This is a genomic window from Paraburkholderia sp. J41 (assembly GCF_905220235.1).
Taxonomy (GTDB): Bacteria; Pseudomonadota; Gammaproteobacteria; order Burkholderiales; family Burkholderiaceae; genus Paraburkholderia.
This window is the reverse complement of record NZ_CAJMZE010000015.1, coordinates 111,676-159,722: the sequence shown is the minus strand read 5'-3', so window position 1 is coordinate 159,722 and position 48,047 is coordinate 111,676. Positions and strand designations below refer to the sequence as shown.

Sequence of the window (48,047 nt, the reverse complement as noted above, 5' to 3'; positions counted from 1 at the left end):
AGCGCGGCAATGAGCCGCGCTTTTTGCTTTTAAGCGGGTGTGAGCGTGGTGACGCTCACCAGCCCCAACCCCAGCCGGGATAGCCGTAGCTCACGCCCGTGCCCCAGCCGTTTCCCCAGCCGCCGCTGGAATAACCGCCGAACACGGTGACGGGCGGCGCATAGGCGCGCGCCCATGCCTGCGCGGCTTCTTCGGAGGCTATGGCCTGATTCTGGTCGGCGAGAACCTGGCGGTCGATCGCGTCGTAGCGCGCGCGTTCCGCGGGCGTGAGCGACGGCGGGGCGGCCGGCGCCGCGCCCGGTTGACCGGCGGGCAGGCGGCTGTAGATCGGCGAAGGTCCGGGCGGGTCCATCACGCAGCCGCTCATGACGAGCACGCCCGCGCCCAGCGCGGCCGCCACGAGCCACGCCGGTGCGCGCGCCGCGTTGGCGAAGCGTTGATCGGTATTCATCTTGTGTTCCCTCGATACGCAGTGGATGCGCCCGCGCCGGCCGTGTTTTAGTGACGTCCCTCGGGCGCTGGGCTGACACCTTCTGAGAGCGCGTTCGCCGCGAAAAGTTGCGCCACATCCACCGGGTCGAACTCATAGCGCTGATTGCAATAGTCGCAGTGAATCTCGACATGCCCGCGTTCTTCTATCACGCCGTCCACTTCCTCGCGGCCCAGCATCTTGAGCATCGCCCCGACCTTCTCGCGCGAGCAGGTACATTGGAAGCGCGGCGTGGCGGGTTCGAAGTGGCGCACGTTTTCTTGCCAGAAGAGGCGGCGGAAAAGCGTAGCCGAATCCTGCTCGAGCATTTCGTCGGACGTGAGCGTGCCGCCGAGCGTGCAGACGCGCTCCCACGTATCGGTGTCGTGTTCGCCCTGGTGCGGCACGATGCCGCCGTCGCCGGGCAGCTTCTGCAACAGCATGCCCACGGCGCGCTGGTCGTTCGCGGCGAGCCACATGCGCGTGTCGAGCTGCTCCGAGTGATGCATGTAATGCTCGAGCACCGAAGCGATCGACTTGAGCGGGCCGTCTTCGCCGTTGAGCGGCACGATGCCCTGGTAAGGCTGCTGGCCCGGCTGCTTGCTCGCGGGATCGAGCGTGATGACGCAGCGGCCGTCGCCGTTCGGGTTCACGAGATCGGCGAAATCGAGATCGTCGGCGAGCGCGAGCGCGGTCTCGCCCGTGTATTCCTCGGCGAGGCGGGCGGTGGCGCGCATCGACAGATCCGAGCCGCACTGCACGACCAGCATCCTGACCGGGCCGTTGCCGAAGATTTGCATGATCAGCGTGCCGTCGAACTTGAGATTCGCCGACAGCAGCGAGCACGCCGCCATCATTTCGCCGAGCACGTTGCGCACCGGCAGCGGGTAGGGGCGGCGCGTGAGCACTTCCTGCCAGGTGTCCGTGAGCGAGACGATCTCGCCGCGCACCGGCGCGGCGCTGAACATGAATTTTTGCAACTGGTCGTTCACAATCTTTTCCTTCATTTCGATCCGGGCGGCGCGGCCCGCGCGGCGCTGGCGTTCGGTGAGGGCGCGAAGCCCCGCCGATCAACCGATGCGCACGAGCTGCGCCTTGAAATATTCGCGACGGTTCGCATAACCGTCGGCAGTACGCTTGAGGCCGGCGATATCGGCCTCGGTGAGTTCGCGCACGACCTTGGCCGGCGCGCCGAGAATCAGCGAGTTGTCGGGGAACACCTTGCCTTCGGTGACCACGGCACCCGCGCCAACCAAGCAGTTGCGGCCGATTACCGCGCCATTCAAGACCACGGCCTGAATGCCGATCAGCGCGCCTTCCTTGACGGTGCAGCCGTGCAACATCGCCTGATGGCCGATCGTGACGTTTTGCTCGACCGTGAGCGGGAAGCCGGGGTCCGCATGCAGCACCGCGCCTTCCTGGACGTTGCTGCGCGCGCCGATGCGGATCGGCTCGTTGTCGCCGCGCAGCGTCGCGCCGAACCACACGCTCGACGCTTCGGCGAGTTCGACGTTGCCGACGATGGTTGCGGTGTCCGCGACGAACACGCTTTCGTGAATGGTCGGTGCGGCTTCGCCAAGCTTGTAGATGGCCACGGTATTGCGTCTCCTGGGTTGTCCCGGCGGGTTGTCCGATGCCGCGCTGCGGCCGGCGCGCCCGCTCGTGCTCGTTCGCGGGCGCGCCGATCGACCGGCAGCAGGTGAATCGCGTATTGTAAACGGTCGCCTGCATAGTCCGCCGGGTGCCGCCGCACGTTCCGGTTTTGCTTTTTGACGTTTTTCCGATGACTTTCGTTTCCCACGCCGCCGGCTGGCGCGCCGCCGCCCTCGACGCCTTGCGCGAACCCGATCCGCTTGCCAAGAGCGAGGCCGTGCGCGCGCTTTACGCGCTCGCGCAAAATACGCCGCCTGAAGCGCCGGGCGCTTTGCAATCCGCTTCAAAACCGGCTTCAAAGCCTGCTTCCCTGCAAGACTGGCAGCCGCAGCGCACGTTCGCGACGCCGGAAGGCTTGCCGGGCCGTCCGGCGCGGCCGCCGCTGGTCGAGCCGCGCGAACTGAAGCGCCGCGCGATGAGCACGTCGCAAGGCCGCGTCGTGCTGCTGCATGCGCTCGCGCACATCGAATTCAACGCGATCAATCTCGCGCTCGACGCGGTTTGGCGCTTTCCCGGCATGCCCGACGCCTTCTACGCCGACTGGCTCAAGGTCGCCGCCGAGGAGGCGTATCACTTTTCGCTGCTATGCGCGCGCCTTGCCGACTACGGCCACGCGTACGGCGACTTCCCGGCTCACAACGGCCTTTGGGAGATGTGCGAGCGCACCGCTGACGACGTGCTTGCGCGCATGGCGCTCGTGCCGCGCGTGCTGGAGGCGCGCGGGCTCGACGCCTCGCCGCCGATCCGCGCGCGCCTGAAACAGGCCGGTGACGACGAATCGGCGGCCATCCTCGACATCATCCTGCGCGACGAAGTGGGGCACGTCCGCATCGGCAATCACTGGTTCCGACATTTGTGCGATGAACGCGGACTCGACCCGCACGCGACCTGGCTTGCGCTCGCCGAGCGTTATCACGCACCGCGCCTGCGCGGGCCGTTCAACTTCGAGGCGCGCCGCTCAGCCGGGTTCGACGAAGCCGAACTGGACGCGCTCGCGGCGCAAGACGCGGCGGAGCAAAAAGCGCCGGATGCTTCGCCGCTCGCTTTGCCAAACCGTTCGCCAAACCACGCGTCCAACCGTTCTTACAACCCTTAGCCGCCGGCGAAAACCCACATTCACGCCGCATCGTTCGCGGCTTATCCCTATAATCGAACGACCATTCTTTTTCGCGGCGGCGCAATGAACCTTTCCCGATCCGAACTCGTCGACGTCAACGGCATTCGCCTGCACGTGCGCCGCTGGGGCGCCGCGGACGCGCCCGCGCTTTTCATGCTGCACGGCTGGATGGACGTGGCGGCGTCGTTTCAGTTCGTCGTCGACGCGCTCGTGGCCTCGGGCGCGGACTGGCAAGTGATCGCGCCCGATCTGCGCGGCTTCGGCCTTTCCGACTGGCCGGTCGCGCAGGGGCGCGGGAGCCACTACTGGTTCCACGAGTACCTCGCCGATCTCGACGCACTGCTTGCGCACTATGCGCCCGACGGTCAGGTCGATCTGGTGGGGCACAGCCTGGGCGCGAACATCGTGTGCCTGTACGCGGGCGTGCGGCCCGGGCGCGTGCGGCGCGTCGTCGACCTGGAGGGCTTCGGCCTGCCCGCGACCACGGCCGCGCAGGCGCCGCGCCGTGTCGCCGATTGGCTCGACGAAATGCGCTCGCCGCCGCAATTGCGCCGCTATGCGTCCCTCGACGCGGTGGCGGCGCGCCTCGTCAAGACGAATCCGCGCCTCATCGCGTCGCGCGCGCGCTTTCTCGCCGAGCATTGGTCGAAGCCGGACGGCGAGGGCGGCTACGTGTTGCTAGCCGATCCCGCGCACAAGATGCGCGGCCCGCTGCTTTATCAGGCCGACGAAGTCATGGCGATCTGGTCGCAGGTGCGCGCGAAGGTGCTGCACGTGGAGGCGGCCGGCTCCGAAACGCTCGCGCGGTTCGCGGGTGCCGCGCCCGTCGACGTGTTCAAGAAACGCTTCGAGGCGTTTCCCGACTGGCGCGAGCGCATCGTCGAAGGCGCGGGGCATATGGTGCATCACGATCAGCCGGAGGAAGTCGCGCGGCTGATCGAGGCGTTTTGCGCGTGAGAGCGGGCGTGGCGCGGGGCGTTGCAGGCGGGCGCAAACGGGCACTGACGGGCGCTAGCGGGCGCTGGGCGGAGCGCGGGCCGGCACGGATGGCACGGAACGGGCGCCAGGCTGACTCCAAACCGGTCCCTAACCAGCTTCAAACCAGCTTCAAACCAGCTTCAAACGGCCGCGCCGCGTTGCAGTAAAATGGACGCTTACTTTCCTCACGCCCGCAATGAACGCCGATCTCCACTGTCATTCCACCGTATCCGACGGACAACTGGCCCCGGCGGACGTCGCGCGGCTGGCGAAAGCGGGCGGCGTGGGGCTGTGGGCGCTCACCGATCACGACGAACTCGGCGGCCAGCGCGAGGCGCGCGAAACGGCCGAGGCGCTCGGTTTGCGCTATGTGAGCGGCGTCGAGATTTCGGTGACGTGGGCGTCGCGCACGGTACACATCGTCGGCCTCAATGTCGATCCGTCGTGCGCGGCGCTCGCCGAAGGTCTCGCGCGCACGCGCAACGGCCGCGCCGCGCGCGCGGAAGCGATCGGCGAGCGTCTCGACGAACTCGGCATTCCCGACGCCTACGCGGGCGCGCTTCAATACGTATCGAATCCCGATCTGATCTCGCGCACGCACTTCGCGCGCTTTCTGGTCGAATCGGGGCGCGCGCAGAACACGCAGGACGCCTTCTCGCGCTGGCTCGGCGATGGCAAGCCGGGCTACATTTCGCACCGCTGGGCCAAGCTCGCCGACGCGGTGTCGTGGATCAAGACGGCGGGCGGCGAGGCCGTCGTTGCGCATCCGGGCCGCTACGCCTACACGCAGCTCGAATTCGACACGCTGTTCGGCGAATTCATCGACATGGGCGGCAAGGCGATCGAAGTCGTCACGGGCAGTCACACGCCCGACCAGTACGGCGAGTACGCTGCGGTCGCACGGCGCTTCGGCTTCGAGGCGTCGCGCGGTTCCGATTTCCACGCGCCCGGGCCGGACAGCATCGCGCCCGGCACGCTGCCCTCGCTGCCTTCCGATCTCAAGCCCGTTTGGGAGCGATGGCTGTAGGCCGCGCGCATCGCGTGGCCCGCAAGCTCCGTCTTTTTGCCGCATCATTTCTCGTGCGCGCGGCGCATGCCGCTTGCGGCGCGCTCGCGTAGCAGCCGGCCTCGCGCCGGTGCGGCCTCGCGCCGTTTCTACGTCGACATTCATCAGTTGATTACTGCCATGTCCCAGTTCTTTCGGCTTCACCCCGAGAATCCGCAGCCGCGCCTCGTCAAGCAGGCCGTCGAGATCATCCGCGACGGCGGCGTGATCGCGCTGCCGACCGATTCGAGCTACGCGCTGGCCGCGCGCATCGACGACAAGGCGGCCGCCGAACGCCTGCGCCGCATTCGCGGGCTCGACGAAAAAGCGCTGCTTTCGCTGATGGTGCGCGACCTTTCCGAGCTGGCGAATTTCGCGATGGTCGACAACCGCCAGTACCGGCTCATCAAGTCGGTGACGCCGGGGCCGTATGTGTTCGTGCTGGTGGCGACGAAGGAAGTGCCGCGCCGGCTGTCGCATCCCTCGCGCAAGACGATCGGGCTGCGCGTGCCGGGGCATCCGATTCCGCTTGCGATCCTGGCGGAGCTGGGCGAGCCGCTGCTCGCCTCCACGCTGATCCTGCCGCCCGACGCCGAGCCGCTCAACGATCCGGAAGAGATTCGCGAGCGCCTCGAAAAGCAGGTCGATCTCGTGATCGACGGCGGCGCGTGTCCGTGCGAACCGTCGACGGTCATCGACCTCACGGGCGAGGAGCCGGTGCTCGTGCGCGCGGGGCGGGGCGCGCTGGCGCCGTTCGGGCTCGAAGAGGAAGAGGCATGACGCGGGAGCCGCGGTGCATGGCGGAGCACGTGGATGGCGCGGCGCTGCGAAACGCCGCGAAGCGCGACGCAGGCGGCGCGGCAGGGGATCGAAAAGGGCGCCGAAGCGGCATTGAAGCGGCACCGAAGCCGCACCGAAGCCGCATCGAAGCGGCGCGCGGCCGAAATACCGGTAGCGCATTGATACAATAGCCCCGCCATGGAAGCCAATCTCATTCAGACGATCGTCGTCTACGCGTTGCCCGTGATCTTCGCGATCACGCTGCACGAAGCCGCGCACGGGTACGTTGCGCGCATGCTCGGTGACAACACGGCCTACGTGCTCGGCCGCGTGTCCTTCAATCCGATGCGCCATATCGACCCGATCGGCACGATCGCGATGCCGCTCGTCCTCTATTTCCTGACGAGCGGCGCGTTCGTGTTCGGTTACGCGAAACCGGTGCCGATCGCCTTCGGCAACTTGCGCAATCCGCGCTGGGGCACGCTTTGGGTCGCGGCGGCGGGGCCGCTTTGCAATTTCGTGCAGGCGCTCGTGTGGGGCGTGTTCGGCGTAGCGCTCGCTGTGCTCGGCGTCGACGAGCCGTTCTTCACGCGCATGGCCGCAGCCGGCGTGGGCGTGAATCTCGTGCTGGGCGTGCTGAACCTCTTTCCGCTGCCGCCGCTCGACGGCGGACGCGTGCTCGCCGCGCTGCTGCCCACGCGCGCGAGCATCGCGCTCTCGCGTCTCGAACCCTACGGTTTCATCATCGTGATGGGGCTGCTCGTGAGCGGCATCTTCACGCGATTCTGGCTGCGCCCGCTCGTCAGTCTCGGTTACGACGCGGTGACGGCCGTCCTCACCCCCCTTATGTCGCTCTTTTCATAACATCATGTTCCCAGACCGTATTTTCTCCGGCATGCGCCCCACCGGGTCGCTGCATCTCGGCCACTATCACGGCGTGCTGAAAAACTGGGTGCGCCTGCAATCCGAGTATCCGTGCTTCTTCTGCGTGGTCGACTGGCACGCGCTCACCACGCACTACGAAACGCCGGATGTCATCGAGAAAAACGTCTGGGACGTGCTGATCGACTGGCTCGCGTCGGGCATCGACCCGAACCAGGCCACGCTGTTCATCCAGAGCCGCGTGCCCGAGCACGCCGAACTCGCGCTGCTGCTCGGCATGAGCACGCCGCTTAGTTGGCTCGAACGCGTGCCGACCTACAAGGAGCAGATCGAGAAGCTGCGCGACAAGGATCTCGGCACTTACGGCTTTCTCGGCTACCCCGTGCTGATGGCCGCCGACATCCTGCTGTATCGCGCCTCGCTCGTGCCGGTGGGCGAGGACCAGGTGCCGCACGTGGAAATGGCGCGCGAAATGGCGCGCCGCTTCAACTACATGTATGGCCGCGAGCCCGGTTTCGAAGAGAAGGCCAACGAAGCGGCGAAGAAGCTCGGCGGCAAGCGCTCGAAGCTCTATCACGAACTGCGCAGCGCGTATCAGCAGGAAGGCAACGAAGAGGCGCTCGAGCAGGCGCGCGCGATGTTGTCCGAGTCGCAAAGCCTTTCGATGAACGATCGCGAGCGGCTGTTCGGCTACCTCGAAGGCTCGCGCAAGATCATCCTTCCGGAGCCGCAGGTGCTGCTGACGGAGGCGTCGCGCATGCCGGGCCTCGACGGACAGAAGATGTCGAAGTCGTACGGCAACACGATCGGCCTGCGCGAGGACGCGCAATCCATCGAGAAAAAGGTCCGCACGATGCCGACCGATCCGGCGCGCGTGCGCCGCACCGATCCGGGCGACCCCGACAAGTGCCCGGTGTGGCAGCTTCATCAGGTCTACACCGACGAGCAGACGCACGAATGGGTGCAGAAGGGCTGCCGATCGGCGGGCATCGGCTGTCTCGAATGCAAGCAGCCGGTGATCGAAGGCATCCTGCGCGAGCAGCAGCCCATGCTCGAACGCGCGCAGAAGTACATGGACGATCCGTCGCTCTTGCGCGCCATCGTCGCGGACGGCTGCGACCGCGCGCGCAAATACGCCACCGAAACCATGCGCGACGTGCGCGAGGCAATGGGCCTCTCGTACAACTGATCGCCGATGCTCGAGCGCACGATGACGTCCGCACACGGCGGGATCGCCGAACCGTCGAAATGGGTGCGTCGCTGGGCGCACCTGATCGCGCCCGGCGGCGCGGTGCTCGACGTCGCGTGCGGCTCGGGGCGGCACGCGCGCTGGCTGGCGAAGCGCGGTCATCCCGTGGCGGGGCTCGATCGCGACGCGGCCGCGCTCGCCGGTTTGCGCGGCACGCCGAATATCGGCACCGTCGAGTGCGACCTCGAAGGGGCGCCCTGGCCGCTGGCCGCCGACGCGCGTTTTGCTGCGGTCGTCGTCACGAATTATCTGCATCGCCCGCTCATGCCGCGTCTCATCGAAGCGCTGGCGCCGGGCGGCGTGCTGATCTACGAGACCTTCGCGCAAGGCAACGAAACCGTCGGCAAGCCGTCGAATCCCGCGTTTTTGCTGGCGCCCGGCGAATTGCTGGCGGTTTGCACGCCGGCCTTGCGCGTGATCGCCTATCAAGACGGATTTCTCCCGCAACCGCGTGAGGCGTACGTTCAGCGCATCTGCGCGGTGCGGGAAAGAACGGCCGGCGCGCGCGCCGAAAAAGCCGGTAACGTAACGGGTAATCAGGTACTACCCTTGCCGCGTTACGATCTGACCGGCTAATCCGCTACAATCGCGGTTTAACCGACTCATTTCTGGCGTTTCATGGCTAACGGCATTCAGGACGGCATCACGCTGCGCGGCAGCATTCCCGCGATCGTCACTCCCATGCACGAAGACGGCAGTCTCGATCTGCCGGCGTTCCGCAAACTGGTCGACTGGCACGTCGAAGAAGGGACGGATGCGATCGTCGTGGTCGGCACGAGCGGCGAGTCCGCCACGCTCGACGTCGAAGAGCACGTTTTGATGGTCAAGACCGCGGTGGAGCAGGCCGCGGGGCGTCTGCCCATCATCGCCGGCGCCGGCGGCAACTCCACGGCCGAAGCCATCGAACTGACGAAGCACGCGAAAAGCGTGGGCGCGCAGGCGTCGCTCCAGGTCGTGCCCTATTACAACAAGCCGACCCAGGAAGGCATGTACCGCCATTTCGCGAAAATCGCGGAATCGGTCGATCTGCCGGTGATCCTGTACAACGTGCCGGGCCGCACCGTGGCCGATATGTCGAACGAGACGATCCTGCGTCTCGCGGGCGTGCCGGGCATCGTGGGCGTGAAGGAAGCGACGGGCAACATCGACCGGGCCGCTCACCTCATCAAGCATGCGCCCGAAGGCTTCAGGATTTTCAGCGGCGACGATCCCACGGCGATCGCGCTCATGCTGCTGGGCGGCCACGGCAATATCTCGGTGACCGCGAACGTCGCACCGCGCCAGATGAGCGATCTGTGCAAGGCCGCGCTCGAAGGCGACGCGAGGACCGCGCGCGCGATCCACCTGAAACTGCTCGCGCTCCACAAGAACCTGTTCGCCGAGTCGAATCCGATTCCGGTGAAGTGGGCGTTGCAGGAAATGGGCCGCATCGAAGGCGGTATCCGCCTGCCGCTGACGCCGCTCGACGCGCGTTACCACGACGTTGTGCGCGCTGCGCTGCGCGAAGCCGGTCTGGTCGGCTGATAGTCGTCGACCATCCGATTTTTTAACCGCTGCCGCCATCGCCCAACCGCTGACAGACCACCGACAGACTTCTGGCAGATCAAGGCTTAGCGTTCCCGTATCACGAAGGTCCACATGAAACGTTCTGCTCTTTCCCTCCACGCAACCCGCATGGCGGTGCTGGCGCTCGCACTGGGCTCGCTCGCAGGCTGCGAGTCGCTGAACGACATGTTCGCGACGGATCGCGTCAACTACAAGGACACGCCGAGCGCGCCGCCGCTGGCGGTGCCGCAGGATCTTTCGTCGGCACCCAACGACCAGAAGTATGTCGCGCCGCCGCCCACCGCCACGCTGGGCGGCGCCACGCAGCGCACCGTCACCACCGCGGGCAACGCCACGCTGGGTGTGCCGAGCGCGCAAGACCCGCTCGGCATGCACGTGGAGCGCGACGGCGACCGCCGCTGGCTCGTGATCGACGGCCGCACGCCGGGCGACGTCTGGCCGCAGCTCCAGGAATTCTGGACGACCAACGGCTTCACGCTGGCCACCGACTCGCCGGAAACCGGCATCATGACCACGAACTGGGCCGAGAACCGCGCCAACATTCCGGACGACTGGTTCCGCCGCACCATCGGCCGCGTGATCGACTTCGCGTACTCGTCGGGCACGCGCGACCGCTTCCGCACGCTCGTGTCGCGCGGGCCGGACGGCCAGACCGACATCTCCGTCACGCATAGCGCGATGGAAGAAGTGCTCACGGGTCAGGACAAAACCGGTTCGAAGTGGGTCGAGCGCCCGCGCGATCCGGCGCTCGAAGCGGCGTTCCTTTCGCGGATCATGCAGAAGTTCGGCCTGACCGACGCGCAGTCGAAGCAGTTGCTCACCGACGCGCGTCCGTCGTCGTCGGCGGCCAAGGTGGCATCGGGTTCCGACGGCACCACGCTCGATCTGCCCGAAGCGTTCGACACCGCGTGGCTGCGCGTCGGCCTCGCGCTCGACCGCACGAACTTCACGGTCGACAACCGCGACCGCCAGAAGGGCATCTACTACGTGCGTTACGCCGATTCGATGAAGGAATTGAAGGGCGACGGCCTGTTCGGCAAGCTTTTCTACAGCTCGAAGAAAACCGCGAACGATCAGGGCCCGGAATTCCTCATCGCGGTGCGCGCGACGAGCAACGCGCAAACGCAGGTGGCCGTGGTCGATCAGAACGGTCGGATCGATACGTCGTCGGACGCGCAGCGCATCGTTTCGGCGCTGCATGCGCAACTGAACTGACGCCGTGCGGTTCGCGAGCCTCGGCAGCGGCAGCGAAGGCAACGCACTGGTCGTAGAAGCAGGCGGCAGCGCGGCGCCCACGCGCGTGTTGCTCGACTGCGGTTTCTCGGCGAAGGAAGTCGAGCGGCGCCTGCTGCGCGCGGGTCTCGCCGCCGACTCGCTCAGCGCCATCCTCATCACCCACGAACACAGCGACCACATCGGCAGCGCGCTCACGCTCGCGCGCCGCTGGTCGATCCCGCTTTACATGAGCTGGGGCACGGCGCAGGCCGTGGGCGCCGACGACGCCGGCGTGGATCTTCATGTGCTGTGGGGCGACGAAACGGTCGAAATCGGTGCGTTGGGCGTGCTGCCGTATACGGTGCCGCACGATGCGCGCGAGCCGTTGCAGTACGTGTTCAGCGACGGCGCGAGCCGGCTGGGCGTGCTTACCGATGTCGGCGAATCCACGCCGCACATCGGCAATGTGCTGGGCGGCTGCGACGCGCTCGTGCTCGAATGCAATCACGATCTCGCGATGCTGTCGGCGAGCCGTTATCCGCCTTCGCTCAAGGCGCGCATCGGCGGCTCGCACGGCCACCTCAACAACGAAGCCGCGGCCGGTATTCTTGCCGCGCTCGATCGCGCGAAGCTCCGGCATCTGGTCGCCGCGCACCTGAGCCAGCAGAACAACACGCCGGAACTGGCGCATGCCGCGATGGCGGCAGTGCTCGGCAACGCCCTCACCGAGATCGCCGTGGCGTCGCAGGACGAGGGTTGCGACTGGATTGCGCTTTAGGCGCGGCCACGCTGCGTGCGAGGTTCGCGGACGAAAAAAAGCCCATGGCGACTGTCATGGGCTTTTTGCTTTGCGGGGCGGGGCCGGAACTGTACCGGAACCGGCGCCGCCACAGTGCTTAGTTCCGGTTGCCGCCGAAGATGCCGAGAATCGCCAGCAGATTCGTGAACACGTTGTAGAGGTCCAGATAGATCGCGAGCGTGGCCGAAATGTAGTTGGTTTCGCCGCCGTTCACGACGCGCTGAACGTCGAACAGCATGTACGCCGAGAAGATGGCGATGGCCAGCACGGAAACCGTGAGCATCAGCGCGGGCAGTTGCAGGAAGACGTTCGCGACGCCGGCCAGCAGGATCACGATCACGCCCATGAACAGCCACTTGCCGAGGCCCGAGAAGTCGCGCTTGCTGACCGTGGCGATGGTGGCCATGGCGGCGAAAATGATGCCGGTGCCGCCGAAGGCGAGCATGATGAGCGACGGGCCGTTCGAGAAGCCGAGGATGAACGACAGCAGGCGCGAAAGCATCAGGCCCATGAAGAACGTGAAGCCGAGCAGCACGAACACGCCGGCGGAGCTGTTCTTGGTGCGCTCGATCGCGAACATGAAGCCGAACGCGATGGCGAAGAACGCGAGCAGGCTCATGGCCGGGCTGGTGGCCGCGAAAAGCGAGAAGCCGGTGGCAACGCCCACCCACGCGCCGAGCACTGTCGGCACCATCGAAAGCGCGAGCAGCCAATAGGTGTTGCGCAATACGCGGTTGCGGGTTTCGACCGAAGTAACGGTGCCGCCGCGGCCGAAGTTGTAGGGATACTCGTTCATGCTTTCTCCTTGCGTGAGACGCGTGGTTGGCGGCTCGCGCCGATGCGCGCACCGCTTGTTCGTAAGATACGTGCGACGATCCAGAGTTTCAACGGGATGCCACACGATTTAAGTTATGTTTGCACAGCGTAGGCGACCTTTCTTAAATCTTCCTGAAAGGTCGGGCCGGCGAGCCTCCACGCCTTCCGGCTGGCTGCGCAGCCGTGGCGCTGCGTGTTGCGCGGCCGAATCCGCGAAGCCCAGGCGGAATCAAGCGGAATCGAAGCGGGCCAAAGAGGGATCAATCGCAATCATACATTGGAACATGCTACAATAGCGGATTCATTAGAATTTGTAACCTCTTAATTTTTTGGAGTTTTTATGGCGATCGAACGCACTCTGTCGATTATCAAGCCGGACGCAGTGGCCAAGAACGTGATCGGCCAGATCTACAGCCGCTTCGAAAACGCTGGCCTGAAGATCGTTGCTTCGCGCATGGTTCACCTCTCGCGCGCCGACGCAGAGAAGTTCTACGCCGTGCACGCTGCGCGCCCGTTCTTCAAGGACCTCGTCGAGTTCATGATCTCGGGTCCGGTCGTCGTTCAGGCGCTGGAAGGCGAAAACGCCATCCTCAAGCATCGTGACCTGATGGGCGCGACGGACCCGAAGAAGGCGGAAAAGGGCACGATCCGCGCCGACTTCGCAGACAGCATCGACGCGAACGCCGTGCACGGTTCGGACGCAGCGGAAACGGCTGCCGTCGAAATCGCGTTCTTCTTTCCGGAAATCAACGTTTACTCGCGCTAAGCAGTAAGCCGCAGTTCAAGTAGCATGGGTCGCGAACGGCGATGACGTCCACCGTCCGGCAGGGTTTTTTGCAAGCCGGGCGGCGGACGCGCTCTCGCACTGAAATGGCAGGATTCGACATGACGAGCAGTTCCACCGTCAACCTTCTCGATCTCGACGCCCAAGGGCTCGTCGCTTATTGCGAAAGCCTGGGCGAGAAGCCGTTTCGCGCCAAACAGCTTCAGCGCTGGATCCATCAATACAACGCCGCCGACTTCGACGGCATGACGGATCTGGCCAAGTCGTTGCGTGAAAAGCTCAAGGGGCGCGCCGTCATCGGCATGCCGGGCATCATCAGCGACAACGTTTCCTCCGACGGCACGCGCAAGTGGCTCGTCGACATGGGCAACGGCAATGCCGTCGAAACCGTGTTCATCCCCGAAGAAACGCGCGGCACGCTGTGCGTGTCCTCGCAGGCCGGGTGCGCGGTCAATTGCCGGTTCTGCTCCACCGGCAAGCAAGGTTTCTCACGCAATCTCACCACCGCCGAAATTATCGGTCAGTTGCGCATGGCGGAATTCGCCTTGCGCGCCTCGCTGCACGGGGATGCAGGCAAGAACCGGGGCGGTCGCGCCACCGGCGGGGAAGGCAAGGGCGAGCGCGTCATCACGAACGTCGTGATGATGGGCATGGGCGAGCCGCTGCTCAATTACGACGCGGTCGTGCCGGCCATGCGCCTGATGCTCGACGACAACGCCTATGGCCTGTCGCGCCGCCGCGTGACGCTTTCGACCTCGGGCGTGGTGCCGATGATGGACCGGCTCGGCGCGGAATTGCCCGTGGCGCTCGCGGTCTCGCTGCACGCGCCGAACGACGCGCTGCGCGACGAACTCGTGCCGCTCAACCGCAAGTATCCGCTGCGCGAACTGATGGCGGCTTGCCAGCGCTATCTGGAAGTCGCGCCGCGAGATTTCATCACATTCGAATATTGCATGCTCGACGGCGTCAACGACACGGAAAAGCATGCGCGCGAGTTGCTCGCGCTCACGCGCGACGTGCCGTGCAAGTTCAATCTGATTCCGTTCAATCCCTTTCCCGAGTCGGGCCTGTTGCGTTCGAAATCGGACCAGATCAAGCGCTTCGCGCAGATTCTGATGGATGCGGGCGTGGTCACGACGGTGCGCAAGACGCGCGGCGACGACATCGACGCTGCCTGCGGCCAGCTTGCGGGGGAAGTGAAGGACCGCACGCGGCTCGCCGAGCGCACGGGCCGCGCAACGGGCAAGGTCATCGAAGTGAGGCCGGTGCAGCACTGAGCCGGTTTGGTCCGGCGCGCATCGGGTAAGCGTGCCGCTGAGGGCGGAGCCGGGCAGGATGGAGCAGGTTCGGGCGGTATTGATCAGTGTCAAAACGCCGTATTGAAGCGTAACGTTGCAGAAGCGATCGGAAGCGGCACACAGGCCGCGCATTTTGTTATAAACGGTCTGCGAACCGGGGCAAACGGGCACAGCGCGCACGAGGCGCCGCGGCCAACCGGTTCCAGGTGAAAAAAGAATCGACGCAAGGACTTTGGGATGAGCGAGCCGCAGCACCCTTTCGGGACGGACGGAACTGACAGCAACGCAGGACGTGCGGCGCAGGGCGCGACGCCGTCGCCGGTGCAGGCTGTGCCCGATACGCTGGCCGCCGCCGGCGCGCGTCTCGCGCAACTGCGCGAGGGCAAGGGCTGGGCGGTCGAAGACGTGTCGGCGCGGCTCAAGGTGTCGGTGGCCAAACTGCGCGCGCTCGAAGTCGGCGACATCAGCCATCTGCCGGACGCCACGTTCGCGCTCGGCGTGGTGCGCGCCTACGCGAAGCTGCTGGGCGCCGATCCGGCGCCGTTCACGCAGGCGCTGCGCCGCGAGCGCGGCATCGAGCAGCCGGATCTGTCGATGCCGGCTTCGTCGGGGTCGGATCTGCCGCGCGGGCGCGTGTCGCTGTCGCTCGGCGGCAGCGGCGCGCGGGCACCGCGCCGTCGCGCGTCGTGGCTCTGGGGCGTTGCCGTGGTCGTTATCGCGGTCATCGCGCTTTCCATGTGGCACACCAACAGCGGCGAGTCGTCGGCGTGGTTCGCCCGGCTGAAGTCGATCACGAACGGCGTGACGGCGCAGTCGGGCACGTCCACGGTCACGCAGGGCGAAACGACCGGCGCGGACGGCGCGTCGGCGGTGCAGAGCACGGATCAGTCGGCGGCCGCATCGGCGACAGGCGAGGCGGATCAGGGCGGCGTGCAGCAAGCGGCGCCGTCCGCGGCCCCGGCCCCGGCAGCCGCGACTCCCGCACCGGTCGTCGCGCCGCCCGCGCCCGCGGTCAATGCGCCAGGCGCTGCGCCGGCGCCGGCGGCGACGGCCGCCGCAAGCGCGCCGGCCGCGGCGCAAGGCGCATCGGCGGTGGCGAGCGGCGACACGTCGGTGTTCGCGATCCGCGTCACGCAAGACTCCTGGGTGAGCGTGCGCCAGAAAGACGGCAAGGAAGTATTCTCGGGTCTGATCCACGGCAGCGACGCACGTGAGATCAGCGGCATCGAGCCACTGAAGATCACCGTGGGCAACAAGGCGGGCATCGAGTCGATGACGCTCAACGGCCTGCCGGTCGATGCGTCGAAGTACGCGTCGGCACGCGGCAACGTCGCGCGCTTCGTGCTTCCGTGAGGTCGAGCGCGTTGTTCCGCGGGTTGTACTGATAACGACATGGCATGCGTCGCGGCTGGCTGATCCGGCCGCGACGCTTTTTCAATTCACGTCGCGCTTTTGCCGGCTCGCGAGCCGCGCGGCGCGCGTGAGGCGTAAATGGGTTTTTCGATGCAAAGCGAAACGCAATTCCCGACCAGCAACAGTCAGATCGTGTCCAACGAGCCGATCATCGGCGGTCACGCGCCGCGCCGCAAATCGCACGGCGTACACGTGCGCTGGGGCGGCCAGCTGGTGACGATCGGCGGCGACGCGCCGGTGCGCGTGCAGTCGATGACCAACACGGACACCGCCGACGCCATCGGCACCGCGATCCAGATCAAGGAACTCGCGCAGGCCGGCTCGGAACTGGTGCGCATCACGGTCAACACGCCGGAAGCGGCCGCGGCCGTGCCGCACATCCGCGAGCAGCTCGACCGCATGGGTGTGATGGTGCCGCTCGTCGGCGACTTCCATTACAACGGTCATCTGCTGCTGCGCGATCATCCCGCATGCGCGGAGTCGCTTTCGAAGTACCGTATCAATCCGGGCAACGTCGGCCAGGGCGCGAAGCGCGACACGCAATACGCGCAGATGATCGAAGCGGCCATCAAATACGACAAGCCGGTGCGTATCGGCGTGAACTGGGGCAGTCTCGACCAGGACCTGCTCGCGCGCATGATGGACGAGAACGCCGCGCGCGCGGTGCCTTGGGAAGCGCAAAGCGTGATGTACGAAGCGCTGATCCAGTCGGCCATCGGTTCGGCGGAGCGCGCGGTCGAGCTGGGTCTCGGCCGCGACAAGATCATTTTGTCGTGCAAGGTCAGCGGCGTGCAGGATTTGATCGCCGTGTATCAGCAACTCGCGAAGCGCTGCGATTTCGCGCTGCATCTCGGCCTGACGGAAGCCGGCATGGGCTCCAAGGGCATCGTCGCGTCGACGGCGGCGCTTTCGGTGCTGCTCCAGCAGGGCATCGGCGACACGATCCGCATTTCGCTCACGCCGGAGCCGGGCGCATCGCGCACGGGCGAAGTGATCGTCGGCCAGGAAATTCTGCAAACGATGGGCCTGCGCTCGTTCACGCCCATGGTTATCGCGTGTCCCGGCTGCGGCCGCACGACCAGCACGCTGTTCCAGGAACTCGCGTCGCAGATCCAGAACTATCTGCGCGCGCAAATGCCGCTGTGGCGCAAGGACTATCCGGGCGTCGAAACCATGAACGTGGCGGTCATGGGCTGCATCGTGAACGGTCCGGGCGAGTCGAAGCACGCGAACATCGGCATCAGCTTGCCGGGCTCGGGCGAGAACCCGGCGGCGCCGGTGTTCATCGACGGCGAAAAGGTCAAGACGCTGCGCGGCGAGCATATCGCCGAAGAGTTCCAGCAGATCGTGAGCGACTACGTCGCGCGCAAATACGGCAAGGCCGAAGCGGTGGCCTGAGTCATGCGCCGCTGTGTACCTTGCGGCGTCCATCGGCAGTGCTCATTATTTAGCAAACTCGCAACGCAATGACTGAACAGAAAAGAAAGCCCGAAAAGCTCACGGGCGTGAAGGGCATGAACGACATCCTGCCGCAGGACGCAGGGCTGTGGGACTTTTTCGAAACCACGGTGAAGTCGATGCTCCGCTCCTACGGTTATCAAAATATCCGTACGCCGATCGTCGAGCATACGCAGCTTTTCACGCGCGGTATCGGCGAAGTGACCGACATCGTCGAAAAGGAAATGTATAGCTTCACCGACGCGCTGAACGGCGAAAATCTCACGCTGCGCCCAGAAAACACGGCGGCGGTCGTGCGTGCGTCGATCGAGCACAACCTGCTTTACGACGGCCCGAAGCGCCTTTGGTACGTTGGCCCGATGTTCCGCCACGAGCGTCCGCAGCGCGGCCGTTATCGCCAGTTTCATCAGGTGGGCGTGGAAGCGCTCGGTTTCGCGGGCCCCGACGCGGACGCGGAAATCATCCTGATGTGCCAGCGTCTCTGGGACGATCTGGGGCTGACGGGCATCAAGCTCGAGATCAATTCGCTCGGGCTCGCCGAAGAGCGCGCCGCGCATCGCGTCGAGCTGATCAAGTATCTCGAACAGCATGCGGACCAGCTCGATGAAGACGGCAAGCGCCGCCTTTACACGAATCCGTTGCGCGTGCTCGACACGAAGAATCCCGCGCTCCAGGAAATCGCCGACCGGGCGCCGAAGCTGATCGACTTTCTCGGCGACGAATCGAAGGCGCATTTCGAAGGGCTGCAACGCATCCTGAAGGCGAACAACATTCCCTTCAAGATCAATCCGCGTCTCGTGCGCGGTCTCGATTACTACAATCTGACCGTGTTCGAGTGGATCACGGACAAGCTCGGCGCGCAGGGCACCGTCGCGGCCGGCGGCCGCTACGATCCGCTCATCGAGCAACTGGGCGGCAAACCCACGGCGGCGTGCGGCTGGGCAATGGGCGTCGAGCGCATTCTCGAGCTGCTCAAGGAAGAGAACCTCGTGCCGGAAGCCGAAGGTTGCGATGTCTACGTCGTCCATCAAGGCGAAGCGGCGCGCGAGCAGGCGTTCATCGTGGCGGAACGGCTGCGCGACACGGGTCTCGACGTCATTTTGCATTGCAGCGCGGACGGCCAGACGGCCAGCTTCAAGTCGCAGATGAAGCGTGCCGACGCGAGCGGCGCGGCCTTCGCCGTGGTGCTCGGCGAGGACGAAATCGCGAAGGGCGTGGCGGGCGTGAAGGCATTGCGCGGCACGGCCGCCGAGGCGCGCAGCGAACAGCAAACGGTCGCGTTCGAGGACTTGACCGAATATCTGATCAATGCGATGGTTGCATCCGCCGAAGACGGCGACGACTGAGCGGGGCGCGCGAAACGGTTCGACCGAATCGACGCACCCGGCACACGCGGCGCGCCCGAGGCACCTGCACTCGCGGCGCGTCCGACGACAGGCTTCAGCATAAACAAGGAATCGCTACGCGATGAGTTATCACGACGAACAGGAATCGATCGAGAGTGTCAAGGCATGGTGGGCGCAGTGGGGTAACGCCACGACGTGGATCGTGCTGATCGTACTGGTCGCGCTCGCGGCATGGAACGGCTGGAACTTCTGGCAGCGCCGTCAGGCCGCCGAGGCGGCGGTGCTCTACGATCAGGTGCAACAGGCCGCCAACGGCAGCGACAAGGCCTTGCTCACGCGCGTCGCGGCCGACATGGAAGACCGTTTCGGCGGCACGGCGTACGCCCAGATGACCGCGCTTTCGGTGGCGAAGGCGCTTTACATGGCGGGCGACTCGGCGGGCGCGAAGGCGCAACTGCAATGGGCCGCCGACCATGCGAAGGACGACGAATTCCGCCAGGTCGCGAAGCTGCGTCTCGCTTCGCTCCTGCTCGACGAAAAGGCTTACGACCAGGGTCTCGCGCTCATTCCGCAGCCTGATTCGGGCCCGTTCAAGGGCGTCGTGGCCGATGGCCGCGGCGATCTGCTCGCGGCGGCGGGCAAGCGCGACGATGCGCGCGCGGCTTACAAGCTCGCGCTCGACAGCTTGCCGAAAAGCGACGCTTCGCAGCGTCAGCTCGTGCAGTTCAAGCTTGACGCGCTGGGCGGCTAACGGGTTGTCCACGTGGTTGCGGCCTGGTTGTCGCCCGGTTTGTCGCCCGTTTGCCGGCAGAGGTACGCCTCGACCGCACGGCAGTGCGAGAGGCGCGATGCTGCGAACTCAATCCAATTATTTTTATTCATGCTTCGTTCTCCGATGAATCTGCTGAAACGAACCGTTGTGCCCGTCGCTTGCGCGATGACCGTCCTGGCTCTCGCAGCCTGCTCATCGACAAAAGACGAGCGCCGCGTGCCGGTGCCGCTGACCGAATTCAAGCCGGCGCTGGACGTCCAGCAGGTCTGGAAGGCGAGCGTCGGCAAGGCCGGCCGCTATCTCTTCTCGCCGGTCGCCGTGGGCGACGCCGTGTACGCCGCGGGCGCGAACGGCTCGGTCGCGAAAATCGACGCGGCCTCGGGCAAGGAAATCTGGAGCATCAAGCTCAAGGACGACATCTCGGCCGGCGTGGGCAGCGACGGCAATCTCACGGCCGTGGGCGGCCTGAAGGGCGACGTCTACGTGCTCGACGCGAACGGCAAGCTCTCGTGGCAAGCCAAGGCGCCGGGAGAAATCATCTCGCCGCCGCTCGTCGGCAACGGTCTCGTGATCGTGCGCACGATCGACGGCCAGGTGGTCGCGTTCAACGGCCAGACCGGCGAGCAGAAGTGGGCGTACCGCAACCGCGCGGTGCCGCTGAACCTGCGCGTTTCGTCGGGCATGACGTTCGCCGGCGATCAGGCCGTGCTCGCGGGCTTCCCCGGCGGCACGTTCGTGGCGATCAACCTGCAAACCGGCGACGCGTTCTGGGAAACGCCCGTTTCGTACCCGAAGGGCGTGACGGAAGTCGAGCGCATCAACGACGTGAGCGGTCCGCCCACGCTGGTCGGCGCAACGACTTGCGCGGTCACCTTCCAGGGGCAGCTTGGCTGTTTCGACGCCAATTCGGGCCGTCCGATGTGGGAAAAGGCGTTTTCGAGCACGAGCGGCATTGCCCAGGATGAATCGACGGTGGTGGGCGGCGACGACTGGTCGGTCGTGAAGGCGTACAACGTCGCCACCGGTGCGCCGGCCTGGACGAACGACAAGCTCAAGAGCCGCGACGTGAGCGTGCCCGCGGTGCTGGGCCACGCCGTGGTGGTGGGCGACTATCAAGGCTACGTGCATTTCCTTTCGCTCGACGACGGCAGCTTTGTCTCGCGCGTCAAGACCGACGGCAGCCCGATCACGGCAGCGCCGGTGCTGGCCGGCAACACGCTCGTCGTGCAAACGAAGGACGGCGACCTTTACGGTCTGCGTCCGCGCTGAACCGGATAAGCCGGATAAGCTGGACAAACCGGCGTTTTCGCGCGCAGGCCGCGATATGCGAAACCTGCGCGCGTCCGATTTGAAAAGGACATGGGCGGAATAACGGCGCCAGCCTGTTCCGCCGTCCGACCCCGAGGCCGGCTCAAGCCGGCCGTGCGCATTCTGAGATGCCGGAATGTGCAAGCCACTTTCGGCCGTTATGCCAACGCGCGCAGGTTCCAGCCGGCGCGCGATCCACTGTTCGGGTTCGCGCCCGCGCACGCCGCCCGCGGCGCGTAGCCCGGTTTTGGCGACCGAATCGTGATAATTTGCAACTGATGCCGCTCTACACGCGTAGGGCGTGCCGCGCAGCGTGCCGGACTTCCCGGCGCCGCGCCTTACCGTAGAAAAAATCAGATGAAACCCGTAATCGCCCTTGTCGGGCGCCCCAATGTGGGGAAATCCACGCTGTTCAACCGGCTCACGCGTTCGCGCGACGCGCTGGTGGCCGACCTGCCCGGCCTCACGCGCGATCGCCACTACGGCGAAGGGCGCGTGGGCGATCGCGCGTATCTCGTGGTCGATACCGGCGGCTTCGAGCCGGTCGCGAAGGACGGCATTCTGCACGAGATGGCGCGCCAGACGCGTCAGGCCGTGGAAGAATCCGACATCGTCGTGTTCATTTGCGACGGCCGCAACGGTCTCGCGCCGCAGGACAAACATATCGCCGATTACCTGCGCAAGACGGGGCGGCCGATTTTCCTCGTCGTGAACAAGGCCGAAGGCATGAAGTACAGCGCCGTCGCCGCCGACTTCTACGAACTCGGCCTCGGCGACCCGCGCGCCATTTCGGCCGCGCACGGCGACGGCGTGACCGAGATGATCAACGAGGCGCTCGAAAAGGCGTATGCCGACCAGCCCGAGGAAAGCGAAGAAGACGCCGCGAAACACGGTATCAAGATCGCCATCGTGGGGCGCCCCAACGTCGGCAAGTCGACGCTCGTCAATACGCTGATCGGCGAGGACCGCGTGATCGCGTTCGACATGCCCGGTACGACGCGCGATTCGATTTACGTGGATTTCGAGCGCAACGGCAAGAAGTACACGCTCATCGACACGGCCGGTTTGCGCCGTCGCGGCAAGGTGTTCGAGGCGATCGAGAAGTTTTCGGTGGTCAAGACGCTACAGTCGATCGCCGACGCCAACGTGGTGATCCTGCTGCTCGACGCACGCCAGGAAGTCTCCGACCAGGACGCGCACATTGCGGGCTTCGTGGTCGAGCAGGGCCGCGCGCTCGTGGTGGGCGTGAACAAGTGGGATGGCCTCGACGAACACGCGCGCGACCAGATCAAGCATCACCTCGCGCGCAAGCTCAAGTTCCTCGATTTCGCGAAATTCCACTTCATTTCGGCGACGGAAAAATTCGGCATTCCCACGCTGATGCGCTCGGTCGACGACGCCTACGCCGCCGCCATGGCCAAGCTGCCGACGCCCAAGCTCACGCGCGCGCTGATCGAGGCGGTGGAGTTCCAGCAGCCGCGCCGTCGCGGCCCGGTGCGCCCGAAGCTGCGATATGCGCACCAGGGGGGACAGAACCCGCCGATTATCGTGATTCACGGCAATGCGCTCGACGCCGTGACCGAAACCTACAAGCGTTATCTGGAAAATCGTTTCCGGGAAACTTTCTCGCTGACGGGCACTCCATTGCGCATAGAGTTTCGTTCGTCGACGAATCCCTATACGGACAAGGATAAAAACTAGAAGGGCGAATAACGTTCGCTGGCGCGCAAAGCGCGCCCGGCCGCGAGGCGTGGGAAGCGCGCGGGGGAACGAGAATCAGCTATAGTGTAGCGATTGGGGTGGATTTCTTTTTCTTCATCCCGATATAAGTTAAACCTGCAAAAAAATACGGAGTTTGCTATGAGCAACAAAGGGCAATTGTTACAAGACCCGTTTCTGAACGCGCTGCGCAAGGAGCACGTGCCTGTTTCGATCTATCTGGTCAACGGCATCAAGCTTCAAGGGAACATTGAATCGTTCGACCAGTACGTCGTGTTGCTCCGTAATACGGTTACGCAAATGGTTTACAAGCACGCCATTTCCACGGTCGTTCCCGCCCGTCCGGTGAATTTCCACCCGGATTCGGAAGCGTCCTGATCCATGACGCGGCCGGCCCGGGGCGCCTCGCAGGCGGTTCCGGTCCGGCCGTTTTCATTTTGAATTCCGCTAATTTGACTAACGCCGCACTTGTCGGCATCGACTTCGGCAAGACCGACTTCGAAGCCAGTCTCGAAGAACTCAGCCTGCTCGCCAAAAGCGCGGGCGCCACGCCTGTCGTCACGCTCACCGGCCGTCGTTCCAGCCCCGATGCCGCCATGTTCATCGGCAGCGGCAAGGCGGAGGAACTGCGTCTCGCCTGTGAGGCGAACGACATCGAAATCGTCATTTTCAATCACGCGCTTTCGCCGGCCCAGCAACGTAATCTGGAGCGTGCGCTGAACCGTCGCGTGGTGGATCGCACGAGCCTCATCCTCGACATTTTCGCGCAGCGCGCCCGCAGCCACGAAGGCAAGTTGCAGGTCGAACTCGCTCAGCTTCAATATCTCGCCACGCGCCTCGTGCGTGCATGGACTCACCTCGAGCGCCAGAAGGGCGGTATCGGGTTGCGCGGTCCCGGCGAAACCCAGCTCGAAACCGACCGCCGGTTGATCGGCGAGCGCATCAAGATGTTGCAGGGCAAGCTCGCGAAGCTTCGCCGTCAGCACGGCACGCAGCGGCGCCAACGCGAACGCACGCGCACGATGTCGGTGTCGCTCGTGGGGTACACGAACGCGGGCAAATCCACGTTGTTCAACGCGCTCACGAAGGCGCAGGCATACGCGGCCGACCAGTTGTTCGCGACGCTCGACACCACCTCGCGGCGCGTATGGCTCGGCGACGAAGTGGGGCAAATCGTGCTGTCCGACACCGTGGGTTTCATCCGCGAGTTGCCGCACCAATTGGTTGCCGCGTTTCGTGCGACGCTTCAGGAAACGGTGCAGGCCGACTTGCTGCTTCACGTCGTGGATGCGTCGAGCGCGGTGCGGCTCGATCAGATCGACCAGGTGAACGGCGTGCTGCACGACATTGGCGCCGACACGATCCGCCAGGTGCTCGTCTTCAACAAGATCGACGCGGTGCCCGAGCTGGCGGCCCGCGGCGGGACGGTCGAGCGGGACGAATATGGTAATATTTCGCGCGTCTTTTTGAGCGCGCGCACGGGCGTCGGACTGGATGCGCTGCGCGCCGCCATCGCCGAAATCGCGACTGCCGAGCCGCTGCCCGAAGCGTCGCAGCCCCTGGCCGCCGACTGGAGCGCGGCACCGCAGGAACCCCGCTGGGAACACGAGCACGAGCGCTGAGGCGCGCTAGACGCGCTTCGCCCGCCCGGCTTGCATGGCCCCAGGCCGGCCCGGCGGATCGAACCGATTCCGCACGCAATTGACCCGCTGTCTACTCTGGTGAACGAACACAGGTGAACGATTACAACAAGCGGATGGGCTGGCAGCGCGCGCGCGCCATTTTCTCGCTGAACGACCCGCGTTGGGGGCGGGGCGAGGGCAATGGCCAGCGCTCCGACGACCCGCGCCGCCCGTCGGGCAATAACGGCAACAAGGGCGGCAATAACGGCGACAACGGTGACGGTCCGCCCGATCTCGACGAAATGTGGCGCGATTTCAACCGCCGCGTCTCGGCGTTCTTCGGCCGCCGCAACAAGGGTCCGGGCGGTTTCGGCCCGCGTCCCGACAACGGGCACGGCGCGCGCATCGGCGTGGGCATCGTGCTCGGCGTGCTGATCGCCATTTACGTCGGCAGCGGCGTGTTCGTCGTGCAGGAAGGCCAGGCCGGCGTCGTGCTCCAGTTCGGCCAGTATCGTCATACCGTCGGCCAGGGCGTGCATTGGCGCATGCCGTATCCGTTCCAGACCCACGAAATCGTCAACGTCGGCCAGATCCGCACGATCGAGATCGGCCGCAGCAATCTCGTGCGTCCCGCGAACGTGAAGGACGCCTCGGTGCTCACGCACGACGGCGACATCATCGACGTGCGCTTCCTCGTGCAATACCAGGTGAAGCAGCCGACCGACTACCTCTTCCGCAGCGTCGATCCCGACCTCACCGTGACTCAGGCCGCGCAGGCGGCGGTGCGCGCGGTGGTGGGCGCGCGCAGCACGAGCGACATGCTCTACGCCGACCGCGAGCCGATCCGCGCGCAACTCGCCGACACCATCCAGCACGCGCTCGATCAGTACAAAACGGGGCTGGGCGTCACGGGCGTGACGATCCAGAGCGTCGCGGCGCCGGACCAGGTGCAGGCCGCTTTCGACGACGAAGCCAAGGCGCATCAGGACCGCGAACGCGCGAAGCGCGACGCGCAAGCCTACGCCGACCAGCTTCTGCCGCACGCGCAGGCCGACGCCGCGCGCCTCGTCGACGACGCCAAGGCGTACAGCGACCGCGCGGTCGCGCAGGCGCAAGGCGACGCGCAGCGTTTCTCGCAGGTCTACGAACAGTACGCGAAAGCGCCGGCCGTGATCCGCGAGCGCATGTATCTGGACACCATGCAGCACATCTATTCGAATACGACCAAGGTGTTCGTCGACAGCAAATCGGGCAACAACGTGATTTATCTGCCGCTCGACAAACTCGTCGACGCCACGCGTCAGCGCGCCGCCGCAGCCGCCGCCGCGGCGGGCGTCGCGAGTGCGCCGTCCGCCACGGCGGCGCCGGCTTCCGGCTCCGGTGCGTCGTCGGCGCCGGCCGCGCCGGCGGCAAGCACCACGGGCGGCGCGGGCAGCGATTCACAGCAAGTCCAGCCGCAGGTTCAGCCGCAGAGCGCGGTGCCCGCGCCCTCGGCCAGCGACGCGGCAGCCGCCGCCAGCGACGCCTTCCGTTCGCGCGACGCGTTCCGCTCGCGCGGCCGCGAAGACGACACGCAATAACGGAGCGCCGACATGAACAAGATCATTGCGCTCGTCGTCGCCGTCGTGGTTCTCGTGCTGGTTGCGTCGTCGGCCGTCTTCATGGTCGATCCGCGCCACGTGGCCATCGTGTCGTCGTCGGGCGGCGCGAAGGCCGCGCTCGCCGGTCCCGGCCTGCACGTGAAGCTGCCGCCGCCGTTCCAGACCGCGACGCTCATCGACACTCGCATCCAGGCGTTCGACGCGCCCGATGCCGACCGCTACACCACGTCGGACAAAACCGAGCTGCTCGTGAATCCGGTCGTGCGTTATCGCATCGGCGAGCCGCTCAAGCTGTTCGCCGCGACCAAGGGCGACGCGCAGACGCTCTCCGACCGGCTCGCCGAACTCACGCGCGACGCGTTGGGCGACGCATTTTCGAAGGTCACGTTGAGCGAAGCGCTGGGCCGGCAGGAAGCCATCGCCAGCAGCGCGCGCGACGCGTTGCGTCAGGCGGCGGCGCCGCTGGGCATCGACGTGGTCGACATCGAACTCACGCGTCTGGACTATCCGCCCGAACTCGCCGATACGGTCTACAAGCGCATGAGCGCCGCGCGCGAGCAGGGCGCCGCCGAGGAGCGCGCGAAGGGCGCGGCCGAGGCGCAGCAGATCAAGGACGACGCCGAGCGCAAGCAGCAAGGCATCGTTGCCGATGCGTACGCCCAGGCGCAGGCGATCAAGGGCGAAGGCGACGGCAAGGCCGCGGCCATCGCGGCGCAGGCATTCGGGCGCGATCCGGACTTCTACCGGTTCTACCAGAGCATGCAGGCGTACCGCGAGAGCTTCAAACCCGGCGACGTGGTCGTCGTCGATTCGTCGAGCGACTTCTTCCGCTACATGCGCAGCCCGAACGGCGACAGTTCGCCCGCGCCGGCCGCGCCTCGCAAACACTAGACAACAAGAGACAAGGCGCCGCGCCTCAAGCGCGGCGCTTCCTTCGCATGGACATAGCCGGCTCCCTCTTGCTCGCGATCGCGCTGATGCTGATTATCGAGGGCATGTTCCCGTTCGTCTTTCCGACCGCGTGGCGCGAGACGTTCCGTAAAATCGCGGAACGGCCGCCGCATCACATCCGTATTGGCGGACTCATCGTGATGGCGCTCGGCCTCGTGCTGCTGATGCTGGCGACCTGAGCGCGAAAGCGCGGCGCCTGCCCGGCCGGATCGCCGGATTTTTTGTTTTTCGGCCCGCGCGGTATTTCACCGCGCGCGGCCTAATCGTCGTAGGACTGTCGTAGGACTCAACCGATGTCGACCTGGTTACTTCCCGAGAACATTGCGGACGTGCTGCCGTCCGAGGCGCGCAAGATCGAAGAGTTGCGCCGCCGGCTGCTGGACCGCTTTCGCACCTACGGCTACGAACTCGTCATGCCGCCGCTGCTCGAATACATCGAGTCGCTGCTGGTGGGCGGCGGGCACGATCTGAACCTGCGCACCTTCAAGCTCGTCGATCAGCTTTCGGGCCGCACGCTCGGCCTGCGCGCCGACATGACGACGCAGGTCGCGCGGATCGACGCGCACCTGCTGAACCGCCAGGGCGTGACGCGCCTGTGCTACGCGGGCAACGTGCTGCATACGCGTCCGCGCGGCCTGCACGCGACGCGCGAGCAGATCCAGATCGGCGCCGAAATCTACGGTCACGCGGGCCTCGAAGCCGACCTCGAAATCCAGCAATTGCTGCTCGACGCGCTGCGCCTCGCGGGCCTCGCGAAAGTGCGGCTCGACCTGTCGCACGCGGGCGTGCTCGCGGCGATCTTCGAAGCCGATCCGAACGCGGCCGCGCTCGGCGACGCATTGTATGAAGCGCTTGCCGGCAAGGACGTGCCGCGCCTCGCCGAACTCACGCAGAGCCTTGCCGAGCCGTCGCGCAATGCCTTGCGCGTGCTGCCCTCGCTCTACGGCGACGCGAACGTGATCGACGAAGCCCGCGTGCGGCTGCCCGCGCTGCCGGGGATCGCGCGCGCGCTCGACGACCTCGCGTTTCTCGTCGGCGAGGTCAAGGGCGCGGAGCTGATGCTCGATCTCGCCGATCTCGGCGGCTATGCGTACCACAGCGGCGTGATGTTCTCGGCTTACGTGGACGGCGTGCCCAACGCCGTGGCGCGCGGCGGCCGTTACGACAAGGTGGGCGAGGCTTACGGCCGCGCCCGCGCGGCCACCGGTTTCTCGCTCGATTTGCGCGAAGTGGCGCGCATTTCGCCGGTCGAAGCCCGCAGCAGCGCGATTCTCGCGCCGTGGCGTCACGACGACACGCTGCGCGCGGCGGTGGCCGCGCTGCGCGATGCGGGCGAAGTCGTGATCCAGGCGCTGCCCGGCCACGAGCACGACATGGAAGAATTCGCGTTCGATCGCGTGCTGGTCGAGCAGGGCGGCGTTTGGGTCGTCGAGACTCGCGCCTGACGTTTTTTGGGTTGTCGCGAAGGCGCCCTCGCAGGCGCTTCGCGGCGCGCATGCCGTTGAGCGCAAAGAGAAATTCCGCGAAGTCCGGGAAAAAAAGGCGGTCTTGCCGCGGAACCCAGGTAAAATACGTTTTTAACCAGCTAACGAAACACCATGTCTGCCAGCGCAGTGAATGTAACCCCGGGGCGTAACGTCGTCGTCGTGGGCACCCAATGGGGCGATGAAGGCAAGGGCAAGATCGTCGACTGGCTGACGGATCACGCGCAAGGCGTGGTGCGTTTCCAGGGCGGTCACAATGCCGGCCATACGCTCATCATCGGCGGCAAGAAAACCATTCTTCGCCTCATTCCCTCGGGCATCATGCGCGCCGGCGTCGCCTGCTACATCGGCAACGGCGTGGTGCTCTCGCCCGAAGCGCTTTTCAAGGAAATCGGCGAGCTGGAAGCAGCGGGCATCGACGTTCAGAAGCGTCTGTTCATCTCCGAAGCCACCACGCTGATCCTCCCGTATCACATCGCCATCGACCAGGCGCGCGAAGCGAAACGCGGCGCCGCGAAGATCGGCACCACGGGCCGCGGCATCGGTCCGGCATACGAAGACAAGGTGGCGCGCCGCGGTCTGCGCGTGCAGGACCTGTTCGAGCCGGAAACCTTCGCGGCGCGTCTGCGCGAAAACCTCGACTATCACAACTTCGTGCTTACGCAGTATCTGGGCGCGCCGGCGGTCGACTATCAGGAAACGCTCGACACCATGCTCTCGTACGCCGAGCGCCTGAAGCCGATGGTCACGGACGTTTCGCGCCGTCTCTACGACGTCAATCACGAAGGCGGCAACCTGCTGTTCGAAGGCGCGCAAGGCACGCTGCTCGACATCGACCACGGCACCTATCCGTTCGTCACGTCGAGCAATTGCGTCGCGGGCGCCGCGTCGGCGGGCGCGGGCGTCGGTCCGCAAAAGCTCAACTACGTGCTGGGCATCACGAAGGCGTATTGCACGCGCGTGGGTTCGGGTCCGTTCCCGAGCGAGCTGTACGATGCCGACAACGCCGACCGCCAGGAGGAAGTGGGCCTCACGCTCGCCAAGGTCGGCAAGGAATTCGGCTCGGTCACGGGCCGTCCGCGCCGCACCGGCTGGCTCGACGCCGCCGCGCTGCGCCGCTCGATCCAGATCAACGGCGTGACGGGCCTGTGCATCACGAAGCTCGACGTGCTCGACGGTCTCGAGGAAGTGAAGCTGTGCGTGGGCTACAAGGTCGCCGGCCAGGACGTGGACATTCTGCCGCGCGGCGCCTCGCAGGTTGCGGCGTGCGAACCGGTCTACGAAACCTTCGAAGGCTGGAACGAAAGCACCATCGGCATCACGCAATGGGACGCGCTGCCGCAGAGCGCGCAGGCTTATCTCGCGCGCGTGCAGGAAGTCGCCGGCGTGCCGATCGACATGGTTTCGACCGGCCCGGATCGCGACGAAACGATCCTGCTGCGTCACCCGTTCAAGGTTTAAGGTCGTAAGAAGGTAGAAGCAAAGATGATTCAAATGACGGACCCGCGCAACGACGAGAAAAACCTGTGGGTCGGCTGGGACGAATATCACCGGCTGATCGAACTGCTCGCGCTGAAGGTGCATGAATCGCGTTGGAAATTCGACCAGATTCTGTGCCTCGCGCGCGGCGGGCTGCGCGTGGGCGACCAGCTCTCGCGCATCTACGATCTGCCGCTCGCGATTCTCGCGACCAGCTCGTATCGCGAAGCGGCCGGCACGGAGCAGGGCGAACTTGACATCGCGCAATACATCACGATGACGCGCGGTCATCTGGAAGGCAACGTGCTGCTCGTCGACGACCTCGTCGATTCGGGTGTCACCCTCGCGCGCGTGCAGGAGCATCTGAGGGAGCGTTATCCGGCCGTGACCGGCGTGCGCTCGGCGGTGCTCTGGTACAAGGGCTGCTCGAAAGTGACGCCGGACTATTTCGTCCAGCATCTGCCGACGAACCCGTGGATTCATCAGCCGTTCGAGGAATGGGACACGGTGCGACCGCACAACCTCGGTGCGTGGATCAAGCGCGGTTTGCAGCAGGCGCAGGACGCGCAGAAGTAATTTGCCGTAATACCGTAATGTTGGACGCCGCGTCGTGCGCGGCATCCACATCGCAGACGGAGCCCTCGTGGCTCCGTTTTTTTTTGCCGCCGCGTGGCGCAAGGCCCGCGCCGGCGCGGGTGTTCCGCGTTGCCGCGCAGGCGGGCAGACGGCATTGGGGGGCGATGCTAAACTGCGCGGGGACAAGGTATGTGGCAGTGCGGCGACTACGGCTCGGAATCTTGCGCCGCCCGGTTTAGAATAGCGCTCGTTTTTTCCGCCTCAAACGGATTACTGCGTATATGACAACTAACACACACGAGGCCAAACAGCCGCTACCGTCTCTTGCCGTAGCGGCCATCGGCGTGGTGTTTGGCGACATCGGCACGAGCCCGCTGTATTCGCTTAAGGAGGCGTTCAGCCCTTCGCACGGCATTCCGCTCAACGATACGTCCATTCTCGGCGTGATCTCGCTGCTGTTCTGGGCGATCGTGATCGTCGTGAGCATCAAGTACGTGCTGTTCGTGATGCGCGCCGACAACAACGGCGAAGGCGGCGTGCTCGCGCTCATGGCGCTCGCCATGCGCTCCTTCAACCGCAAGAGCAAGGCGGTGGCGGTGCTCACGGCGCTCGGCATCTTCGGGGCGTGCATGTTCTATGGCGATGCCGTGATTACGCCGGCCATCTCGGTGATGTCGGCGGTGGAAGGTCTGGAGATCGCCGCGCCCAAGCTCTCGCACCTCGTGCTGCCGCTCACGATGGTGATTCTCGTGCTGCTGTTCTGGATCCAGCGCCACGGCACGGCGCTCGTGGGCCGACTGTTCGGGCCGATCATGGTGCTGTGGTTCGTGACCATCGCTGCGCTGGGCGTTTCGCACATCGTGCAATCGCCGGCCATCATCAAGGCGCTCAATCCGTATTACGCGTTCAGTTTCATGGGCGCGCACCTGCTGCAAGCCTACGTCGTGCTCGGCTCCGTCGTGCTGGTGCTGACCGGCGCGGAAGCGCTCTACGCCGACATGGGCCACTTCGGCGCGAAACCCATTCGCTGCGCGTGGTACACGCTCGTGATGCCGTCGCTCGTGCTCAACTACTTCGGGCAAGGCGCGCTGCTGATGCAGAACCATCGCGCGATCGAAAACCCGTTCTTCCTGCTGGCGCCCGAGTGGGCGCTGCTGCCGCTCGTGGTGCTTTCCACGGTCGCCACGGTGATCGCTTCGCAAGCCGTGATTTCGGGCGCGTATTCGCTCACGAGTCAGGCCATTCTGCTCGGGTATGTGCCGCGCATGAAGGTGCTGCACACGTCCGATCTCGCCATCGGCCAGATCTACGTGCCGGTCGTGAACTGGATGCTGCTGTTCATCATCTTGTGCATCGTGGTGGCGTTCAAGAGTTCGGACAACCTGGCGGCCGCGTACGGTATTGCCGTGACCGCGACGATGGTGATCACCACCGTGCTGGTGAGCGTGGTGATGGTCAAGGTGTGGAAGTGGAACAGGGGGCTCGTCGCCTGCATCATCGCGGTGTTGCTGGCCGTCGATCTGGGCTTTTTCGGCGCGAATCTGCTCAAGGTCGAAGAGGGCGGCTGGCTGCCGCTCGGCATCGGCGCGCTGCTGTTCTTCCTGCTGATGACGTGGTTCAAGGGCCGCATGATCGTGAAGGATCGCACGGCCGCCGACGGCATTCCGCTCATGCCGTTCCTGCAAGGGCTGCTCGCGCATCCGCCGCATCGCGTTTCGGGCACGGCGATCTACCTCACGGGCAGCGAAACGCTCGTGCCGGTGAGCCTGCTGCACAACCTCAAGCACAACAAGGTGCTGCACGAGCGCACGATTTTTCTCACGTTCCTGATTCGCGACATTCCTTATGTGTCGAATGCGGAGCGCGTGACGGTGAAGGACATCGGCGGCGGGCTCTATCTGGCGAAAGCCGATTACGGCTTCAACGAAACCCCCGACGTGCAGGCCGTGCTCGAGGAAATCGGCCGCCAGCACAACATGACCTTCGAGATGATGGACACGTCGTTCTTTCTCGCGCGCGAAACCGTGGTGCCGACGCAGTTGCCGGGCATGTCGATCTTCCGCGAGCGCGTGTTCGCGTGGATGCATCAGAACGCCGCGAAGCCCACGGACTTCTTTAGCATTCCTGCTAATCGCGTGGTCGAACTGGGCACGAAGATCGAGATCTGATCGACGCGTTTCGCGAAACGACAAAAAAGGCGCCGAGGCGCCTTTTTTTGTTGGCTGTTGCGTGCGCGGCGCAAGGGAACGAAGCGGCTCGGTCATGCCGCTTCGTTCCTCTTAGCGCTGTTTGAGTTTCGCGAACGCGGCAGCCATCGCGCCGGCCGGTTCGGCTTCACGCGAACGCTGGCCGCCGCCCCCGCCGCCCCGATTGTCGCGATTGTCACGAGCGTCGCGATTTCCGCCGCGCGAATCACGCGAATCGCGCGAATCCCGGCCAGCGCCTGCCGCCGCGCCGCCGCGCGACGCGCCGCTGCTCGCGGGATCGTCGTCGAGACGCATGGTGAGCGCGATGCGCTGCCGTTTCACGTCGACGTCGAGCACCTTCACCTTGACGACCTGGCCGGCCTTCACGACTTCGTGCGGGTCCTTGATGAATTTCGTCGACATGGCCGAGACGTGTACGAGGCCGTCCTGATGCACGCCCACGTCGATGAACGCGCCGAACGCGGCCACGTTGGTCACGACGCCTTCGAGCAGCATGCCGGGCACGAGGTCCGACACCTTCTCCACGCCGTCGCGGAACGTCGCCGTCTTGAACTCGGGGCGCGGGTCGCGGCCTGGCTTTTCCAGCTCGCTCAGAATGTCGCGCACCGTCGGCAGACCAAAACGATCGTCGACGAATTCGGTCGGCGAGAGCCCCGAGAGCGCTTCGCGGCTGCCCAGCACGTCGCCGATCGAACGCTTGATCTTCGCGAGCATGCGCTCGACCACGGGATACGCTTCCGGGTGTACGGAGGAGCGATCGAGCGGATTCTCGCCGCCGTTGATGCGCAGGAAGCCGGCGGCCTGCTCGAAGGTTTTGTCGCCGAGACGCGGCACTTTCTTGAGGTGCTCGCGCGACGGGAACGGGCCGTTTGCATCGCGATAATCGACGATATTGCGCGCGAGCGTCGCGTTCAGGCCCGACACGCGCGCGAGCAGCGCGACCGATGCCGTGTTCGCATCCACGCCCACGGCGTTCACGCAGTCTTCGACCACGGCGTCGAGCGAGCGCGCGAGTTCGCGCTGGTTCACGTCATGCTGATACTGACCGACGCCGATCGCCTTGGGCTCGATCTTCACGAGTTCGGCGAGCGGATCTTGCAGGCGGCGCGCGATGGACACCGCGCCGCGCAGCGAAACGTCCAGTTCCGGGAATTCCTTCGCGGCCAGTTCGGACGCCGAATACACCGACGCGCCCGCTTCGGAGACGACGATCTTTTGGAGCTTGAGTTCGGGATGCTTCGACATCAGCTCGCTCGCGAGCTTGTCGGTTTCGCGCGAAGCCGTGCCGTTGCCGATGCTGACGAGTTCCGCCTGGGTTTGCGCGGCGATGCGCGCGAGTTTCGCGATCGAGCCGTCCCAGTCGCGGCGCGGTTCGTGCGGATAGATCGTGTCGGTCGCGAGCAGCTTGCCCGTGCGATCGACCACGGCCACCTTCACGCCCGTGCGCAAACCCGGATCGAGGCCGATCACGGCCTTCGGGCCGGCCGGCGCGGCCAGCAGCAGATCCTTGAGATTGCGCGCGAACACGCGGATCGCCTCGGTTTCGGCCTGCTCGCGCAGGTTCGTGAGCAGTTCGTTTTCGATGTGCGGCTGCACCTTCACGCGCCAGCACCAGCGGCACACGTCGGAGAGCCATTTGTCGGCCGGCCGGCCCTGGTTCGCAATGCCGAAGTGACGCGCGATCAGCGCTTCGCCGGGATGCGGCACCTGCGCGTCCTGCTCGCCGCCGAGACCGAGCTTGACCATCAGCACGCCGGCGTTGCGGCCGCGAAAGAGGGCGAGCGCGCGATGCGAGGGCACCGTCTTGATGGTTTCGGCGTAATCGTAGTAGTCGCGGAACTTCTCGCCTTCCTCGTTTTCCTTGCCTTCCACCACGCTCGACATCACCACGCCCTGGTTGTGCATCCAGTCGCGCAGCTTGCCCAGCAGTTCGGCTGTTTCGCCGAATTGCTCGGAGAGAATGTCGCGCGCGCCGTCGAGCGCCGCCTTCACGTCCGCGACGCCCTTTTCTGCGTCGACGTATTGCGCGGCTTCCGTCTGCGGGTCGAGCAGCGGATTGGCGAGCAGCGCGTCGGCGAGCGGCTGGAGGCCCGCTTCGCGCGCGATCTGCGCGCGCGTGCGGCGCTTGGGCTTGTAGGGCAGATAGAGATCTTCCAGCACCTGCTTGCTGTCGGCGGCCTCGATGGCGCCGCGCAATTCGTCGGTGAGCTTGCCTTGCTCCTCGATGCTCGCGAGGATGGTGGCGCGGCGATCTTCGAGTTCGCGCAGATAAAGCAGACGCTCTTCCAGCGTGCGCAGTTGCGTATCGTCGAGATTGCCCGTGACTTCCTTGCGGTAACGGGCGATGAACGGAACAGTGGCGCCTTCGTCGAGAAGCTGAACGGCGGCGGCCACCTGGCGCGGCTGCACGGTCAGTTCGGTGGCGATACGCTGGACGATCTTGAGTGCTACGGTTTCCGTCATAGGGTCTGGGTATTCCTGCGAGGATCGGTTTGCGGTCCGGTTTGCGTCCGATGGCCGTATGGAGGATGGCCGCATGGAGGAGGGCGCGGGGCCGCACAGGCCGCGCACGGCACGCGCCGCGCGTTTCCGGCGCTTTTTATGCGCCCGCCGGGCTTCGCCGCCGGCCGGTGGAGCGGGGCATTTTGCCATAAATGGCCAAGCGCTCAACCCACGGGGTGTTAGAATTTCGGCCATGTTCCGCTGACCCCAGAAGACGTTGACGACCTCCCGCCGCTTCCCTGATTTGCCCCTTGCCCGGTTCGAAGCGCGCTTTGGCGCCGCATGGCGGACCACCGCCCTCGGGGCGATTTGCGCCGTCGCGTTGACCGTGGGCGCGAGCGTTCCGGCCCTCGCGCAGGCGGTTCCGGCCGAAGCCGCATCGGATGCGCTCGCCGCCTCCGGCGTGGCCGCCGCGCCGCTAGACGCCTCGGAGAGCGCCGCGCAGCAAGAAGGCTTCGCGGCGCGCCAGAAGGTACTGGACCGTCGCAGCGAGGAGAACAACTACCGCTACGGCGTCGCGCAGCACGACTGCTACAGCACGTTCTTCGTGAATCACTGTCTGGGCAAGGCGCGCGACCAGATGCGCGTGGTGCAGACCGATATCCGCCGCGAACAGCTCGCGCTCGACGACGAGCAACGCGCCGTGCATGCGCAGCAGCGCGATCAGCAGGCCGCGTTGCAGCGTGCGCAGGACGAGGCGAATGCGCCGCAGCGCGCCGCGAACGAGGCGGCCAGCGCGAAGCAGTTCGAGGACAAGCAGCGCCAGCATGCGCTCGATCAGGCACAGCGCCAGGCCGAGGCGCCGCAGCGCGCGGCGAACGAGCAGGCTTACGAGGACAAGCAGCGTCAGCATGCGCTGGCTCAGGCGCAGCGCGAGGGCGAACAGCCGCAGCGTGCCGCGAATCAGGCTGCTTACGACCAGAAGCAGGCGAATTTCCAGAAGCAGCTCGATCAGGCTCGCGCGCAGGGTGCGCAGAAGGCGCAGGAACGCGAACAGAAGGCCGAGCGCTTCCAGCAGAAGCAGGAAGACGCCGCCAAGCACAAGGCCGACGTGGAAGCGCGCCAGCAACAGGCCGCCCAGAAAGCCCAGCAACAGAAGCAGCAGCAACAAGCGCAACAACAGCAACAACAGCAGCAACTCAAGCAGCAGCAACAGCAGCAGCAAGGCCAGTAACACGAGTCACACGTTTTTTAGCCGGACAGCAACCTCAGGCGCGCCGTCCTCAGCCGGACGCGCGCCACCTTAGTCGAGGAGGCGAGCATGCGCGAGCAACGTGCAGTCAAGGCCGAGGTCCTTCGTGACCGCATTCTGCAACTGGAATCGGAACACGGCGACCTGGATCGCTTGATAGACCGGATGTCCGGCACCGCGGACTACGACGACCTCGAATTGCAGCGGCTGAAAAAGCGCAAGCTCAAGGTCAAGGACAACATCATCCTGCTGCAATTGCAGTTGGACCCCGATTCAACGAAGACTTCGGACGGGCACGCCTGATCCCGGTCCCGGCAAGCGCCGGGCTGCGGCGATCGACGCGAGCGCCCGCCCGGAACGAGCAGGAACCGCTTGCCTTGAATTCAACGACCGTCTCCCGTTCCCGGCCCGCGCGCGAAAGCGGCGCGCCGGAAGCCGGCGCACGCGCGACGCAAACGGTCGCGGCGCCCGCATTGAGTGCGCGCCGCGCCGCCGAACTCCAGGAACTGTTTGCCGCCGATGGCCTGCTCGCGCGCAGGATCGAAGGCTACCGCCCGCGTGCCGCGCAGATCGAAATGTCGAGCGCCGTCGCCGCCGCGATGGAAGCTTCCGCGCAGGCGCAGCCCGACCCCGCGATGTTCGAATTGCAGGCGCGGCCCGCACGCCGGCTCGAACGTGGCGCGCCGCTCGCGCAGGCGGGTGCGGAAGACGCCGCGCGCGCCGCGTCCGAAGCGGGCGACAACACGCTGATCGTCGAAGCGGGCACGGGCACCGGCAAGACCTATGCATATCTCGTCCCGGCCATGCTGTGGGGCGGCAAGGTGGTCGTTTCCACGGGCACGAAGCATTTGCAGGATCAGCTTTTCGCGCGCGACATTCCCACGGTGCGCGACGCGCTCGCCGTGCCGGTGAGCGTGGCGATGCTCAAGGGCCGTTCGAATTACCTGTGCCATTACTACCTGCAACGCACGGCCGACAACGGCCGCCTGCCGTCGCGCCAGGACACGGCGTATCTACAGGAAATCGTGCGCTTTGCAAAGATCACGCGCTCCGGCGACAAGGCCGAACTCGCGAGCGTGCCGGAAACGGCGGCCGTCTGGTCGATGGTCACGTCCACGCGCGACAACTGTCTGGGTCAGGACTGCCCGCACTATAAGGACTGCTTCGTGATGCAGGCGCGCCGCGAGGCGCAGCAGGCCGACATCGTCGTGGTGAATCACCATCTGTTCTTCGCCGACATCATGCTGCGCGACACCGGCATGGCCGAATTGCTGCCGAGCGCGAACACCATCATTTTCGACGAAGCGCATCAGTTGCCCGAAACGGCCACGCTGTTCTTCGGCGAAACGCTTTCGACTACGCAGTTTCTGGAGCTTGCGCGCGATTGCGTTGCCGAAGGCTTGAGCCATGCGCGCGACGCGGTCGAGTGGGTCAAGCTCGCGGCCGGGCTCGAGCGCGCCGCGCGCGACGTGCGCCTGGCGTTCAAGGAAGATTCGCTGCGCGTCGCGATCACGCAATTGCCCGAGAATCATCCGCTGTTCGACGCGCTGGACGCGTTGCAAACGGAGCTTGGCACGCTCGCCACGGCGCTTGCCGGGCAGGCCGAGCGCGCGGAGTCGCTGGGCGCGTGCCTGCGTCGCGCACGCGAACTGCAAGGCGTGCTCGCGGGCTGGACCGTGCCCGCCGAGGCGCCCGCACCGCGCGATGGGCGCAAGCCCGAGGCGCAGGAAGGCGAAACGGCGGACCCGGTTCGCGACGCCGAGGAAAAGGTGCGCTGGGTCGAAGTGTTCTCGCATACGGTGCAGTTGCACGAGACGCCGCTTTCCGTCGCGCCGATCTTCGCGAAGCAGCGCGCCGGCGTGCCGCGCACGTGGATTTTCACGTCGGCGACGCTCTCGGTGAAGGGCGACTTCACGCACTACGCGGCGCAAATGGGCCTCAGCTCGCGCCGCTCGATGACGCTGCCGAGCCCCTTCGACTATCCGCAGCAAGGGCTGCTCTACGTGCCGCGCAACATGCCGCAGCCGTCGTCGCCGCAATTCACGGATGCTGTGTTCGACGCGGCATTGCCGGCTATCGAGGCATCGGGCGGCGGCGTGTTCATGCTATGCACGACGTTGCGCGCCGTGGACCGCATCGCCGCGAAGTTGCGCGACACGATCGAGGCGCGCGGCTGGAATACGCCGCTGCTCGTGCAAGGCGACGCGAGCCGCACGGAGCTGCTGGAACGGTTTCGCGCTTACGGCAACGCGATTCTCGTGGGCAGCCAGAGCTTTTGGGAAGGCGTGGATGTGCGCGGTGACGCGCTCTCGCTCGTCGTCATCGACAAGCTGCCGTTCGCGCCGCCCGACGACCCGGTGCTTGCCGCGCGGCTCGATGCGCTCACGAAGAAAGGGCTGAGCCCGTTCGCGGTTCATCAGTTGCCGCAAGCGGTCATTACGCTCAAGCAGGGCGCGGGGCGGCTGATTCGCGCGGAAACCGATCGCGGCGTGCTGATGATCTGCGACACGCGCCTCGTCGATAAACCGTACGGCCGACGCATCTGGCAGAGCTTGCCGCCGTTCAAGCGCACACGTGAAATCGAGGTGGTGCAGGCGTTTTTCGAGGATAAGGAAGCGCAGGAGCAGGGCGTACAGGACGCATGATGCGCGATGCATAACATGCGCGCTTGCATGCGCCGCTCGACGCATGGCTTGATAAACCGTCACAAAATGAAGCGCCGAAAAACAAAAAAGCCACGAACCTGAGTTCGTGGCTTTTTTGCTTGCCCGCCGCGCGTATGGCGATAATGCCCGACTACGCGGCGGTCCGCCTCGATGCTCGCCGGACCCGAAGATCCGGACGAGCCTCGTGCGAACGCAGCTTACTGGCTTGCGCCCGATGCCGGAGCAGCAGCGCCAGCGTCCGAAGCGGCAGCGCCAGCGTCCGAAGCAGCCGTCGAAGCCGAAGCAGCAGCGTCGCTCGCAGCAGCAGCAGCGCCCGAAGCAGCAGCTGCGGAATCCGAAGCGGCAGCAGCCGGTGCCGAAGCAGCGGTCGCATCGCTAGCCGGCGCAGCAGCTTGGTCGCTGCTCTTGTTGCACGCAGCCAGTGCAACAGCTGCCAGCAGGGATGCTACGAGGAGGGATTTCTTCATGATCACGTCCTTTTATGGTTAAAGGTAAGCAACAGCGCAAAATAAAACCGGTAATGTGCCCCAACACCGACCTTGAGCCGCTGGTGGAGACGCACAGCAAGAGCGTGAATCTTCCCTACGGCCTGGGCGGAAATTATAGGCACTTTCGTATCGACCGTCGACAATCCGGGGACAATACGTTGTCTTTCTCATACAAGCACTATATTAGTACGGTAAACAGTCCGAAGCGCTTAGGCAAGCCCTCCGGCCCGTATCCAGCCCGCACGATACCACTCGTGTAGCAACGCTGTCACACACGAATCGTGTGAGAGTGTTACAAAGCGTTTCCCGTCCAGAAAGCGGTTGTCGGCCAATACCGGGAGCCACTTTCCCGCTTCCTTGAGCAAGTACTGTTCCCCGTTCAGGTAATACGAGCGCGAATCGTAAAGCAGGATCGTCTTGCGGTCGAGTGTTATCCCCTTTTTCGAAGCTTGTGCAACGAAACGCCGCTCATCGAGCGGTTTTTCAGGGGCATCGAACACGACATTCGATTTCGGTTCCGAAAGGTACGAACCCACGAACGCGGACACGTCCGCGCTGCTCCAGCGCACTTTAGCAAGCACGCCGGCAACCCGCTCCACGAGCGCCGGGGGCAACTTCGCCGGATGCGTCACGGCGGGCTGGTCGGGGTCGCGATAGAGCGTGTTCTTGCCGCCGGAGGAGTCGTCGCCGCGGCGCTCGGCGAGCCAGTAGAGAAACTGGCTCGTCAGTTCGTTCGTGGAAGGCGAGCGAAAGCCGATCGAGCAGGTCATGCATTCGCCTTCGGCCACGCCGTCGTGCGCGATGTGCGGCGGCAGATAGAGCATGTCGCCGGGTTCGAGCACCCACTCTTCCTCGGGCTCGAAGTTCGCGAGGATCTTCAGCGGCAGCCCCTCTTCCAGCGAGAGATCGCGTTGCGCGCCGATGCGCCAGCGGCGCTTGCCGTGAACCTGCAACAGGAACACGTCATACGAATCGAAGTGCGGGCCGACGCCGCCGCCATCGGTCGCGTAGGAAATCATCAGGTCGTCGAGGCGCGCGTCGGGGGCGAAGCGAAAGCGTTCGAGCAAGGCGCGCGCGTGATCGTCGTGCAGGTCGGCGCCTTGCACGAGCAGCGTCCACTGACGCGTTTTGGGCGTGGGCAACTCGTCGGGCGCGAACGGGCCATGCTCGAGCGTCCAGCGGCGGCGGAAATGCGTGATGAGGCGCGATTCGACGTCGTCGCTGTCGGCCAGCGCGAACAGTTCGTCGCGCGAGAGCGGCGCTTCGATGCCGGGAATCGCCTGGCGGATCAGGAGCGGCTTTTTCTGCCAATATTTCTGCATGAACTGCGCCGGCGTGATACCGCCTAACAGCGGTGTCGGGACATTCGGCGCAGGGCATGCCGGGGAGACGGAGGCGCGCCGCTTGCGCGCATCCACCGGGTGGTCTGGGGACCGCTTCGGCATCGTATAATGTGGTCTGTAATCTGGAGGATCGAATGAAAATCGCAAAGGACACCGTCGTTTCGGTCGCGTACAAGCTATCGGATGCACAGGGCAATCTGATCGAGGAAAGCGACGAGCCGATGGTCTATCTGCACGGCGGCTATGATGGCACGTTCCCCAAGATCGAGGAAGTGCTGGACGGCAAGGAGCCGGGCTTCGAGACCCAGATCCAGCTTGAGCCGCAGGACGCTTTCGGGGAGTACGATTCCGACCTCGTGAAGATCGAGCCGCGCACCCGCTTTCCCGAGCCGCTCGAAGTGGGCATGCAGTTCGAAGGCACGCCCGAGGAAGGGGACGAGGATCTCGACACGCTCATCTATACCGTCACCGACGTTGCCGAAGACAAGGTCGTGCTCGACGGCAACCACCCGCTCGCGGGCATGGCGCTGCGCTTCCAGTTGACGGTCAAGGAAGTGCGCGAGGCGACCGAAGACGAAATCGAGCACGAGCACGCGCACGGTGCCGACGGCCTTGAAGTTGTCGACGAAGACGAAGAAGACGGCGACGACGAAGACGCGAAGCCTACGCTGCACTGATCGAGGCCGCTGCCACAGCCGGGCAGCGCCAACCAGCCATCAGCGGCGATCAATCAATATGAGCCGCCCGACGCGGGAGCGACGGGCGGCTCTCCTGTATTTATGCCTGCGCCGTTTGTGCCGCTTGTGCCATTCATGCCATTCGCGCCGTTTGCGCCATTCGCATTGCTCCCGCCGTTCTGAACGCCGGACGATGGCCAGCGCGGCATGACAACGCCATTGCCGGCAGGCGGCGCCACCGACGACGAAGCCGTGCCCGGCGCGGGTGCGGGCGTGACGTCGGGCGCTTGCGGCATGCCGGGAATTTCGGTGACGTCGGGCATCGACGATACTTCCGGCATCTCCGGCACGGCCGGCGACGAAGCCGAGCCCGGCATGAGCCCTGGCGGCTGCGGCGGCAGCAGCGGCAAATGCTTCGGCACGTCGCGCACGCTCACGCGCAGCGGCGTGCTGCGCACCATGTCGGCGTCGACCTCAAGCCATTGCGTTTGCGGCTCGTGGAGCGAAAACGCGATGCGCGTGACGTTTTCTATCTTCACGCCCTTTTCCGTGCGTAACGGCTGGTCGATGGCAAAGCCGCGCGGAAGCTTCGTGTCGTCGGCGTTCACGAGAACGACAGGGCCGCGAAATGCCTGCGCGAGCTTCACGAGGCTGCGACGCAATTCGGCGTAACCGTCGCGCGGCGCACGCCGGAACCGCAGCCACGCGAAGTGATCGGTGCGATCGTAGTGCTCGGGCAATGCGTTGCCCTGCATAAAGATGACGATGGCGCGCGCATTGCGGCGCTTTGCGTACTCGGCCGCGTGTTCTAGCCAGAAACCATTGGCGATCACGCGATCTTCGAACTCGCCATTGCGCCCGCCTGCATTGAGATAGTGATTGTTGCCGTCGGGCACGTTCAGCGCGAGAAACACGGTATCGCCGAGCTGCCAGCGCACATTTTCACGATAAGGCCGGAAGCGCGAGACTTCGCTTTCGCGGGTCAGCGTGAGCGGGTTCTGGCCGAGCGAATTCGAATCGGCGAAAAAATTCTGACGCAGGAAATCGAGGCGTTCGACGGGATCGTAAGCGCCCGAGCCGTTTGTGCCGCAACTGACCCAATCGCGTTCGCCGGGCACGAAAATGAGCGGCGGCCGCGAGGCGTCGAGCATCGCATGGCGGCGATCGTAGACGTGATCGGCGCAGAGTTCGCGCGCGCCCTTGAGGTTGCCGTCGTAGACGACAAACGAGATTTGCGGGTCGCGGCCGATCGCGTCGATCAATCGTTGCGCCGTGGCTTCCTCGGCGGGGGCCGTGACCGCGTTGGCGATGACGGCGAACGCGTAGCGCGGCGACTGCGCATACGCGAGCGTCGCGGACGACGCGAGCCATAGCGCGCTCATTGAGCACAAGGCGCACGCCGCGCCGCGCATGATTTTCAGATAGCGCGTGGCAACGCCGCCGCGACCCGAGGGACGCGGCGGCGGCGCGAGCCGGCGCTCAGCGTTTGGCGTCCGGCGTGGTGGCCAGTTCATGCAGTTCGTACAGCAGATCGAGCGCTTCGCGCGGACGCAGCTCGTTGGGATCGAGCGCGCGCAATCGCTCGGCCACGAGCGAGGCGGCCGGGTCGGCTTCGGCGGCGCTGTCCTTGAGTTGCGGGCCGCCGTCGTCACCGCTGTTGTCACCGCCGTTGTCGTCGCTGTGGGCGCCGTTGCCCTCGCCGAAGTCGTCGCCGAAGTTGTCACTGAAATCGGGTGCGGGCATCGCGAACAGATCGAGTTGCGGCGCCGGCCGTCCCGCAGACTGCTGCTCGAGATGCACGAGGTGCTTGCGCGCCGCGCGGATCACGGCGGACGGCACGCCCGCGAGTTGCGCGACTTGCAGGCCGTAGCTCTGACTCGCGGGGCCTTCGTCCACGGCGTGCAGGAACACGATGCCCCGGCCGTGCTCGACGGCGGAAAGATGCACGTTGGCCGCTTGCGGAAACTCGGCGGGCAGTTGCGTGAGTTCGAAATAGTGCGTGGCGAACAGCGTCTGGCAACCGTTGTTCGCAAGCAGATGCCGCGCGATGGCCCATGCGAGCGCGAGGCCGTCGAAGGTCGACGTGCCGCGGCCGATTTCGTCCATGAGCACGAGGCTTTGCGGCGTGGCGTCGTTGAGAATGGCGGCGGCCTCGGTCATTTCCACCATGAAGGTGGAGCGGCCGCCCGCGAGGTCGTCGGCGGCGCCGATGCGCGTGAAGATGCGATCGATCGGACCGAAGCACGCGCGCTTCGCGGGCACGTAGCTGCCCACATACGCGAGCAGGGCGATGAGCGCCGTTTGCCGCATGAAAGTGGATTTGCCGCCCATGTTCGGGCCGGTGATGAGCAGCAGCTTGCGCTCGGCGTTGAGCGTGCAGTCGTTGGCGATGAAGCGCTCGACCTGCGCCTGGACGACAGGATGGCGGCCTTGCTCGATGTCGATGCCCGGCGTGTCCGAAAACGCCGGCGCATTCCAGTCGAGCGCGCGCGCCCGTTCGGCGAAAGCGGCAAGCAGGTCGAGTTCCGCGAGTGCCGCGGCCACGCGCTGGCAATCGGGAATGAACGGCAGCAGCGCTTGCAGCAACGCGTCGTAGAGCGCCTTCTCGCGCGCGAGCGCGCGTTCCTGCGCGGAGAGCGCCTTATCTTCGAACGTCTTGAGTTCGGGCGTGATATAGCGTTCGGCGTTCTTGAGCGTCTGGCGGCGCCGGTAATCGTCGGGCACCTTGTCGGTCTGGCCGCGCGTGACTTCGATATAGAAGCCATGCACCTTGTTGTATTCGACGCGCAGATTGCCGATGCCCGTGCGCGTGCGCTCGCGCGTTTCGAGGTCGAGCAGGAATTGTCCGCAGTTCTCGGAGATGTCGCGCAGTTCGTCCAGCTCCGCGTCGTAACCGCGCGCGATCACGCCGCCGTCGCGGACCATCGCGGCCGGTTCGGCGGTGACGGCGCGTTGCAGCAGCGCGGCGCACTCGGCGGGCGGCTCGAGCGCTTCGGCGATACGCAGCAGCGAGGGCGCGGCGCCGCTGGCGGCCGCAACCTGTTCGCGCAACGCAGGCAGTGCGGCAAAGGTGTCGCGCAGGCTGGACAAATCGCGTGGGCGCGCCGAAAGCAGCGCGAGGCGGCCCGTGATGCGTTCGACGTCGGCGATCTGGCGCAGTGCGCTTCGCAACGTATCGACGCTCGCCTGCGGCGGCGCATCGAGCAGCGCGCCGATGGCTTGCTGGCGCGTTTGCGCGACGGCCGCTTCGCGCGGCGGGTGATGAAGCCAGTGACGCAGCAACCGGCTGCCCATGGTCGTGCTGCACGTATCGAGCAGCGAGCAGAGCGTGGGCGATTCCGTGCCGCGCAGCGTTTCCGTCAATTCCAGATTGCGGCGCGTGGCGGGATCGAGCCCGATGTATTCGGATTCGGCTTCCACCTTGAGGCTGCGCACGTGGCGCAACTGCTGGCCTTGCGTGGCCGCCGCGTAGAGCAGCAGCGCGCCCGCCGCGCCGCACGCGCTCACGAACGCCTGCGCGCCGAAGCCATCGAGGCTCGCAACCGCGAGCTGAGCGCACAGGCGTTGCTTGCCCGAACTCACGTCGAAGTGCCACGCGGGCACGCGAGTGAGCGCGCCGTGGCTCGACGGCGGCGTCCAGCCCGCGCTTTCCGCCGGCATTTCCGCAACCAGAATTTCAGCCGGACGAATGCGTTCCAATGCCGTGGCGACCTGATCCGGCGCGACTTCGGCAAGACGCAATGCGCCGCTCGCGAGATTGAGCCACGCGAGCCCCACGTTGACCGGCACGCCGCGCCGGTTGTGCGCGGGGCATACGGCCATCAGATAGACGTCGGCCTTGTCGGAGAGCAGGGCGGCGTCCGTCAGCGTACCGGGCGTGACGACGCGCACCACCTTGCGCTCGACCGGTCCCTTGGACGTGGCCGGATCGCCGATCTGTTCGCAGATCGCCACCGACTCGCCGAGCTTCACGAGTTTCGCGAGATATTGCTCGACCGCATGGTGGGGCACGCCCGCCATCTTGATCGGATTGCCCGCCGAAGCGCCGCGCTGCGTGAGCGTGAGATCGAGCAGGCGCGCGGCTTTCTCGGCGTCTTCGAAAAAGAGCTCGTAGAAGTCGCCCATGCGATAAAACACGAGCGTGCCCGGATGATCGGCCTTGATGCGTAAATACTGCTGCATCATGGGGGTATGTTGGGCGATGTCGGCTGGGCCGGCGGTATGTGTAGCCATCCTCGGTGTCTTGCTGGAGTTCAGGGCGTGAGTTTAACGCGCGCCGTTCGCATGTAAAGCTAGCCGTTCGGCCGATACCGCGCGAACCCGCCGCGTGCCATGCTCGCGGGAACGCTGCTGCCGGCGGCTAGTCGTCGACCAGCGCGGCGAGGTCCATGGTGCGCGCATTGGCCGCGCTGCGCCGTTTCGCGAGCCAGATCATCGTGGAAACGAAGATGCCGAACACGACAATGATCCACTGCACCGGCATTTTCGCCGTGAGCAGCAGCGCATACGCGCCGAGCATGAGCAGCACCGCGAGGTTCTGGTTGAAATTTTGCACCGCGATCGAATGGCCGGCGGAAAGCAGCGTGGCGCCGCGGTGCTGCAACAGCGCGTTCATCGGCACGATGAAAAAACCCGCGAGCGTGCCGAGCACGATCATCAGCGGATACGCGAACAGGAGGTAGAAGGGCAGGATGAAGGTGCCGATACGAATACCTTCCCCGGCCGGAAACAGGTTCTTGCTGTAAAAGGCCATGGCAATGGCGACGATGCCGCTCAGAATGCCTACCGGCAGCACCTTGAGCGAGGCGCGCAGCGACACCCACGCGGCCGCGGCCGCGGCGCCGAGCGCGATGCCGAGCCCGGTCACGCCCTGCATGACGGCGGCTTTCGAGAGCGAAAGGCCGAGGTTCGCGTCGGCCCATTTGAGCACGAGCAGTTGTAGCGTGACGGCCGCGCCCCACATCAGGGTCGTGACCCAGAGCGCGATTTGCGCGAGCTTGTCGGCCCAGAGCACGTTGAAGCAGTGGATGAAGTCGTGTACGAGGCGGCCCGGCTGCTTGAGGCGGTTTTCGTAGCGCGCGTGCGTGTCGGGAATGCCCACGTTGATGAGCGCGGCCGCCGCGTAGGTAAGCATCGTGGCGAACATCGCGAGATCGGCGGCGGAATGGAGCAGCGGCAAATGGTGGTGCGCGACGAAGCGGTCGGCGTAGGTGGAAACCAGCGCGCCGCCCATCATCGTGCCGACGATGGTGGAGAGCACCGTCGCCGATTCGAGCCATGCGTTCGCGGCCACGAGCCGGTCAGCGGGCAGCAGCTCGGTGAGAATGCCGTACTTGGCGGGCGAGTACGCCGCCGCGCCGAAACCGACCACGCCGTAGGCGATCATCGGATGCACGCCCGCGATCATCAGCAGGCAGCCCGCCGCCTTCAGCGCGTTCGAGACGAACATGACGTGGCGCTTCTGCAAGGCGTCGGCGAACGCGCCGACGAACGGCGCGAGCAGCACGTACGAGACCGTGAAGAAGATTTGCAGCAGCGGCGTGATCCACGCCGGCGAGGACATCACGTTGAGCAGCGCGATGGCCGCTATCAGCAGCGCGTTGTCGGCGAGCGACGACACGAACTGCGCGGCGATGATCGTATAGAAGCCTTTTTTCATCGCTTTTTTCATCGGATGCGCTCGCGCGCGTCGAAGCGGGAAAGAGCGTGCAGTGCGGCGCGGGATGCACGGAAGAGGGCGTGGAAGCGGGCAGGAAACAAAAGAGCGGCCGAAGCCGCTCGATGCTCATGCGCGAACTGTCCGCGTGATTTAATCACATAAGCCGGGCGGCCCGCTTGCGGCGACTCATTTGCCGCTCACGCGGCCCGGATGGCCGCCATTGTCCCTCAAGCCGCCTTGCCGATGCGCGTGTACTTCGAGAGGATCGGCACCATTTGCGCGTAGATCTTCGGGTTGCCCGCGACCACTTCGCCCACGCGCAGGAAGTTCGAGTCGCCCGTATAGTTGCCGACGAGTCCGCCCGCTTCCGTCACGAGCAGGCCGCCCGCCGCCACGTCCCACGGATTGAGCCCTTGCTCGAAGAATCCGTCCATGCGGCCCGCCGCCACGTTCGCCAGATCGAGCGCGGCCGCGCCGGGGCGGCGCAGGCCCGCGCAGGCGTTGGTCATGGCGGCGAAAAGCTCGCAGTAGCTGTCGAGGCCGTCTTTTTCGCGGAACGGGAAGCCCGTGCCGATCAGGCCGTCGGCGAGACGGTCGCGGCGGCCCACGCGAATGCGGCGGTCGTTGAGGAACGCGCCACGGCCGCGCGAGGCGGTGAAGAGGTCGTTGCGCGTCGGGTCGTACACCACGGCTTGCGTCACGAGGCCCTTGTGCGCGAGCGCGATCGACACGCAGTAATACTGGAAACCGTGAATGAAGTTGGTGGTGCCGTCGAGCGGATCGATGATCCACTGGTATTCGGATTCGTTCGCCGATTCGCCCGATTCTTCGGCGAGAATCGCGTGGTCGGGGTAGGCGGTCTGGAGCGTTTCGATGATGGCGGCTTCGGCCGCTTTATCCACTTCCGTGACGAAATCGTTGTGCTGTTTCTTC

42 protein-coding genes (1 of these 42 running past the window's edge) are annotated in these 48,047 nt (G+C 65.5%); 31 read left to right on the top strand and 11 right to left on the bottom strand.

Annotated elements, in window-relative coordinates; genetic code table 11:
• Positions 1 to 55: 55 nt before the first annotated feature.
• From U5805_RS17750 to U5805_RS17740, 3 genes are all read right to left on the bottom strand, one after another.
• Complete coding sequence (locus U5805_RS17750; RefSeq protein WP_415914624.1) at positions 56 to 451, bottom strand: hypothetical protein; 396 nt, start codon at positions 449 to 451, stop codon at positions 56 to 58.
• Between the two features lie 47 nt (positions 452 to 498).
• Positions 499 to 1,461, bottom strand: coding sequence for an Hsp33 family molecular chaperone HslO (gene hslO / locus U5805_RS17745; protein ID WP_322104800.1), 963 nt, complete (start codon positions 1,459 to 1,461; stop codon positions 499 to 501).
• Positions 1,462 to 1,539: 78 nt separating this feature from the next.
• Positions 1,540 to 2,064, bottom strand: a complete 525-nt coding sequence (locus U5805_RS17740; protein ID WP_322104794.1) for a gamma carbonic anhydrase family protein — start codon at positions 2,062 to 2,064, stop codon at positions 1,540 to 1,542.
• A 188-nt stretch (positions 2,065 to 2,252) separates the two neighbouring features.
• On the opposite strand from U5805_RS17740, the gene U5805_RS17735 reads away from it, so the two are divergent.
• The 10 genes from U5805_RS17735 to U5805_RS17690 all read left to right on the top strand — a co-directional run bounded on the left by U5805_RS17735 (position 2,253) and on the right by U5805_RS17690 (position 11,732).
• Positions 2,253 to 3,218 carry a ferritin-like domain-containing protein gene (locus tag U5805_RS17735; protein WP_322104793.1) on the top strand — a complete coding sequence of 322 codons (966 nt, stop codon included), beginning with the start codon at positions 2,253 to 2,255 and terminating at the stop codon, positions 3,216 to 3,218.
• Positions 3,219 to 3,302: 84 nt separating this feature from the next.
• Positions 3,303 to 4,196, top strand: a complete 894-nt coding sequence (locus U5805_RS17730; protein ID WP_322104792.1) for an alpha/beta hydrolase — start codon at positions 3,303 to 3,305, stop codon at positions 4,194 to 4,196.
• A gap of 217 nt (positions 4,197 to 4,413) precedes the next feature.
• Positions 4,414 to 5,244: a 3',5'-nucleoside bisphosphate phosphatase gene (locus U5805_RS17725; RefSeq protein ID WP_322104791.1), complete on the top strand. Its 831-nt coding sequence runs from the start codon at positions 4,414 to 4,416 to the stop codon at positions 5,242 to 5,244.
• Between the two features lie 159 nt (positions 5,245 to 5,403).
• Positions 5,404 to 6,042, top strand: coding sequence for an L-threonylcarbamoyladenylate synthase (locus U5805_RS17720; protein WP_322104790.1), 639 nt, complete (start codon positions 5,404 to 5,406; stop codon positions 6,040 to 6,042).
• A gap of 198 nt (positions 6,043 to 6,240) precedes the next feature.
• Entirely contained in the window at positions 6,241 to 6,906 is a 666-nt protein-coding gene (locus tag U5805_RS17715; RefSeq protein WP_322104789.1) for a site-2 protease family protein, read from the top strand.
• A 4-nt stretch (positions 6,907 to 6,910) separates the two neighbouring features.
• A complete protein-coding gene (locus U5805_RS17710) occupies positions 6,911 to 8,113 on the top strand; it encodes a tryptophan--tRNA ligase (RefSeq protein ID WP_322104788.1) in 1,203 nt (400 codons plus the stop codon).
• Positions 8,114 to 8,119: 6 nt separating this feature from the next.
• Entirely contained in the window at positions 8,120 to 8,749 is a 630-nt protein-coding gene (locus tag U5805_RS17705) for a class I SAM-dependent methyltransferase (protein WP_322104787.1), read from the top strand.
• 42 nt (positions 8,750 to 8,791) lie between these two features.
• Entirely contained in the window at positions 8,792 to 9,697 is a 906-nt protein-coding gene (gene dapA, locus U5805_RS17700; RefSeq protein WP_322104786.1) for a 4-hydroxy-tetrahydrodipicolinate synthase, read from the top strand.
• A 114-nt stretch (positions 9,698 to 9,811) separates the two neighbouring features.
• Entirely contained in the window at positions 9,812 to 10,954 is a 1,143-nt protein-coding gene (gene bamC / locus U5805_RS17695) for an outer membrane protein assembly factor BamC (protein ID WP_322104785.1), read from the top strand.
• Between the two features lie 4 nt (positions 10,955 to 10,958).
• Positions 10,959 to 11,732 (top strand): MBL fold metallo-hydrolase, encoded by a 774-nt coding sequence (locus U5805_RS17690; protein WP_322104784.1) that lies wholly within the window; start codon positions 10,959 to 10,961, stop codon positions 11,730 to 11,732.
• Positions 11,733 to 11,850: 118 nt separating this feature from the next.
• On the opposite strand, the gene U5805_RS17685 is transcribed toward U5805_RS17690, so the two are convergent.
• On the bottom strand, positions 11,851 to 12,549 hold the full coding sequence (locus tag U5805_RS17685) for a Bax inhibitor-1/YccA family protein (RefSeq protein WP_322104783.1): 699 nt from the start codon (positions 12,547 to 12,549) through the stop codon (positions 11,851 to 11,853).
• 360 nt (positions 12,550 to 12,909) lie between these two features.
• Between U5805_RS17685 and ndk the strand changes: the two genes are divergently transcribed.
• The 17 genes from ndk (at position 12,910) to U5805_RS17600 (ending at position 32,548) form a co-directional block, all read left to right on the top strand.
• Positions 12,910 to 13,335, top strand: a complete 426-nt coding sequence (gene ndk / locus U5805_RS17680) for a nucleoside-diphosphate kinase (protein WP_322104782.1) — start codon at positions 12,910 to 12,912, stop codon at positions 13,333 to 13,335.
• Between the two features lie 119 nt (positions 13,336 to 13,454).
• Positions 13,455 to 14,630 (top strand): 23S rRNA (adenine(2503)-C(2))-methyltransferase RlmN, encoded by a 1,176-nt coding sequence (gene rlmN / locus U5805_RS17675; protein ID WP_322104781.1) that lies wholly within the window; start codon positions 13,455 to 13,457, stop codon positions 14,628 to 14,630.
• A gap of 258 nt (positions 14,631 to 14,888) precedes the next feature.
• A complete protein-coding gene (locus tag U5805_RS17670) occupies positions 14,889 to 16,004 on the top strand; it encodes a RodZ domain-containing protein (RefSeq protein WP_322104780.1) in 1,116 nt (371 codons plus the stop codon).
• Positions 16,005 to 16,142: 138 nt separating this feature from the next.
• Positions 16,143 to 17,462: a flavodoxin-dependent (E)-4-hydroxy-3-methylbut-2-enyl-diphosphate synthase gene (gene ispG / locus U5805_RS17665; RefSeq protein WP_322104779.1), complete on the top strand. Its 1,320-nt coding sequence runs from the start codon at positions 16,143 to 16,145 to the stop codon at positions 17,460 to 17,462.
• A gap of 68 nt (positions 17,463 to 17,530) precedes the next feature.
• A complete protein-coding gene (hisS, locus tag U5805_RS17660) occupies positions 17,531 to 18,868 on the top strand; it encodes a histidine--tRNA ligase (RefSeq protein ID WP_322104778.1) in 1,338 nt (445 codons plus the stop codon).
• Positions 18,869 to 18,989: 121 nt separating this feature from the next.
• On the top strand, positions 18,990 to 19,619 hold the full coding sequence (locus U5805_RS17655; protein ID WP_322104777.1) for a tetratricopeptide repeat protein: 630 nt from the start codon (positions 18,990 to 18,992) through the stop codon (positions 19,617 to 19,619).
• A 144-nt stretch (positions 19,620 to 19,763) separates the two neighbouring features.
• Positions 19,764 to 20,909: an outer membrane protein assembly factor BamB gene (bamB, locus tag U5805_RS17650; protein ID WP_322104776.1), complete on the top strand. Its 1,146-nt coding sequence runs from the start codon at positions 19,764 to 19,766 to the stop codon at positions 20,907 to 20,909.
• Positions 20,910 to 21,305: 396 nt separating this feature from the next.
• Positions 21,306 to 22,649 (top strand): ribosome biogenesis GTPase Der, encoded by a 1,344-nt coding sequence (der, locus tag U5805_RS17645; RefSeq protein ID WP_322104775.1) that lies wholly within the window; start codon positions 21,306 to 21,308, stop codon positions 22,647 to 22,649.
• Positions 22,650 to 22,808: 159 nt separating this feature from the next.
• A complete protein-coding gene (hfq, locus tag U5805_RS17640) occupies positions 22,809 to 23,045 on the top strand; it encodes an RNA chaperone Hfq (RefSeq protein WP_027814901.1) in 237 nt (78 codons plus the stop codon).
• A 74-nt stretch (positions 23,046 to 23,119) separates the two neighbouring features.
• Positions 23,120 to 24,289, top strand: a complete 1,170-nt coding sequence (gene hflX, locus U5805_RS17635; protein WP_415914623.1) for a GTPase HflX — start codon at positions 23,120 to 23,122, stop codon at positions 24,287 to 24,289.
• Positions 24,290 to 24,402: 113 nt separating this feature from the next.
• Positions 24,403 to 25,869 carry an FtsH protease activity modulator HflK gene (hflK, locus tag U5805_RS17630; protein WP_322104773.1) on the top strand — a complete coding sequence of 489 codons (1,467 nt, stop codon included), beginning with the start codon at positions 24,403 to 24,405 and terminating at the stop codon, positions 25,867 to 25,869.
• A 12-nt stretch (positions 25,870 to 25,881) separates the two neighbouring features.
• On the top strand, positions 25,882 to 26,781 hold the full coding sequence (locus U5805_RS17625) for a protease modulator HflC (protein ID WP_322104772.1): 900 nt from the start codon (positions 25,882 to 25,884) through the stop codon (positions 26,779 to 26,781).
• Between the two features lie 47 nt (positions 26,782 to 26,828).
• On the top strand, positions 26,829 to 27,020 hold the full coding sequence (locus U5805_RS17620; protein ID WP_322104771.1) for a DUF2065 domain-containing protein: 192 nt from the start codon (positions 26,829 to 26,831) through the stop codon (positions 27,018 to 27,020).
• Between the two features lie 114 nt (positions 27,021 to 27,134).
• Positions 27,135 to 28,286 (top strand): ATP phosphoribosyltransferase regulatory subunit, encoded by a 1,152-nt coding sequence (locus U5805_RS17615; protein WP_322104770.1) that lies wholly within the window; start codon positions 27,135 to 27,137, stop codon positions 28,284 to 28,286.
• A 153-nt stretch (positions 28,287 to 28,439) separates the two neighbouring features.
• Entirely contained in the window at positions 28,440 to 29,786 is a 1,347-nt protein-coding gene (locus tag U5805_RS17610; protein ID WP_322104769.1) for an adenylosuccinate synthase, read from the top strand.
• Between the two features lie 24 nt (positions 29,787 to 29,810).
• Positions 29,811 to 30,380 carry a phosphoribosyltransferase gene (locus tag U5805_RS17605; protein WP_322104768.1) on the top strand — a complete coding sequence of 190 codons (570 nt, stop codon included), beginning with the start codon at positions 29,811 to 29,813 and terminating at the stop codon, positions 30,378 to 30,380.
• Between the two features lie 281 nt (positions 30,381 to 30,661).
• Positions 30,662 to 32,548: a potassium transporter Kup gene (locus U5805_RS17600; RefSeq protein WP_322104767.1), complete on the top strand. Its 1,887-nt coding sequence runs from the start codon at positions 30,662 to 30,664 to the stop codon at positions 32,546 to 32,548.
• A gap of 111 nt (positions 32,549 to 32,659) precedes the next feature.
• On the opposite strand, the gene U5805_RS17595 is transcribed toward U5805_RS17600, so the two are convergent.
• Positions 32,660 to 35,050 (bottom strand): Tex family protein, encoded by a 2,391-nt coding sequence (locus tag U5805_RS17595; RefSeq protein ID WP_322104766.1) that lies wholly within the window; start codon positions 35,048 to 35,050, stop codon positions 32,660 to 32,662.
• 256 nt (positions 35,051 to 35,306) lie between these two features.
• Between U5805_RS17595 and U5805_RS17590 the strand changes: the two genes are divergently transcribed.
• From U5805_RS17590 to U5805_RS17580, 3 genes are all read left to right on the top strand, one after another.
• Positions 35,307 to 36,263: a hypothetical protein gene (locus tag U5805_RS17590; RefSeq protein ID WP_415914622.1), complete on the top strand. Its 957-nt coding sequence runs from the start codon at positions 35,307 to 35,309 to the stop codon at positions 36,261 to 36,263.
• An 87-nt stretch (positions 36,264 to 36,350) separates the two neighbouring features.
• The gene (locus U5805_RS17585; RefSeq protein ID WP_322104764.1) at positions 36,351 to 36,584 is read left to right on the top strand and encodes a DUF465 domain-containing protein; all 234 of its coding nucleotides are present in this window, start codon (positions 36,351 to 36,353) and stop codon (positions 36,582 to 36,584) included.
• Between the two features lie 74 nt (positions 36,585 to 36,658).
• Positions 36,659 to 38,926 (top strand): ATP-dependent DNA helicase, encoded by a 2,268-nt coding sequence (locus U5805_RS17580; protein WP_322104763.1) that lies wholly within the window; start codon positions 36,659 to 36,661, stop codon positions 38,924 to 38,926.
• 218 nt (positions 38,927 to 39,144) lie between these two features.
• On the opposite strand, the gene U5805_RS17575 is transcribed toward U5805_RS17580, so the two are convergent.
• Together U5805_RS17575 and U5805_RS17570 are read right to left on the bottom strand one after the other, a co-directional pair.
• Positions 39,145 to 39,414: a hypothetical protein gene (locus U5805_RS17575; protein ID WP_322104762.1), complete on the bottom strand. Its 270-nt coding sequence runs from the start codon at positions 39,412 to 39,414 to the stop codon at positions 39,145 to 39,147.
• A 230-nt stretch (positions 39,415 to 39,644) separates the two neighbouring features.
• Complete coding sequence (locus tag U5805_RS17570; protein ID WP_322104761.1) at positions 39,645 to 40,880, bottom strand: cupin domain-containing protein; 1,236 nt, start codon at positions 40,878 to 40,880, stop codon at positions 39,645 to 39,647.
• A gap of 32 nt (positions 40,881 to 40,912) precedes the next feature.
• Between U5805_RS17570 and U5805_RS17565 the strand changes: the two genes are divergently transcribed.
• Entirely contained in the window at positions 40,913 to 41,455 is a 543-nt protein-coding gene (locus tag U5805_RS17565; protein ID WP_322104760.1) for a peptidylprolyl isomerase, read from the top strand.
• Positions 41,456 to 41,508: 53 nt separating this feature from the next.
• Here U5805_RS17565 and U5805_RS17560 read toward each other — a convergent pair whose 3' ends face one another.
• From U5805_RS17560 to U5805_RS17545, 4 genes are all read right to left on the bottom strand, one after another.
• On the bottom strand, positions 41,509 to 42,837 hold the full coding sequence (locus U5805_RS17560; RefSeq protein ID WP_322104759.1) for a hypothetical protein: 1,329 nt from the start codon (positions 42,835 to 42,837) through the stop codon (positions 41,509 to 41,511).
• Between the two features lie 97 nt (positions 42,838 to 42,934).
• Positions 42,935 to 45,688 (bottom strand): DNA mismatch repair protein MutS, encoded by a 2,754-nt coding sequence (gene mutS, locus U5805_RS17555; RefSeq protein WP_322104758.1) that lies wholly within the window; start codon positions 45,686 to 45,688, stop codon positions 42,935 to 42,937.
• A 127-nt stretch (positions 45,689 to 45,815) separates the two neighbouring features.
• A complete protein-coding gene (lplT, locus tag U5805_RS17550; RefSeq protein WP_322104799.1) occupies positions 45,816 to 47,114 on the bottom strand; it encodes a lysophospholipid transporter LplT in 1,299 nt (432 codons plus the stop codon).
• A gap of 227 nt (positions 47,115 to 47,341) precedes the next feature.
• Positions 47,342 to 48,047, bottom strand: partial view of an inositol monophosphatase family protein gene (locus tag U5805_RS17545; protein ID WP_322104757.1) — the 3' portion only. 95 nt of this gene lie beyond the right edge of the window; 706 of the gene's 801 nt are visible here — the last part of the coding sequence; its start codon lies off the right edge, out of view — the gene reads right to left on this strand; its stop codon occupies positions 47,342 to 47,344.

Excerpts from the sequence above, each read along its gene's own strand:
- U5805_RS17750 (WP_415914624.1), bottom strand. The coding sequence starts at position 451 with ATGAATACCGATCAACGCTTCGCCAACGCGGCGCGCGCACCGGCGTGG.
- U5805_RS17735 (WP_322104793.1), top strand. The coding sequence starts at position 2,253 with ATGACTTTCGTTTCCCACGCCGCCGGCTGGCGCGCCGCCGCCCTCGAC.
- U5805_RS17730 (WP_322104792.1), top strand. The coding sequence starts at position 3,303 with ATGAACCTTTCCCGATCCGAACTCGTCGACGTCAACGGCATTCGCCTG.
- U5805_RS17725 (WP_322104791.1), top strand. The coding sequence starts at position 4,414 with ATGAACGCCGATCTCCACTGTCATTCCACCGTATCCGACGGACAACTG.
- U5805_RS17720 (WP_322104790.1), top strand. The coding sequence starts at position 5,404 with ATGTCCCAGTTCTTTCGGCTTCACCCCGAGAATCCGCAGCCGCGCCTC.
- U5805_RS17715 (WP_322104789.1), top strand. The coding sequence starts at position 6,241 with ATGGAAGCCAATCTCATTCAGACGATCGTCGTCTACGCGTTGCCCGTG.
- U5805_RS17710 (WP_322104788.1), top strand. The coding sequence starts at position 6,911 with ATGTTCCCAGACCGTATTTTCTCCGGCATGCGCCCCACCGGGTCGCTG.
- U5805_RS17705 (WP_322104787.1), top strand. The coding sequence starts at position 8,120 with ATGCTCGAGCGCACGATGACGTCCGCACACGGCGGGATCGCCGAACCG.
- dapA (WP_322104786.1), top strand. The coding sequence starts at position 8,792 with ATGGCTAACGGCATTCAGGACGGCATCACGCTGCGCGGCAGCATTCCC.
- bamC (WP_322104785.1), top strand. The coding sequence starts at position 9,812 with ATGAAACGTTCTGCTCTTTCCCTCCACGCAACCCGCATGGCGGTGCTG.
- U5805_RS17685 (WP_322104783.1), bottom strand. The coding sequence starts at position 12,549 with ATGAACGAGTATCCCTACAACTTCGGCCGCGGCGGCACCGTTACTTCG.
- ndk (WP_322104782.1), top strand. The coding sequence starts at position 12,910 with ATGGCGATCGAACGCACTCTGTCGATTATCAAGCCGGACGCAGTGGCC.
- rlmN (WP_322104781.1), top strand. The coding sequence starts at position 13,455 with ATGACGAGCAGTTCCACCGTCAACCTTCTCGATCTCGACGCCCAAGGG.
- U5805_RS17670 (WP_322104780.1), top strand. The coding sequence starts at position 14,889 with ATGAGCGAGCCGCAGCACCCTTTCGGGACGGACGGAACTGACAGCAAC.
- ispG (WP_322104779.1), top strand. The coding sequence starts at position 16,143 with ATGGGTTTTTCGATGCAAAGCGAAACGCAATTCCCGACCAGCAACAGT.
- hisS (WP_322104778.1), top strand. The coding sequence starts at position 17,531 with ATGACTGAACAGAAAAGAAAGCCCGAAAAGCTCACGGGCGTGAAGGGC.
- U5805_RS17655 (WP_322104777.1), top strand. The coding sequence starts at position 18,990 with ATGAGTTATCACGACGAACAGGAATCGATCGAGAGTGTCAAGGCATGG.
- bamB (WP_322104776.1), top strand. The coding sequence starts at position 19,764 with ATGAATCTGCTGAAACGAACCGTTGTGCCCGTCGCTTGCGCGATGACC.
- der (WP_322104775.1), top strand. The coding sequence starts at position 21,306 with ATGAAACCCGTAATCGCCCTTGTCGGGCGCCCCAATGTGGGGAAATCC.
- hfq (WP_027814901.1), top strand. The coding sequence starts at position 22,809 with ATGAGCAACAAAGGGCAATTGTTACAAGACCCGTTTCTGAACGCGCTG.
- U5805_RS17625 (WP_322104772.1), top strand. The coding sequence starts at position 25,882 with ATGAACAAGATCATTGCGCTCGTCGTCGCCGTCGTGGTTCTCGTGCTG.
- U5805_RS17620 (WP_322104771.1), top strand. The coding sequence starts at position 26,829 with ATGGACATAGCCGGCTCCCTCTTGCTCGCGATCGCGCTGATGCTGATT.
- U5805_RS17615 (WP_322104770.1), top strand. The coding sequence starts at position 27,135 with ATGTCGACCTGGTTACTTCCCGAGAACATTGCGGACGTGCTGCCGTCC.
- U5805_RS17610 (WP_322104769.1), top strand. The coding sequence starts at position 28,440 with ATGTCTGCCAGCGCAGTGAATGTAACCCCGGGGCGTAACGTCGTCGTC.
- U5805_RS17605 (WP_322104768.1), top strand. The coding sequence starts at position 29,811 with ATGATTCAAATGACGGACCCGCGCAACGACGAGAAAAACCTGTGGGTC.
- U5805_RS17600 (WP_322104767.1), top strand. The coding sequence starts at position 30,662 with ATGACAACTAACACACACGAGGCCAAACAGCCGCTACCGTCTCTTGCC.
- U5805_RS17595 (WP_322104766.1), bottom strand. The coding sequence starts at position 35,050 with ATGACGGAAACCGTAGCACTCAAGATCGTCCAGCGTATCGCCACCGAA.
- U5805_RS17585 (WP_322104764.1), top strand. The coding sequence starts at position 36,351 with ATGCGCGAGCAACGTGCAGTCAAGGCCGAGGTCCTTCGTGACCGCATT.
- U5805_RS17575 (WP_322104762.1), bottom strand. The coding sequence starts at position 39,414 with ATGAAGAAATCCCTCCTCGTAGCATCCCTGCTGGCAGCTGTTGCACTG.
- U5805_RS17570 (WP_322104761.1), bottom strand. The coding sequence starts at position 40,880 with ATGCCGAAGCGGTCCCCAGACCACCCGGTGGATGCGCGCAAGCGGCGC.
- U5805_RS17565 (WP_322104760.1), top strand. The coding sequence starts at position 40,913 with ATGAAAATCGCAAAGGACACCGTCGTTTCGGTCGCGTACAAGCTATCG.
- U5805_RS17560 (WP_322104759.1), bottom strand. The coding sequence starts at position 42,837 with ATGAGCGCGCTATGGCTCGCGTCGTCCGCGACGCTCGCGTATGCGCAG.
- mutS (WP_322104758.1), bottom strand. The coding sequence starts at position 45,688 with ATGGCTACACATACCGCCGGCCCAGCCGACATCGCCCAACATACCCCC.
- lplT (WP_322104799.1), bottom strand. The coding sequence starts at position 47,114 with ATGAAAAAAGGCTTCTATACGATCATCGCCGCGCAGTTCGTGTCGTCG.